Raw genomic sequence first — 57,246 nt, forward strand, 5'->3', positions numbered from 1 at the left:
AGGTAGTAGAGGTCCGCCGCACCGAGGTAACTCACCACTTGCTTGCCCCCGATGCCCAGCGACAGGTTGTTGAACACAAAATTATCGGCGGGTAGGATGACGGGGTTGCCCTGGAAGGTGAAGGCCCGTTGCCGCCGGATGCGGCTGCCGCGTTGGTGGTACCCCAGTTGGCCCCAGAAGCTGAAGCGCCCCTGTGAGGGGATGGACTCCAGGAAAAGGTCGCCGTGGTAGCCTAGGTTGACCTCGGTCTCGAAACTGGACCAATCCTGGGTGCCCAGGCTCGCGCCGCCCCGCATTCCGAAGAGGTAGCCGCCCCAGTCGACTCCGTACTCCCCCTGTTCATCTATGATCTGCGCGGCAAGGAGCCCCGGCATACACCAAATCAAGAACAGGCAGAGTAGTCGCATGGACGCAAATTAGCGGATCCGCAGCTGTTGGCCAACCGAGATGGTGTTGCCCGAAAGGGCGTTGATCCGTTTGATGTCTTCCACACTCACCCCGTAGCGGCGGCTGATGGCATAAAGGGTTTCGCCGGCCCGAACGGCGTGGTACACGGCCTGTGGCTGGTTGGGATTGGATTCCGGAACGGATACGGGGGGCGTCACGACGGGGCGTTCGGGGTTCACCGCGGGCCGCGGGTCGGGGGCAGGCATAGGTGTGTTGGGTGAGATCGGCTCGCCCATGTCCAGAAAACCGTCTTCGTCGGGGGTTACGGGATCGGGCCGGTCGACGGGCGCGGGAGCCGTGGGGGTGGGCGGTTGCGGATCCACGCCGCCGTCACGCTCCAGGCGGGGCGGCGTTTTGACGCGCCAGCCGCGAAGCTTGATGCGTTCGCCGGTGGCGGGGTCGGCCTGTTCGCCGAGGCGGTTGCGGCGGGCCAGGTTGCGGATGCGCAGTCCGTAGCGCTGGGCAATATCGTAAAGGTCCTCCCCGGGGGCTACGGCGTGGTATTGCTCGGGACCGCGGTAGCTGCGCCGCTTTTTCTGGAGATAGATCCGCTCGTTGGCCGCAACGGTCTGGTTTTCGGAAACCAGCTCCTCATTGTAATCCAGCAGGCGACGCACGCTCAGGTCGACCTGGCGGGCGATATGCTGCAGGCTCACGGGTGCCTCGCTGATGTAGTAGTTGACGTCGTTGGTGTTGAGGATGCCGGTGATGGCTTCTTCGACGGGGACTTCAATGTCCACGGGGTCGATCACGCCGGGCACGTCGTACTGGTGCAGGTTGTGGCGCTCGATCAGGGTCATGAGCAGTTCCGGGTAGCGGGGATTGGTGGCGTAGCCGGCCTTGCGCAGACCGTGGGCCCAGGCCTTGTAGTCGGTGGGCGAAAGACGGAACAGGAAGCCGTAGCGGAAGCTCTTTTTGGGGTCGCGGAGGAACTCCGAGTGGGCCACGTAGCTGGCGTCGGCATTGCGGTACTGCCGGAAACAGCTCTTGGTGAGCCGGCCACGGTCGTCGTAGTCGTCGTCCTCGCGATAGACCTTGTCGCCGTTCCAGTTGCTGCCGCACTTGATGCCGAAGTGATTCTTGGCCGTCCGGGCCAGGTAGCTGCGCCCGCTATCGCTTTCCAGTATACCCTGCGCCAGTTTGATGCTGGCCGGTACGCCCGTGCGCTCCATTTCCTGCATGGCGATGGTCCGGAAGCGGGCGATGTACGCCTCTTGTTCGCTGTTTTCTTCCGCCGTCCAGGTGAAGGGGGCGGCGTAGTCGACCGGGGCGGCAGCGGAAAGGGAAGTGTAGGAGAGCAGGCAGAACAGACAGAAGAGGTATGGTTTCATAGCGACGGCAGGTAGAAGGGTCAGCGGAACGTTAAGTGGCTAACGGCGAAATTCCGGAGCTTCGTAGGATCAAACCAATAATTTTAGCTTTTTTTTAGAATATGCGTTGCACCTGCGTGCCCGCCCTACCTTAGCCCGTATGCCCATCCAAGTAAATTCTGAAATTGCCCCCCTGCGCCGCGTCATCGTCCACCGCCCCGATGCCGGCACGGCCACCATTACGCCGCGCCGCGCGGAAGAATTGCTGTTCGACGACATTGTCTACCTGCCCCGCCTGCAGGAAGAGCACGACGTGTTTACCAAGGTGCTGCGGACCATCATCGGGCCCGACAGCGTCCTGGAAATGAGTACCCTGCTGGCCGAAGCCATCGCCGCCTCCCCCAAAGCCACCGCCGAAAGCCTGGCCCTGATCGTAGGCTGGGAAGAGCTGCCGATGCGGTACGTCGATAAACTCAAGGAACTGTCGCCCGAGGCCCTGGCCAACGTGCTCATCACCGGCTACGAAGTGGAATCCGACCGCGTGCTCTTCGACCCGATCCCTAACTTCATTTTCACCCGCGACATCGCCGTAACGATCAACGACCACATCCTGGTTACCAAAGCAGCCAAGCAGGCCCGCAGCCGCGAGAACTTCCTGACGCGCCTCCTGATCGTGGCCCATCCGATGTTCGCCGAAATGTGGAACGAGGGCCGCGTCATCAACCTCAATAACGTCGACCAGTTCCCGCCCAGCCGGCTCGGGGAAAAGGTCTGCATCGAGGGCGGCGACGTGATGTTGCTCAACCGCGATTACCTGTTGGTGGGCGACAGCGAGCGGTCGAACACCTACAGCATCCGCCAGCTTGCCGACCGCCTCTTTGAGAAGGGCGTGGTGAAGAACGTCGTGCGCGTGAGCGTGCCGGCCGAGCGGAGTTTCATGCACCTCGACACCATCTTTACCCAGATCGACACCCACGACTACGTGTGCTACCAGCCCATCATCGCCGAGGGCGGGCGGCAGGCCGGGGTCGAGATCTGGCGCAGTTCGGGCGAGACCGTCACCTTCACCAGTTTGAAGGAGTGCATCCTGGCCGAAATCGACCCCCAGGCCAATTTCATCGCCGCCGGCGACGGCCGCAGCCCCTTCCAGGAGCGCGAGCAGTGGACCGACGGCTGTAACCTGGTGGCCATCTCACCGGGTGTCGCCCTGACTTACGACCGCAACCCCGTCACCGCCGAGGCCCTGGCGCGCAACGGGTACCGGATCATGACGGCGGAGAAGGTGCTTTCGGAAATTGCCTCCGGCGACCTCGACCGCGAGAACCTCCGAAAACTGATCATCACCCTGCCCAGCGCCGAGTTGAGCCGGGGGCGCGGCGGAAGCCACTGCATGACCTGTCCGATAGAGAGGGGGTAAGCAATTATGGGAATTGTGCCTCCGATTTGCCGCGGCGCAAAACAAGTCGGCGGGGTCGATCCTTAACCGGACTATAACTCCGATTGATGTACCGCATTCTTCTGTTGCTTTTCCTGGCGGGCGCACTGCACGCCCAGACCGACACACTCTATACCCTGCCCGGGGCTACGGTCACGGGTTTCCGCGACGGGGTGCCCGGCTACCGGGTCGGGGCCAGCGTGAGCACCCTGGAACCGGCCGAGCTCGAACTTATCCCCACGGGCGACCTCCTGCCCGCCATGAACCGCCTGCCGGGCGTCCGCTTCGAGCAACGCGCCCCGGGCAGCTACCGGATCAGCGTACGGGGCAGCACGCTGCGCAGCCCCTTCGGCGTCCGCAACATTAAAATCTACTGGAATGGCATACCCTTCACCGAGCCGGGGGGCGATACCCAGCTTAACTTCCTGGACATCAACAATATCGACGGCGTCGAGCTGATCCGGGGGCCGGCCGGTAGCCTTTACGGGGCGGGTACGGCGGGTACCCTGCTGCTGGCTACCGATACCCTGGCCGGGCGGGGCGAGGCCTATACCTCGTACGGCTCGTACGGCTTTTTTCAGGCGGGAGCGCAGGTGCAAAGCCAGTCGGCCACCACCGGCTATCAACTGAGGTTGGCCCACCAACAGACCGACGGCTACCGCGACCACAGTGCGCTGAGCCGACAGACCGCCCAGTTGTCGACGCGCTGGACCGCCAGCCCCGATCGGGAGTTGACCCTGCACGCCCTGTATACCCGGTTGGGCTACGACTTGCCCGGAGGCCTCAACGCCGAGCAGTACGGCGAGAACCGTCGGCAGGCCCGCCCCGGCAGCGCGGAAACCAACGCGAGCATCAATTACGACAACCTCTTGCTGGGTATCACCCACAACTGGCGCGGCGACGGGCGCTGGTCGAACCAGACGACCGTGTACGGAACCGGTTTCTATTTCGATCACCCCTTTAACTTCGACTACAAGCGCGAGACCAACCTCGGCGTGGGTGGCCGTACCGCCTTTGATTACACCCTGCCGCTCGGCCGCTCGGTGCTGAAACTTTCCGCGGGAGCGGAATCGCAACTGCAGTACCGCATGGCCAACAACTTCGGCAACGAAGGCGGCAAGCCGGCCGAGTTGAACTTCAGCGACGAGATCACCAGCCGGCAACAGATCCTATTCACCCAGGCCGCTTACGATCTGGGCGACTGGCGCCTGGCGGCCGGCCTCAGTCTGAGTGACCTGCACTACCGCGTCGATCGCACCTTCGACGGGGAGGGGAATACGGGCATCACCGAAAGCGACATCGCGCCGGTGGTGAGTCCGCGCCTTTCGGTGCTCCGCGACTTTGGGGGGTACAGCGTGTACGCAAGCGTGAGCAGCGGCTTCAGTCCGCCCACCCTCGACGAATTCCGCACCAACGAGGGCAGCCTGAATACCGGTTTGGCGGCGGAGCGCGGGCTCAATTACGAGGTGGGGGCCAAGGGTGCCCGCGGTACTTTCCAATATGAACTCGTGCTCTTCTACCTGCGACTTGACAATGCTATTAGCACGTATTCCGACGCCCGGGGCACCACGCTGTTCCGTAACGCCGGCAATACCGACCAGCGCGGCGTGGAGTTAGCCCTGGACTACCGCCCACTGGACTGGCTGCAGGTATACGGAAGCTATACCTGGCACGACTTCGCCTACGATGCTTACGAGCGGGGCGGGGAAGACTTCTCCGGCAACCGCCTGCCCGGCACCGCCCCCCACGTCGTCAACCTGGAGGTAACGGCCGGTCGGGCAGAGGGCTTCTACGCCACCGTCACCGAAAACTACACCGACCAGATCCCCCTTAACGACGGCAATACGGTGTACGGGGAGTCTTACCACTTGGTGCGGGCCCGCGCGGGCTGGCGCGGCAGACTGGGGGCTACGCGCTGGGATTTCTTCGCCGGTGGCAGCAACCTCCTGGATGAGGTCATGAGTTTCGGCAACGACCTGAACCCACAGTTCGGGGGGCGCTACTACCAGCCGGCACCGGGACGGAATTGGTTCGTGGGGGCGCGGGTGGGGTGGTAGTAGATAGTACTATACGTCGGACGTGACAGTCGTGCCATTTTGGCAGACGTCGGACGTCTGCCAAAATTTAACATCACTCCACCCTCAGTAGAGTGGGGACTCGGTTATTGGTGCTTCAACCAATCAATCCTCCCATGAACACTTTACTTATTCCCTCCACTACACCTGTTTTCCACCTCTATAATCGAGCCAATGACCGGCAGACGCTTTTCACCAGCGACCGGCATTACAGCTTCTTCCTAAGGAAAGTCATTACCAATTTTGACGGCATAGCTCACCTGCTGGGGTATTGCATCATGCCTAATCATTTCCATCTTTTGATCGCCCCGAAAGACCCGGTGGAGGATTATTTGCTCTTCTCGGATAAGGTAATGCCGCGCTTGCCCACTGATGGTGTGAGCGATGCCGTAAAGCGTACGCTAATGGGCTTTACCAAAGCCTACAACAGGGAAAACGGGCTGACCGGCTCACGATTTCAACAGCGAACCAAGAGCAAGCACCACTACAATCCCTTTCACCGGGGGCTCCGGTACGTGCACTTTAATCCGGTCGAGGCCCAGTTGGTAGATCACCCCTCGGAGTGGGGCTACAGTTCTTTCAATGAGTACGCCGGACTCATCGATCCGCAGGACTGCGTGTGCAATGTGGCTATGGGAAATGCACTCCTACAATTGGGCATACTGCATTAGGAGAATATGGGTACTTTTAGGTGTTGACAAAATGGCAGACGTCCGACGTCTGCCATTTTTACTGATCTGCCACATCCGACGTCTGCCACATGCGCCTGTCCCCCCTGATATCCCTTTTTCTCCTCCTTATCCTCGCCGCCTGTACCACCCCGCCCCAGACGACAGCCATGCCCGAACCAATACCCACCTCCTTTTTCCTGGGCACCTATAACGACCCCGGCGTTCACGAGCCCGGCATTTATCGCTTTACGCTTGACGCCCAGGGCAACCTCGCCAACCAGGGTCGCGTAGCCGAAGCTACCAACCCTTCCTTCCTGTCCTACAACGCCGATCGATCCATAGTCGTCTCCGTCGAGCAGCTCTCCGGGGAGCCGGGCCGCGTGGCTTCCTTCGCCGTCGACGAAGACGAACTGCGCAGCCTCAACCGACAAACCGCCGGCGGAGAAGGTCCCTGCCACGTCAACGTCAGCGCCAATGGTTTCGTAACCGTCGCCAACTACGGCAGCGGCAACCTGGAATTGCTGCGCCTGCAGGCGGATGGTACGCTCACGCCACCGCTCGACCTGCAAGACCACCGGCAAAGAGGGGCGGAAACACCCCACGCACACTCCTCGTACTTTCTGAACGATGATTCCGAAGTCCTGGCGGTCGATCTCGGTACCGACGAAGTTTGGCACTACCGCCTTGATGCCGTCAGCAACAAACTCCTGCCCGCATCGCCACCGGCCGTAGCTATGCAGGAAGGGGCCGGACCCCGTCACCTGGATCTCCACCCAAATGGTCGGTGGATCTACGTCATTAATGAATTGAACAGTACCGTCACCCAGATCAGCCGCGAAGGCGAATCCCTGAAAGTGATCGAAAGCTGGTCGACCCTGCCGGAAGATTTCACCGGGGAAAGCTTCTGCGCCGATATCCACATCAGCTCCGACGGGAAATTTCTCTACGGCTCCAACCGGGGGCACAACAGCATTGTCGTGTACCGCATTGACCAAGAGTCGGGTGCGCTTACTCCACTGGAGTACGAATCCGTGGCTGGCGACTGGCCCCGAAATTTCGCCCTTTCCCCGGCCGAGGATTTCTTGATTGTCGCCAACCAGCGCTCCAAAAACCTGACCAGCCTGCGCCGAAACAAAGAGACCGGAATGTTGGATTTCGTAGATAGTACGAAAGCCCCCATTCCGGTCTGCATCCTCTTTTAGCGGGAAGTATTACTTGGCGTCTTCCGTTTTCTTGGTTCTAGCCTTTCCCTTCGGTGCCGCCTTGGCTTTCGGGGCCTGGTAGCGGAATACCAAAGTGGTCAATGGTGGCAGGGTCAGCTCGATGTGGTTGGGCCGACCGTTCCATTCGCTGGGTACGGATTTCATCACCTGCTGCTTGAAGTTGCCGGTGCCACCGTACCGTTCGTCATCACTGTTAATGACCGGTGCGTATTCCCCTTCGAAGGGTACACCGACGCGGTACTTGTGGCGCACCGCGGGGGTCAGGTTGTGCACGATGGCTACCATGTCATTTTCATCCCTTCCCCGGCGCAGGTAGCTGAGCACACTGTTTTGGTGGTCGCCGCCGTCGATCCATTCGAATCCTTTGGAATCGTAGGCCATCTCGTACAGGGCGGTGGTCGACCGGTACAGTTGGTTCAGGTCCGCAACGTACTGTTGCAGCGAAGCGTGGGGCTTGTACTTGGTCAGTTCCCAGTCGATGCCGCGCTCGATGCTCCATTCCGTCGTCTGACCGAATTCGCCGCCCATGAAGTTGAGTTTGCTGCCGGGGTGCGTCATCATATAGCCATACAGCAGGCGCATATTAGCAAAGCGCTGCCATTCATCGCCGGGCATGCGGTCGATGATGGGGCCCTTGCCGTGTACTACTTCGTCGTGGCTCAGGGGCAACATGAAGTTTTCGCTGAAGGCGTAGACCAGCGAGAAGGTCAACTCACTGTGGTGGTAACTGCGGTGGACGGGGTCGTGCTTAAAGTACTTGAGGGTATCGTGCATCCAGCCCATCATCCATTTTTGGCCGAAGCCGAGTCCCCCGACGTAGGTGGGACGGCTCACGCCGCTGAAAGCGGTCGACTCTTCGGCAATGGTCATGGTATCCGGATAGTCGCGGTACACGGCCTCGTTGAATTCCCGGATGAACTCTATTGCCTCCAGGTTCTCGTTACCGCCGTACTGGTTCGGGATCCATTCCCCCTGCTTGCGGCTGTAATCCAGGTACAGCATTGAAGCCACGGCGTCGACCCGCAGTCCGTCAATATGGTAGCGGTCCAGCCAGAACAGGGCGTTCGAGATCAGGAACGAGCGCACCTCGTTGCGACCGTAGTTGAAGATGGCGCTCTTCCAGTCGGGGTGAAAGCCCTTGCGCGGATCGGCGTGATCGTACAAGTGGGTACCGTCGAACTGCGCCAGTCCGTGGGCGTCGTTGGGGAAGTGACTGGGTACCCAGTCCAGGATAATACCAATACCGGCCGCGTGCAGCTTGTCTACCAAGTACATGAAGTCCTGCGGCCCGCCGAATCGGCTCGAAGGCGCGAAGTAACCCGTGATCTGGTAGCCCCAGCTGGGGAAGTAGGGGTGCTCCATCACCGGCAGGAACTCCACGTGGGTGTAGTTCATCTTGCTGACGTACTCGACCAGGTCGGTGGCCAGCTCCCGGTAACTCAGGCTCTCGTTCTTTTTGTTCTTTTTCCAGCTGCCCAGGTGGACTTCGTACACGGAGTACGGGCGGTCGATGCCGTTGTGCTGGTAGCGGTTCTTCATCCACTCCTCGTCCTCCCACTCGTAGTAGGTATCCCAGACGATGCTCGCCGTTTTTGGCGGCGTTTCCCAAAGGCGGGCGTATGGGTCGCCCTTTTCGAGTTGCTCACCGTTCTGCGCCTCGATGGCGTACTTGTAGATAGTGCCGGACTCCACACCTTCCAGAAAGCCTTCGTAGATGCCGCTGCTGTCCCAGCGAGGGAAAAGGGGATGAGCGTTGCGGTCCCAGTGATTGAAGTCCCCGATTACGCTGACCGACTTGGCGCTGGGCGCCCAGACGGCGAAGTAGGTGCCGCGCTTTCCGTCGACCTCGATGACGTGGCTGCCAAGCTTATCGTAGATCCGGAAGTTCTTGCCGGCGCGGAAAAGGTTGATGTCGTAATCGGTAAAAAGGGAGTGAGCGGTAACGGCAGTTGACACAGACGAAAATTTAGATTAGTAGTGGTGTTCTTACGGGCTTAACACCAAAGGTCGGGGGATGTTGGTACCACAGCAAAAACCCCCATCCACGCGCAGTGAATAGGGGTTTTTAGCACTTTTGGGGAGGCGTGGAAGACTATTTCCGACCGCCCTTAAGCTGGTCTTGCATCTTCTTCAGCTCGTCGGTCTTGCCGGCGGCGGCCAGGCGGGCCTGCTCCTGCCAGGTATCGTGTTTGGCCAGGCGGAAGCGGGCGCCTGCTTTCTGCAGTACGTCGGCGAGTTGCTTTTCGGAGGCCTTGGCCAGGTCCGAGTAGGTGTTGATGCCGGCCTCATTGAGCAGTCCGGCGATCTTCGGTCCGATGCCTTCGATTTTCTTCAGGTCATCGCCCTTGGCAGTGGTGGATTTGCTGGCGGCCTTCTTGGCGGGGGCGGCCTTCTTCTTCGGCGTCACTACCGGCTTGCTGGCCGGAGCGGAGTCGGCGGCCTGGATCTTGGTGGTGGATTTGCCATCCGCCTTGGCTTTCGGTGCCGCCTTCTTGGCGGGGGCCTTCTTGGTGGTCTTCTTCGGCTCCTCTACCTGTTCGAGGCTGAAGCAGCAGTTCTGCGTTCCGTGACCGCTGTCGGCGTAGTCCTCGGCGTGGTCGTCGTTGTGCCAGTGGTTGCCGTCGACGAGGTAACGGAATTCGTAGTGACCGGCCGGCAGGGAGGTGGTGCCGGTGTAGCCGTTCTTGCCCGGTGACAGTTTCAGACCGTTGTCCCAGTTCCAGTCGTTGAAGTTACCCAACACGCGTACGTCGCGGTCCTTGCCCACCCGGTCTTCGGGCAGCTCAAAGGCTACTTTGTATTGCTGTTTGGATTTAACGTAAGTGGACTTAATCATAATGGATGGGTATCTATGTAATGTAAAATTAAAGCAGTAAGGCCTGACCGTCAAAGCATTGGGCGGGGCCGCAGGTGCTATGAATGCAACGTGAGCCGTGGCACCAGGTTTACTTTCCTAATTTGGTGCGGCATTTTTACGCAAAATCAGGCGATCCGCAGCCCGGATGCGCGGAAACCCAATTTTCTACGCATTCCCGTCCGCGGTAAATTTTTTCCGTTTTTACCGTCTTTTTACTACCTGGCAGGTCAGACGTGACGTACACACCAGCCTGTTTCGTCCGTCCGTGATGTCGATCTGCCAGCTCTGTACCGTGCGTCCGATACGAACCGGACGTACCGTTCCCCGCACCGTGTCCCCTTCCCGCACACTGCGCAAGTGGGTCGCGTTGATGTCCACGCCCACGACCATGAAGGTCTCGGGATCGTCAAGGGCCAGGATGCCCGCCACGCTGCCGAGTGTTTCTGCCAGGGCGACGGAGGCACCCCCGTGAAGGACACGCACCGGCTGGACCGTGCGGTGGTCGACGGGCATTTCCGCCACCAGGTAGTCGTCACCGGCCCCAACGAAGCGTATGCCCAGGGTCTCGCCCAGGGTGTTGCGCCCCATGGCGTTCATGGCCTCTACTTCCGGCGCGGTTTTCCAGATCGTACTCATGGGGTCGTTGTGTTCAGTCGACTAATGGCGACGATCACTTCCGCTGCCTTCTGCATCTCGAAGACGCTGGCCCACTCGTAGCGGGAATGGAAATGGTGTTCCCCGGCAAAGATGTTCGGGCACGGCAGCCCCATGAAACTGAGCCGCGAACCGTCCGTGCCGCCCCGAATGTGGGCCCTCCGTAGGGTCAGGCCCACGAACTGAATGGCCGCCTCCGCCAGTGCGGTGACCCGCGGATGCTCATCCAGTACTTCCTTCATATTGCGGTATTGCTCTTTGGTCTCCAGATGGATGAAACTGTTGGGATACCGCTGCCGCGTTTCTTCCAGGATGGATTCCAGCACCGCGGCGTGGTCAGCCAGCTGCTCGGTCTCGAAGTCGCGCAGGATGAAGTCGATACGGGCGCTTTCCGCTTTTCCCGTAATCTCGACCGGATGGATAAAGCCTTCACGGTCCTCGGTGGTCTCGGGACTCAGTCCCTGGCGGGGCAGGGCCGCCACGATTTCGGCGGCGATCTTCACCGCGTTTTCCATCTTGCCTTTTGCGAAGCCCGGGTGGGCCGAAACGCCGGCAATAACGACCGACGCCGCGTCGGCACTGAAGGTTTCGTCTTCGAGGCTACCCCGGGCCTCCCCGTCGATGGTGTAGCCGAAGTCTGCGCCAAGTTTGTCCATGTCCACTGCATTGACGCCCCTACCGATCTCCTCATCCGGCGTAAAGAGGATCCGCAACTTGCCATGGGGGATTTCGGGGTGCGCCTGCAGGTGCTCCACAGCCGCCATGATGGCCGCGATACCGGACTTGTTGTCGGCACCGAGCAGCGTGGTGCCGCTGGCGGTCACGATGTCGTGGCCGATATTGGCCCGCAGGCCCTCCAGGTCGTCGGCGCGCAGCACCACCTTGGGATCGTCGGGCAGCACGATATCCTGGCCCTGGTAGTTGCGGTGCACGATGGGCTTGACGCCGGTCCCGCTGGCGTCCGGACTGGTGTCCATGTGCGAGCAGAAGCAGATCACGGGGCGATCTTCCTGTCCGGGCGTAGCCGGTAAGGTGGCATACACGTAGCCGTACCCGTCGAGTTCGGCATCCGCGATGCCGAGGGCGTGGAGTTCGTCCACCAGCATGCGGCCGAGGTTCATTTGCTTAAGGGTGGAGGGCTGGCTGTTGGAGTGGGGGTCAGACTGGGTATCGACCCTGACGTAGCGAAGAAAGCGGTCAAGTACGTTCATGGCCGCAAGATAGAGCACCGGTCAGTTGCAGTACCTCACGGTTGCCATGGTTTACGGCACGGGCGGTATGGTGGATCACGGCCGTGCACCGAACATTTACCACCGCTCACGGCATTAAGTGATTTAGCGCTGCACCTGCGCCCCCGCAAAAAAAACCAACCGAATGGCCGTCTCCGCCACCGTCGTAGCCTTGATCGTTCTCGCCCTGGCCGGCGGATTGCTGTACTACATTTTCCGCGACGAGCCCGTGGGGCCACTGCCGGAATTCCGCAAGCAATGGCGTAGACTCCTACGCAATAAAGTCACCTTTTACAAGACGCTCGACCGCAAGGACAAGCAGCGCTTCCAAGAGCGTATGCGGTACTTCTTCCAGCGCGTTCGGATTACCGGTATCGACACCGAAGTGACGGAACTGGACCGCGTGCTGGTGGCCGCCAGTGGCATCATTCCCACCTTTGGTTTTGAAGACTGGAACCAGTATCCCAAACTGCGGGAGGTGCTGCTCTACCCCAACACTTTCAATCAGGAAACCTTTGCCACGGAAGGGGAGGGGCGCACCATCGCCGGCATGGTCGGGGGCGGTTACCTGAACGGGAAGTTGTTGCTGAGCCAGCAAGCGCTGCGCACGGGTTTTGAGAACCCGGGGAGGAACAACACGGGAATCCACGAATTCGCCCACCTGCTCGACAAGGCCGACGGGGATACGGACGGCATACCCGACTACTTTCTCGACAAGCAGTACCTCATCCCCTGGGTTGAAATGATTCGTTCCGAGATGGCCGCCATCCAAAAGGGGGATTCCGACATCGACGACTACGCCCTGACCAATAAGGCCGAATTCTTCGCCGTGGCCGCGGAGTATTTCTTCAACCGGCCCGCCGCTTTCGCCCAGAAGCACCCGGAACTCTTTTCCTTGATGGAGCGCATCTTCCACCAGGACCTCGACCACGATGGTGGGGTAGGGACCGTGGACCAGACCGACCCGGTGGCGGTGGCGCGGGGCTAGCAACAAACATGTCCGGAAGGCGTCGGTTACGTAACCTATGATACCCGCCATACGCCGCCGCTACAACGAAACCTTTACCAACGAAGCCTACCAGGCCATGCTCAGCTGGCTGGGCGGGCAGTATAATCACGACCCGAAATTTCACGTCTGCGAGACGCCAGTATTCTTCCCGCGGGCTTTCCGGGAGCACGTGCTGGCTGCCTGTCGCGACGTACTAGAAGTGGTTACCGCCCCCGACTACGCCGAAAAGGCCGCGGCGGCTATTCCACCGGGGGAGTTCGTGCCCGGGCAGAACGACCGGCCCCTGTTCCTGCAACTGGATTTCGGGGTGTGCCGGAGTACCACGGGTGAGATCGTACCCCAGTTGGTGGAGGTACAGGGCTTCCCCTCGCTGTACTACTTTCAGGCTTTGCTGGACCGGAGTTTCCGCCGCTTCTTCACCATCCCGGAAGGCTTCTCCGCCCGCTTCGACGGCAGCACGCCGGAGCAGTACCTGCAGACGCTTCGCGACGTGATCCTTGCCGGTCATGACCCCAAGAACGTCATCCTGCTGGAAGTAGATCCGAAGGGGCAGACCACCCGCATCGATTTTGTGGTCGCTTGCGCCGAACTCGGGATCGCCGAGGTGTGCATCAGCGAAGTGGAACTGGAGGACGGTAAACTATACTACGATCACGAGGGCCAACGCACGCAGATCAAGCGCATTTTCAACCGCGTCATCTTTGATGAACTGAAGGCCAGGACCGATCTGCAGCGACGCTTTAACCTGATCGAGGCGGCCGAGGTGGAATGGGCCGGGCACCCCAACTGGTTTTTCCTCATCAGCAAGTACAGTTTACCCTTCATCGACAGTCCCTACGTGCCGGAGACCCACTTCCTTTCCGAACTGGAACACTATCCGACCAACCTGTCGGACTACGTACTCAAACCCCTGTACAGCTTTGCCGGACTTGGCGTGAACCTCCATCCCACGCTGGAAGACCTGCAGGCCGTAGAACATCCCGAACACTATATCCTGCAGAAAAAAGTCACATACGCCCCCATCGTGGAAACCCCCGACGAGCCCGCGAAGGTCGAGCTCCGCATGATGTACCTGTGGCCGCCCGACAGCGAACGTCCGGTACTGATCAACAACCTGGTGCGGCTATCCAAGGGGGAGATGATCGGCGTACGCTACAACAAGGGTAAGAGTTGGGTAGGGGGCACCCTGGGTTATTTCGAATCCTGATTCCAATTTGCGGGATTTTCTGAACCTTGTGCCCCTTTTCGGGTCAAACCCACTTTCGTATGCGCATATTGATCGCTTCGTGTTTATTGTTGATGGTCGCTTGCGACCGCCCGGAACCGGTAGTGGAGACGGCCCCGGAGCCCCTGCCGGAGGTCTACGATCTGCCGAGCACCGACGGCGACGCCCTGAACGTCATCATTGAAATTCCCGCAGGCACCAACCACAAGATTGAATACTTTCCCGGTATAGGTTTTGCCAACGACACACTCGCCGACGGATCCGAACGTATCATCGATTTCCTGCCCTATCCCGGCAACTACGGATTCGTGCCCTCCACTTCGGTCGAGAAGCGCCGCGGGGGAGACGGTGACGCGCTGGATGTGCTCGTTATCGGTGAAAGCCAGCCCACCGGTACCCGAATGCGGGTGTTGCCCATCGCGACGCTCATGCTGCGCGACCGCGGGGAAATTGACACCAAGATCGTTGCGGTACCGGCAGATACCAGCCTGCGGACGCTGCAGGTAGAGAACTTTCTGGATTTCTCCCTGGGCAACGACGCGGCCAAGCGCATCATCGAAATGTGGTTCCTGAATTACAAGGGAAACAACATGACGGAACTGTTGCGGTGGGAAGACGAAAGCTACGCCTGGCGGGAGGTACGCAAGTGGAGGACGGACAACGAATAGTTAAAGTTGGGGCAAAGCGGTCCGGGCGGTGAGCATTTTGGCGCATTCGTGGTTATACTTACCCGGCTTGACAGAGATAATTCTTGTCAATACCAATGAAATGTTAGGCGCGGGCGTTACCCGTGCCACGCTTTTAACCCCGCTGGTCTTCCTTTTACCCTCACCTATCCGACCGGCCCTAATCGTACCCTATACATGAAACGCCTACTCAGTTTAAGTCTCTTCATAACCGCCGCCTCACTCGGTGCCCAGAGCTTTGAGTGGAACGAAGCCCCGCGGCCCGCAGCGCACCCCAAGGAAGTACAACTGGACCCCCAGCAGTATGAGCAGGGCGTGCAGGAAAAGCAGGATGGACTGGCCGGCGTATATGACCCATCCGCCGACGGCTCAACGACGGCCTACGGTGAAACCTACAAGGCCGGTGAAATGACCGGCAGCCACGCCGCATTGCCCCTGGGTACCCTGTTGCGTGTCACCAACACCGAGAATGGCCGGTCCGTCGTGGTGCGCGTCACCGATCGCGGACGGGAATGCGAGGATTGTCTCATCACCCTGAGCCGGGTCGCCGCCGACAAACTGGGAATTGTTGATCGCTCCGCCGTCCGCCTGGAGCGCAACGGATTCAGCAACTGGAACCCGCAGCCGCCCACCAATATCGCGGTAGCTGCCCCCGCCCCCCGTAAAGACGCCGAGCCCACGGGCTCCGGCGTAATAGCCCCCAAGTCCGAGGTGATCGCAGCAGCCGAAAAGCCCGCCGCTCCGGTCGTCATCTCCCGCGAAGTACAGCCCCAATCCATTCCCGCGGCACCCGCGCTGGCCGCCGCCCCGGAAACGTACAACCGCTATCCCGTAACCCCACCGGCACCCACCGTAGCCGGTGCCCAACAGGCACGGGGAGTTGATGCGGCGCCCAACAGTGCAAAAGCGGTCGTGGCCACCACCGCCGGCGAACAGGGTGATTACGCCGTGCAACTGGCCGCCTACAATAACGAGGCCTACGCTTTGCGTCGCGTGAACGAGCTGAAGGAGCAGGGCCTGTCTGATGTTTACTACCGCACCTTCACCAAAGAGGACGGCCAGGTGATCAACCGGGTGTACACCGGCACTTTCCAAAACGTAACCGAAGCACAGGACGCCGCCAAGGTGATCAAAGATAAATACCAGCTTGCCGGTATCGTAGCGAAAAAATAGTCTGGTCAATGAGCCAGATCGCAAGACGCGGAACGCCACGTTCCGCGTCTTTTTTTTGCCCGGCCGGTATTTCCGGGAATTTCAGGGTAGAATAAAACAGTCCCAATCGGTCGAAAAGCAGGGGAAATGTTGGTCAGGAAGTAATAAAGTAGAATAAAATGGTCAACCAACGGGATTGTTGTAGGTTGTGTCCGTAACCCCGCTATAATAAACCGGCCATGACCCACCATCCTCCATCGCAATTGCAGCCGTCCGCTATACTGTTCATGATCGGCGTGCTGCTGTTTCTGGCATATGGCTGTGGCGGGGGGGAAGAACCACGCGTGCTGGTATTCTCGAAAACGGCCGGTTACCGGCATGCCTCGATCGAGTCGGGGCAGGACATGTTCCGCCGGTTGGGGGAGGAGCACGACTTTGGCGTGGACGTTTCCGAGGACGCCGCGGTATTCACGAAAGAGAATCTGGCCCGGTACCGGGCGGTCGTCTTTTTGAGTACGACAGGCGATATCCTGGACAACGCGCAGGAAATGGCACTGCAGCGCTACGTGGAAGGCGGCGGCAACTGGCTGGGAATTCACGCCGCGGCCGACACCGAATACGAATGGCCCTGGTACAACCAACTCGCGGGCGCTTACTTCGAAAGTCATCCCAAGGGCACACCTGAAGCCACCATCCGGGTGCTGAACAGCCGTCATCCTGCTACCCGGGGCTTGAAGGACCGGTGGACGCGCACCGACGAATGGTACAATTACAAGTCTATCCAACCGGGTATGAATGTTCTGATGGAACTGGACGAAACCACCTACGAAGGGGGGAAGAATGGAGCCAACCACCCCATCGCCTGGTACCGGGAAATCGGCCAGGGCAGAATGTTCTACACCGGGCTCGGGCACACGGAGGCCAGCTACTCCGAGCCTGAATTCGTGGCGCATGTGTATGGAGGCTTGCAGTACCTGCTGGACAACAACAAGCGGGTGCGTTACGCGCTGGCTGGGGATTCCCTAGAATAGAACTTGGGTAACGGGCCCCCCGCTCCGGGCAATCTTCTGTTCGGAAGAGGGAGTTATAAAATCGGTTTCTGACTGGTAACCGGGCTAGTGTGCTACGAGGCGAATAGAGTAACGGCTTTGCCACACCTAGGCGATATTAAATTTTGTTAGCGTCACGGGCTCCGTCAGAACGCCGGAAATTATAGCCGCAGTCACAAGGTATAACGTCGAATTGGGTACCTTTGCCCTGACCTTTTACCCTGTGCTATCGACCTTGCTAGAATGAAATGGTGTCTACTGAGTATGGCTGCTACACTGAGCACCGTGCTGGCCTGTACCAATGGTGGACTAAAAACCGATATTGCGGAAGGTCGGGCACCGGCAAATGAAGTGCGCATCGTCTTGAAAGCGGAGCCCTTAGGACTCAACCCCATACTTTCGGTGCAGAGCATCTCCCGGTACCTAACCGAGCAGATCTTTCAGACCCTGAACAGCCAGGATCCCCAAACCTTCGAACTGCGTCCCGGCCTGGCTTCCCTCCCTGAAACTGTCAGGCTGCCCGATGGTGGTTTATCTTACCATTACGAAATCGATAGCGCGGCGACCTGGCCCAACGGCAAACCGGTCCTTGCGTCGGACGTCGTCTTCAGCCTGAAAGTATTGCTGAACCCCCTGGTGGAGGCCGGACCTTTTCGCCCGTACTACAGCATGATCCGCGACGTTGCGGTTGATCCGGAGGATCCCCGATCATTTGACGTCATCACGCGTGGCCCGTACCTGCTCGCGGCGCAGGCTATAGGTGATTTGTACGTTTATCCGGAGTACGCTTACGACCCCGAAGGTCTGCTGCGCGATGTGCCTTTAGACGAGTTATCCGATCCTGAACGTGCGGATGAACTGGTCAAGGAGATCAAGGAGCTCCGTCAGTTCGCCGAGCGTTTTAACGACCCAGCTGTAGGATACGAGCCGGATCGGGTAGTAGGCAGCGGTCCCTACGAACTTGTTTCCTGGGAACCGGGCGACCGGCTCCGCCTCCGCCGCCGCGACAACTATTGGGCGCGGGATCGCTCCGAAGAGTGGCTGGCGGCCTATCCACAGAATCTGACCTTTCTCATTATCCCCGACAATACCACCACGGCGAATGCTTTGCGCGATCACCTGGTGGACGTGGTCGTAGACATGCCGATCGAGCAGTATCAGGACCTGCGTGATGAGGAGTACCTGCAGCAGTACTACGACTTCGTAACGGTACCCAGTTTCAAGTACTACAGCATACTGCTCAACCAGGCCGATCCGCTGCTGCGCGATTCCCTGACCCGGCGGGCGCTGGCACACCTGGTGGACGTCGATCAGATCATCACTCAGTTGTTGCCCGGACTGGCGGAGCGGATCATCGGGCCGGTACTGCCGGCGAAAGATTATTACAACCGGGAGCTGCCGGCGATTGCCTACGACGTCGAGAAAGCCAGGGACCTGCTCCGGCGGGCCGGCTGGCGGGATACGAACGACAACCACATTCTTGATAAGGTCATTGACGGCGAGCGGCGGGAGCTCAGTTTCGAGTTGCTGTCCACTCCCTCGCCAACCAGTGAAGCGGTCGCCCTGGAGATCGCCCAATCTGCCCGCGCCGTGGGAGTTGATATCCGGGTCATGAGGCAGGAGCCGCGCACCCTGCTCCAGGAGCTCACCACCGGCAACTTTACGGCCTCCTTTTACGGGCAGGGGTTCGAGCCTACGCCTGACGATTTCTCGCAGGTCTGGTCGTCCACTTCCGTACCTCCGAGCGGGACCAACCGGGCCAACTTCCAGAACGCCGAAGCCGACAGCCTGATCGTGCGTATCGCACGCACCATCGACCCGCAAAGCCGCGCACCCCTTTATCGCCGCTTTCAGGAAATCATTTACGACAACCAGCCGATGATTTTCCTATACTCACCCTTCGACCGCCTCGTTGTATCAAAGCGGCTGGAATACGCCCCAACCTCGCTGGCCCCGAACGTGAACTTCAATACCCTGCGGATCAGACCGACGGGAACCGGCGGGGAGGCCCAATAAAGTAACGATCATGAAGCCATTCCTTTTTCTTCTGCTCTTGCTTCCTTTCCTGGCGATCGGGCAGGACACCACCGCGAGCAAGGCACCCCGGGACACAACCATCTACACCTTCGTTGACGAGGCGGCCCGCTTCCCCAGTCCGTGCGAACGCTACGACACCACGGCCGCGGCTAAGTTTGAATGCTCTCAGCAGTACTTGCTGGATTACGTGTACCAGCGCGCCCTTTATCCCGCCGAGGCGCGGGAGCAGGGCATCAGTGGAACCGCCGTCGTTGCCTTTATCGTCGAGCCGAATGGAATGGTTAACCGGCCGGAGATCCTGCGGGACCCTGGTGGTGGCATTGGTCTTTCGGCCCTGCGCAGCGTCGTTGGTATGGCGCGGGAAGTGCTCTGGCGGCCTGCTTTTCAGGACGGCAAGCCAGTCCGCTACCGGGTCGTTTTGCCCCTGCGCTTCCGGCTGGAAGAGCCTAAGCCCTACGTCATTATTGGTCGGGACACCGTATACACCGAACTCACCAAAGGCGTCACCTTCACCGGGGAAGAAGGCAGTGTGGCCGCTTATTTCGATAAGTACCTTACGTATCCGGACATTCCGCAGGACAGCTGCGCTACCGGACAACTCGACGTGCAGTTGCTGATCAAGCCGAATGGCATGGTCGAGGTCAACGACATTATCGACTATAACGACCTGGGCCTTGCCTTTACCTCCAAAGCCATCGACGTGGCCACCGGCTCTTACGGAAAGTGGATCGCCGCCGAGTACGAAGGCCGGAAAGTAGCGAGTGCCTACGACGTGAGCGTAACCTACGCGCCTACGGATCCCGGCTGCCAGTACGTTTTGAACAATTACAACGAAGCCCTGAACCTCATGCAGGAAGCACAGGGCCTGGTACGCGACAGTACAAAGGTGGGGGAGGGCCTTGCGAAGATGGACCGTGCCGTAGAACTATTTCCCCGAGACGGACGGTTCCGCATTCTCCGGGGGCAGGTTCGTCTGGACAACAACCAACTGACCGGCGCCTGCGAGGATCTTCGTCTGGCGAAGCAGATCGCACTGATTGATTGGTACGACTCCGTATTGCCGCTCATCTGCCGCGCCCCCGCTGCCCAAACAGAAGAAAACTAGGAAGGCGCTGCCGGAGCGGGCTTTCCGTTACTGGAAAGCCTGCTCCACCAACCGCTTCTGTTCTTTTACGTGAATCGGCTTGTAGCCCGTAGCGGGTGAAGCCGTGGCGGAGCGACCGACGTAGTCAAGCTTCGTTTCGAATCCGAGCTGCTCATTGTACAGGAACTGTTCGCTGATGTAGCTCCAGGCGCCGGCGTTGCGGCTTTCCTCCTGTACCCAGAAGTACTGGTCGGCGTTGGAGTAGCGCTCACGAATCTCCTGCAGTTGCTTGATGGGCAGGGGGAAGATCTGTTCCAGGCGCACCAGGGCGAATTCTTCCAGGGACTCGGTGGCTTTATGCTTGGCCAGGTCGAAGTACACCTTGCCGGAGCAGAACAGGATCCGTTTTACCTTTTCCGGCTGCGTTACCGTGGGATCGTCGATCACTTCCTGGAAGCGAGTGCCCGGACCAAAGTCGCCAATAGAACTGACGGCCATTTCATGGCGCAGTCCGGATTTGGGCGACATCAGGATTAGCGGTTTGCGGAAATTCCAGGTCAATTGCCGGCGCAGCAGGTGGAACAGGTTGGCGGGCAACGTAACGTTGGCTACCACCATGTTGAACTCCGCGCAAAGTTGCAGGAAGCGTTCCAGGCGCGCGCTGCTGTGCTCCGGTCCTTGTCCTTCATAACCGTGGGGCAGGAAGACCGTCAGGCCCGTCATGCGTCCCCACTTGCTTTCACCGCTGCTGATGAACTGGTCGAAGATGGTCATAGCCCCGTTGGCGAAGTCACCGAACTGGGCTTCCCAGATAACGAGGTTTTCCGGGCTGGCGGTGCTGTACCCGTATTCAAAGCCGAGCACGGCGTATTCCGAGAGGAGCGAGTTATAGATCCGCATCTTGCCCTGATCGTCGCTTAGGCCGTCCAGGCGGTTGTAGATGCTTTCTCCATCCTGGCTCTTCAGCACGGCGTGGCGGTGGCTGAAGGTGCCCCGGCGCACATCCTGTCCGGACATACGCACGTTGTGGCCTTCCATGAGCAGGGTGGCGTAGGCGCTCAGTTCCCCCAACGCCCAGTCGAGCTGGTCGCTGCTGACCGACTGTTCGTAGTTGTTGTAGAGTCGGTTGACCTTGTTTACCGGCTTGAAGCCCTTCGGAAGGGTGGTGATGTGATGAAGGATCTTCTTCATCTTGTCCAGTTCGACTCCGGTTTCGGGAGACTCGGCGAAGTGCTCATAGCTCCAGTGGTCGCGGTTCAGCATACTCCAGGCCTTTTCGGGCGGCTGGTAGCTGTAGGGCAGGTCACTGTTCTTTACCTTGGTGTGGACGGTCTGTAGCCGCGACTTGAATTTCTTGGCCAGTTCCTTGGCCATTTTAGCCTGTACGTCCTTGCGGGCTACGAGGCGGTCGGTGTAGACCTGGCGCACGTCGGGGTGGCGCTTTACGCGCTCGTACATGCCAGGCTGGGTGTAGCCCGGGTCGTCGCCTTCGTTGTGCCCGTTCTTGCGGTAGCAGAGCATATCGATGAAGACGTCGGAATTGAAGCGGTTGCGGTACTCCATCGCCAGTTTGGAGACGTAGTAAACGGCCTCGGGGTCATCGCCGTTGACGTGAAAGACGGGCGCTTCGATCACGGTGGCTACGCCGCTGGCGTAGATGCTGGTGCGGGCGTCTTCGTAGTCGGTCGTGAAGCCGATCTGGTTGTTGATGATCAGGTGGATGGACCCCCCCGTGGTGTAGGCCTCCAGTCCGCTCATCTGGGCGGTTTCGAACACGACGCCCTGTCCGGCTACTGCGGCATCACCGTGGACCAGAATGGGTACGATCTTGTCGTAATCGTTTGCATAAAGCACATCGGCCTTGGCGCGGGCGAAGCCCTCGACTACCGGTGCCACGGCTTCGAGGTGGCTGGGATTGGGGGCGAGCTTGACGTTGACGGGTTTGCCGACGCGAGTTTCGATGAGCGAGCTGTAGCCCATGTGGTATTTCACGTCGCCGTCGCCCTTGATGTTGTCGGGGATGACGCCCTCGAATTCCTGGAAGATGCTCTCATAGCTTTTGCCCATGATGTTGGCCAGCACGTTGAGGCGGCCGCGGTGGGCCATGCCGATCACGACTTCCTCCACGCCGTCGCGGGCGGCTTCTCCGATGATGGTGTTCAGGGCCACAATGGCGGCTTCACCGCCTTCGAGTCCGAAGCGTTTCTGCGCGGGGTATTTGGTCTTGAGGAAGTCCTCAAAGCCTACGGCGTCGTTCAGCGTTTCGAGGATGTGCCGCTTGTCGTCCAGCCCCAGCCCGTAAGCTTCCTCCGGGTGATGTTTCTCGATGCGCTCGCGGAGCCACCGCCGTTTTTCGCGGTGGAAGATGTGGTCGGTCTCAAAGCCGATGCTGCCGAGGTATATCCGGTTGAGGTTGGCTACGATCTGCCGCAGCGTACTGCCCTCGGGCATGAAGAACTGGTCGGCGGCGCGGAAGGGGGTATCCAGGTCCGCGTCGGTCAGTTCGAAGTCTGCCAATTCCAATCCAGCATCGGGATCCTCAAACTCCTGGATGGGGTCGATATTAGAGGCTACGTGCCCGCGCATGCGGTAGGCCTTGATCAGGGCAAAGACGCTGAGTTCCTTTTTGACGTGCTCCCAGTCAATTTCTCCCGACGGAGTGGTGGGCAGGCCGCTGGCCGGGGTTTTATCGGTAGCGTAGTCGAAACCAAGGAAAAAATCCCGCCAGCTCTCGTCGACGGAATCGGGGGACTGGCTGTACTGGCGGTACAGCTGTTCGATATAGCCCGGGTGGGCATTGGCAAGGTGCGAGTAATTGCTCATAATAGTTTTTTTCAACGCCTGGGTAAATCGGTTGTTCAACACCGATCAACGGTAGTAGCGGCCCAGAACCCACTCCCAGGCCCGGGCGGGTAGGAGGCGCCGGGCGACCGTGCTTATTTTCTGAACGGGCTCACCGATCACGTAGTGGGGAGAGAGTTGGTTTTTTAGCAAAATTTGCAGCATTTCCCCGGCCACGTAGCCGGCCGACATGCCGTGGTCAACGTTATTGGCCATCGCATCGTCGGCGCGCTGGTAGCGTTCGCGGTACAGCGGGTCCATTTCCGCGGCCGGCTGTCGGTACTGGGTAGCGATGGAGTTGGTGGCAATATCCCCCGGGCTTATGCAGGCCACCTGTACAGTAGAGCCCCGGAGCTCAAGCCGGAGGCTGTCGGACAGCGCAATGACGGAGGCCTTACTGGCGCAGTATACGGAACGAAAGGGAATGCCCATATGGCCCGCGATGCTGCTAACCAGGAGCAGGCGGCCCCGCGGACTCCGCCGGAGCAGGGGCAGCGTGGCCTGACAAAGGTTCCAGCTCCCCCAGAAGTTGGTCTCCATGATCCGCCGGGCCCGGCCCGTAGGCATGGATTCCACGGCACCCGCGCCTCCGACGCCCGCACAGTGCAGCACGGCATCAAGGCGGCCCGACTCTTCCTCCAACAGCCGGATGGCACGCCCCAAGGCTTCCGCATCGGAGATGTCGGCGGGTAGTGGTGTGACCCCGGGGAGATCGACCGAACGCCGGCTCATGCCGTATACCCGCCAGCCACGACTGGCCAGCAGGGGGGCGAGAGATTCACCGACACCGGATGAGGCACCAGTAACCAGGGCAACTTGGGACATGAAAAGGACTTTAGCGGGTCCAAATAACGGTAACATTCAAGCAAACCACCATCAGGATGCGTTAAGGAAATGTACCTTTGCATTTTCAACATCGATCCGGAATACCAAGAAACGTATGGCTACCCCCGAAAAAGACCTGGAAACTACCTTCAACGAAAAGGGCGAACTGATCAGTCCCGTCCTCCCGGCAGGAGTAAAAAATTTCCTCATCGACATCGACGGAACCGTCTGCGATGACATCCCCAACGAGGAGCCCGAGCGTATGGCCACCTGCCTGCCTTACCCCGATGCCCTGCGCATCGTCAATAAGTGGTACGAAGACGGCCACATCATCACCTTCTTCACCTCCCGTACCGAAGAGCATCGCGAGATCACCGAAGAATGGCTGAACCGCCACAACTTCAAGTACCACGGCATGCTCATGGGCAAGCCCCGCGGCGGTAACTATCACTGGATCGACAACCACATCGTGAAGGCCACCCGTTTCAAGGGCAAGTTTACCGACCTCATCGTGAAGAACCGCGACGTGGAGGTTTTCAACGACTAGTTTTACAACTCCCCTTTTCTTACCGTTCCAGTACCCGCTCCCAGCGTAGTACCCCGTCGGTGCCGTATACCCGTACCGCCAGCTCGCGCTCGCTCAGCGGACCGCTGAAGGTGAGTACTCCGAAATTGTGTTCCACCAACAGAGTGCCCGCCACGCGCAGCGCGTTTTCCTCGTCCCTGCTGCTTCCCGTGCCGGCGGTGAGGCTGCTGATGGTCAGGTCGTAAATCCGGTTGCCGTTCGGCAATTCCAGACTGCTCAATACGGTGTGGTGGCGGTCGCCGGTCAGGAAGACCACCCCCGAGATGTTCTCTTCAGTGATGCGCCGGAGCAGGTACTCTCGCTCTTCCGGGGCCAGGCCATTGTAGGTTTCCGCACCGCGGTAGGTGTTGAGGACCTGTCCGCCAATACAGACCATCTTCCACGGGCTGTCGCTGAAGATGAGGCTTTGAATCAGCCATTCCAACTGGGTTTCGCCGAGCAGGGTCTTGCCGGTTTCCCGTAGCATGCCGTTTGGCGTTCGGAAGGAACGGTTGTCCAGTAGAAAGAAATCGGTATCCACGTAGCGGAAGGTGGAGGTGATGCCCCCGTTCCCCGGCAAGCCGGAGGTCAGGTTACCCCAGAACAGGTCAAAGGTTTCTTTAGCAAGTTTCTTGCGGATCCAACTGCCGTCGCTGTCGTTGGGGCCATAGTCGTGATCGTCCCAGGTGGCGTAGTGAAAGGTGCGGGCGAGCAGGGGCTGCATTTCGGGCAGACTGCGCGTGTGGGTGTAGCGATGGAAGTAACCGGTACGGGTGTACCAATCGGGCTCCCGGAGGTACATATTGTCCCCCAACCAAATCATCAAGTCCGGGTGGAGGCTGTCTATCGTTTCGAAAATCTCGTACTCCGAACCGTAGCCGGGCCCCGGCCGGTCGTAGCGGGGCTCGTTCACGTAGGTGCAACTGCCGAGGGCAACGGTGAAGTCCGGAGGTTCACTCCGCCAGCCCCACGTCGGCTGGGTGGTGAAGCGGGTCGGGTAGGGTAAGGACACTACCTCGCCGTTCAGCATGACGTAGTACTCATAGGTGGTACCCGGGCTTACCTGGTCGGCCACCAGCTTGGCGGTGTAGGCGGTGGCGGCCGCTGTCTGTATAGTACTGGTAAAGGAAGGGTCGGCCTCACCCTCGGCCCAATAGGCCACGGTCACTTCCGCGGGGCCGGTGGTCTGTACCCAGATGAGCACCTCCCGCTGCTCCGAGTAGCCGAGCATTGGGCCGGACTGAAGATCAGCCTCCTGTCCGAATACCCATAACGGAAGCAGCAAAAGAAGATACCGCATGACAAGCGTTTGCCATTAAGATAATCGCACCACCGGGAGATTTGGGTCTGACGGCACGGGGACCTACCGGAAAATTAATTGATCACCCGACTATTGCATTGTGTCACCCAAAAGCCTATATTTGTTTAGACGCCTAAGAACTTAACTGTAGAGACGCGAACAACATTGATTTCACCCGCGTGTGGCCAGGCTTCACCGGGCGTTTATTTTGAGCTTTCTGACATACCATATTGCGCCCCTTCGCACCATGCGGTCCGAAGGGGTTCGTTTTTAGTCGCTGCCCTCTTCGGTATAAAACTCTTCCTTCTTGACTACCTGTATGGTTTCGCCCGACGACAGACTCCGCGAGAGGGCGCCGTAGGGGCCCGCCACTACTTGCTCACCGGTCTCCACGCCGGAAATAACCTGGATGAATTTGGCGTCCTGCAGGCCGGTAACTACCTGCACCTGGTCAACGGTATCGCCACGCACCACAAAGACTACTTCCTGTAGCTCGCCGGTACTGGAAGTTTCCACGGTATCCTCCCGGGTGGTCACCGATTCGATGGGTACGCTGGGCACGTCTTCCGCCATTTCCGTTAGGATGTCTACGCTGGCCGACATGCCGGGCCGGAAGGGATACGGATTACCGGCCGAGACTAGGTCGGCGTAACTCTCGGGGTTGATGCTGATGCGGACCTCGAAGTTGGTCACCTGATCGCTGTTGAGCACGTTGTCGGCCACGCCGGCGGTGGTACTACTGTTGGCGATCTGGGTCACGGTACCCGCGAAGGTGCGGTTGAGGTAGGCATCGACTTCCACTTCCACCTGATCGCCCAGGCTAACTGAGGGTACGTCGTTCTCGCTCACCTCGACCCGAACTTCCATTGCGTTCAAATTGGCGATGCGCATCAACTCCGTACCGGTCATCTGGATGGTACCTACCACCCGTTCGCCCTGCTCGACGTTCAGCAGCGAGACCACGCCGCCCATCGGGGCGTAGATGGTGGTGCGCCGCAGGCTGGTCCGCAGTTCGTTCAGGGTGGCCTCGCTGGACTCGATGCCGTATTCGGCTCCCCGTGCGCTTTCCTCCGCGGCCCGGATATTGCTTTCCGCCGCGGAGAGGTTGGCCTCCAGGGCGCGCACGTTCGACTGACTGGTTTCGAGTTCGGCCTGACTGATCACCTCATCCTTGTAGAGTTGCTCGTTGCGCTTCAGGATGTCGCGGGCATTCTCGAGTTGCGCCAGGATCTGTTCGCGCTGGGCCTTCTGGGTATTGATCTGGGCCCGGGCGTTGGCCAGCTGTGCCTTGCTGCTGTTAACTCCGGCTACGCCGCGGGCCACCTGCGACTGGTAGGCATCGGCGTCGATCTTGGCCAGGAGTTGGTTCGGAACAACACTGTCGCCTTCCTCCACATAGAGTTCGACTACCTCGCCGGATACGTCGGAACTGATCTTGACCTCCGTTTGCGGGAATATCTTGCCGCTGGCGCTGACCACTTCCTGGATATTGCGCCGGCTGACTTCCTGGACGAAGACGCGGGTGCCTTCATCTCCCCGGCCGGAAAAAACTACGACGGCTACGACGACGAGAATGAGGGCGCCGACGAGGAGTAAAATCGCTTTGCGAGACATAATAGGAAAGCTTTGCTGGGTGGGGTTAATTGAGGGAAAGTCCTTCGCCGAGGTAGAACTGGATGACCTCCCGGTTGAATATCAATTGATACTTGGACCGGGTAAAGTCCAGCCGGGCCTGTTCCAGGCGGTTGGATGCGGTTATGAGGTCCAGGCTGTTGGCCGCACCGGCCGTGTACCGCCGCTGGGCGATGTCGTAGGCATTCTGTGCGGCCTCGAGGCTTACCTGGGCGGCGCGGTACGTTTCACGGGCGGCGCGCAGGTCGCCCAGGGCGAGTTCTACGTCCGACCGCAGTTGGTTCTGGGCCTGGGCAATATCGAGCTGGGCGTTGTTGCGCAGTACTTCCGCCCGCTGCACGTTGATGCGGTTGCGGTTCTGGCTGTAGATCGGCACTGAAAGGCTCACGCCGATCGATTGTCCGAAGTTTTGGTCCAGTTGGTTGAGGTAGGGGAGGTTGGGGAAGATGACGCCCGTCTGCGAAAAGGTAGACAGGGTGGCCTCCTGCCCGTTGATCACTACCGGTACGGGCGGGCCCTGCACCAGTTCCACCTGCGAAGCGTCCGGGTTGTTGAAATCCTTGGCCAGGTTGGAGTAGTTGGTGCTGATGTTGGCGTAGAGTTGCACGCTAGGCCGTCCGCCGGCACGAGCGATCTCAATTTCCAGTTCCGAGGCCGACCGCCGCAGCTCCGCGGCGCGGATCGTCGGTTGGGTCTGCTGTGCTGCGCTGAGTACCTCCTGCAGGTCGTATTCGGTGAAGAGCACCGCCTCGTCAAGTTCCCGCACGGGCGTGACAATGTCAAAATCAGGGTCGGGGTCCAGAATGAGCAGCAACTGCAGGTCCAGCAGGGATAGCCGCTCCTGGTTTTCGAGTTCCACTACCGTCCGCTGGTCGGCCGCCTGCTGCGCGATGATGTCGTACCGCTGGGCGGCGGGCACGCTGCCGGCCCGGATCAGCGATTCGGTATTTTCGAGCTGTTGGGTGGTAAGTTCCAGCTGGGCGCGGGCGTTCGCGAGTTGTTCGCGGGTGAGCAGGATGGTCAGGAAGCTGTTGGCTACCTGCAGCCCTACGTTGTTGGCCGTCACGTTGGCGTCCGCCTCTGCCGCCTGCAGGTCGAGTTCCGACTGTTGCATGACGTTCCGGATCAGACCACCATTGTACAGAGTGACTGCACCCTGTAGCTGGTAGCCTTGGGAAAGGATGTTCTGGGCCTCGAAGCTGTTGGTGGTGGGGTCAATCGTCCGGCCCAACTGGAGGTTCAGGCCCGTTCCGCCGCTCAGGGTGGGAAGGCGGTTGTTGCGACTTTGCTGCAGCGCCAACCGGGCCAGTTCGGTGGAATTGTCCAGCCGTCGCACCTGCAGGTTGTTTTCCCGGGCGTGGGCTACGGCTTGTGAAAGAGTCCAGTCGCCCCCGCGCTGGGCCAAAAGACAACAGGGTAACAGGAGGGCGATCCAGAGATAGGCTTGATTCCGCATTCTACTGATTTTATAGGTCAGCAAAACTACGTTATCCGGCAGGGCGGCAAAATTTAATCTATCAACGGACGCCGTGCCTAGACCGGCAGCTCAGGCGGGGGCCTATTGGTTGCTGTTGACCACCGTGGTGCCGACCAGTCGGTCGTACCGGCCCCCCATCGGGCGATAGTAGATCAGCCCGATGTAGTCGTTCTCCGTGACGTCGAAGCTGTCTTCCGTTTCGTCGTAGCCCACGCGGTCGGCCGGACGGGCAAAGCGGGGATCACCCTTGCCCTTGCCGAGGTCCGTAACGTAATAGTAGTTGTAAAAGCCCTGCTTGATGAGCGCCCGCCCCACGTAGGCGTTGATGCTGGTGTTCCAGACCATCCGGTAGTCGTACTTGGTCTGCCATTCGGTCATCGCACCGAAAAGGTACACGTCGTGGTCCAGCGGCAATCCGTTGCGCGTCTTCAGGATGAAGGTGGCCTCGATGTACTCGCCGGTGAAATCGAGTCCGAAACGGGCCACGGTTTCCTGTAGGAACTCGTCGGCCAGGTTCACCACCGGCCGGTCGAGCCGGAAGTTCACGAAATCACCGTTCAGATCGAAGTACTGGATGTAGACGGTGTTCCCGCGGGTCTCTTCCGGCGCGAGCATCATGGCGTAGTAGTCGCCCTCGTTGGTAATGCTGCTGACGTCGGTCCGTGGTGCCTGTACCGAACGCAGGTCGAGGTTTCGAAATTCGTTCCCGCCCCGAAAAATGATGCGGTCCTGGTAGTTGAACTGCACGCTCTCGCGTCCGAGCAGGTTGGGCTGCACGGCCACCACGGCGTTGTCCCAGCGGCCGTTCTGAAGTACCGTCGCGGTGAGTTCCTGCAGGGGTGCCCGGGGCTGTAGCTGCTTGGTATTAGCTACCAGCTGTACCTCTTGGTGCGTCTGGATTTTGTCCACCACCGAGGGCCGCGTGACCTGCGCGCTCAGTCCTACCAGGTTCTCGGAAACCAGGAACCGCCGGGTAATAACCACGCGGTCGTCGTCCTGGGTATCGTACACCACCAGCAGGTAGTTGCCGCTCTTCTCCAGGCGCATGTTGCGGTTCGGGAACACGAGGTCGTAGTGGGTGTACTGCTTCAGGGTGCGCAGGCTGAAGTCGTACTGTTCCACGTAATCGTTGGCGTAGCCGCTATTGTACTCCATCTGCCCCAGGGTCGATGGCGTCCAGTCCTGATCGCAGTGGATGAAGGTGTAGGCGTAGCGGCGCACGTCGGCCGACAGGTCGTCAAACGAGAGCCGCAACTGGGCCCCGCCGCTGAGGTCGATAATGGGGTAGGAGTGGGGGAAGCCCGAAACGTGGAGCCGGACGGTCTTGATGTGATCTACGTAGGTATTGTCGTAAAACTTGAAATCCCCGCGCTGGGCGCCGATCACCCCACTCAGCAGCAGAAGGAGCAAGAGGGCGGCGGCGCGCGGGTGCCAAGGAAGGTGGGAAAAGTGCCGTAGGCTCATGAAAAGGCGTTAAGTCGACTTACAAAACGGCAGCCGCGGCGGTAGAACCGCCAGGGCCGCGCGGCCCATTCCGGACCCGAGCCACCGATGCCGATGCGCGGCGTCGCTACGATGTCTTCGGGAGGAATAACTTCCGTCGGGGGCAGCAGGGTGAGCGGACCGTCCGCCGTCAGCAGGTCAAGGCCGTTGTGCTCCCGCGTAATTCCCAGGGCCTTCGAAACAACGCCGGGTCCGGAGCTAAGTTGCGGCTTTAAGGTTTCCATATGACGCCGCTCCAGCATGTGGGGCAAACCCCGCGAGGGTGCCACCGCCCGGATCAGCACGGCGTGGGGCGTTTCGGCCGGACCGGTCACTACGTTGAACAGCTCATGGATGCCGTAGCAGAGGTAGACGTAGCTCGTACCAGCATCCTGGTAAAACGGTTCCGTACGCGGGGTGCGCCGGTGGCCGTAAGCGTGGCTGGCGCGGTCTTCCGGAGCCCAGTAGGCTTCCGTTTCGGTGATGTAGCCGGCCGTTTCCACTCCGTCGTCGGTGCGGCTCACAAGTTCCGCGCCGATGAGCTCGCGGGCAATGACCACCGGGTCCAGGCCCCGCAGGAATGTCCGAAAGTCGTCAACCTCCATACCGCCTAGTACGCCCGCTGTGCAGCCACGGTTCAGACTTCCCGCAACTCGCGGCGCAGGATCTTGCCGACGTTACTTTTTGGCAGTTCCTCCCGGAACTCCACGGCCTTGGGGATCTTGTAGCCCGTCAGGCTTTCCCGGCAGAAAGTGACCAGTTCCGCTTCGGTAAGGGAGGGGTCTTTCTTTACTACGAAGAGTTTGACCACCTCGCCGGAGCGCTCGTGGGGAATGCCCACCGCCGCGCATTCCAGCACCTTGGGGTGGGCGGCTACTACGTCTTCCACCTCATTGGGGTAGACGTTGAATCCCGAAACCAGGATCATGTCCTTCTTGCGGTCCACGATCCGGAAGAAGCCGTCTTCCGACATCATGCCGATATCGCCGGTCTTCAGCCAGCCGTCCGACAGCACTTCGGCCGTAGCCTCCGGCCGGTTGTAGTAGCCCTTCATTACCTGGGGTCCCTTCACCTGTATCTCGCCGCGCTCTTCCGTGGTGGCTACCCGATTTTCCTCCTCGTTCCAGATCCGGACGGAGGTATTGGGCAGGGGTACCCCGATGGTGCCGATGCGCAGGTTATCGTTGAAGGGGTTCATGGTGGCCACCGGGCTGGTTTCCGTAAGCCCGTACCCCTCGGTGAGGGGAGCGCCGGTGAGTTTGTGCCACCTTTCGGCCACTACCCGCTGAACGGCCATGCCGCCGCCGCCGGTGAGTTTGAGGTGGCGGAAGTCGAGTTTCTGGAAATCCTTGTCGTTCAGCAGGGCATTGAAGAGGGTGTTGACGCCGGTCATGGCCTCGATCTTGTTGTCCTTGAAGGCCTTTACTATTGTGCTCAGGTCGCGCGGGTTGGTGATGAGCACGTTGCACATACCGATGTTAAATCCCGCCACCGCATTTACAGTGAAGGCAAAGATGTGGTACAGGGGCAGGGGGCAGAGCATGCGCCCGTCGCCGCCTTCGGTGAGGGTCTGCGTCAGCCACGCGTACATCTGCAGGGCGTTGGCTACCAGGTTCGCGTTCGTGAGCATGGCACCCTTGGAGACGCCTGTCGTGCCCCCGGTATATTGCAGGGCGATGGTATCGCCGGGCAGGCCGGTGAAGGTGGGCAGCTTGTGCTTTTTCCCCTCGTCGAGGGCGGTCTGGAAGGTCACCGCGCCGGGCAGTTCGTAGCTCGGTACCATCTTTTTGACGTTGCGGACCACGAAGTTGGTCAGTCCGCCCTTCACCCAGCCCAGCAGTTCGCCGATGCTGGTGGTGATCACCGTGTTGATCTGGGTATCCTTGATGATCTGCTGCAGGTTGGCGGCGAAGTTCTCCGCGATCACGATGGCCTTGACCCCGCTGTCGACGAACTGGTGCTTCATCTCCGGCGGCGTGTAGAGCGGATTGGTGTTCACGATGATCAGGCCCGCCTTTAGGATACCGTGGAGGGCGATGGGGTACTGCAGCAGGTTGGGCATCATGACGGCCACCTTGTCGCCCGGCTGTAGGCCGCGGTAGTGCAGGTACGCGCCGAAAGCCGTACCCAGCTCGTCCAGTTCCCGGTAGCTGATGTCGCGGCCCATGCAGGAGAAGGCCGGCTTTTTGCCGAATTTTTTCATGGCAGCCTCCAGGAGGCTAATAAGGGTAGGATAAGCGTCGACGTCTACGTTGGCTGGTATGCCCGCCGGGTAATGCGTGAGCCAGGGGCGCTGATCGGTATTCATGGTGAGGTAAGGTTAACTTTCGTGCGTCGTAAAGTACAACACCGCCGGCGTAATTGACCCGAGCATCAACCCCAGCTGCCTTCAAGACGTTCTCTTACAAGCACGTGTGAATACCAAAGTATTTCTCCGCCGGCCTCGCGTGCCGGTATCCGGAAATATGTTGATATTCGCTTTTCATTAATATATTAGCTAACCTTCCCGCCCACAATGGAAAATGGAATCCTCACCGACGCCCAGCAAAAAGATGCTGAGTTGATTAAGACCTTGCTCGATAAGATCGTATCCAAAAAAGGGTTCGACAACATCAAGGCGAACGCCGAAGGGTACGAAACCCCCGCCAAGATTCGACGCAGCAAGGATACCGACGAATACTTCATTCCCGACGTCACCGGTGAGGTCAACGGCCGCAAAAGTTATTTCGAACTCGGCCTCAAGACCGATGACGAGCGTGAACTGGTCACCAAATGGCGCCTCCTCAGCAGCCTGGCTGCCTACAAGCACGGCAAACTCTACCTCGCCGTCCCCCGCGGCCACATGGCCTTCACCAACCGCATCCTGGCCGACTACCCCATCCAGGCCGAAGTGGTAAAGATCTGAGGCACGAACTCCAGTTCCGCCCCCGGAATAAAAGAACAGAAAACCCGATTTGCTACACGCAAATCGGGTTTTCTCATTCAGGCCAGGAGGTCCCGGTGGCGGTAAGCGCGTTACAGCGCGTAGCCGTCGGCCGCGATCAGCACGTTGGCAACCTTTCGGCGCAATTCCTTGACGTTCTGTGGCGGATACTTGGTGAAGCGCTTGATGCCCATGGTGAAGGTCCGGAGCAGGTCACCCTCCACGAAGCTCGCCACGGCGTCAGTGGCGTTCTTGGCCATCCGCGCGGTGGCGTCGTGCAGGTAGGTACGCAGGATCGCGTCGTAGACCTCCATGGGCTGGTGCCCGCCGCCGGTTGCGCGTAGTTTCTGTACCCGCAGCAGGGTACTTTCGGCCTGCAGCAGGTCGCCGAGCATGTCGGCTACGTTCATAAGAATCTCCTGCTCGCCCTTCAGGTTAATTTTGCCGTCCATCTGCTCTTTCGCGGCGGCACCGGCTACCATCAGGATGAGCTTCTTGAAATCGGCCACTGCCTTGATTTCCTCTCCGTATTCCCCGGTGGGGCGTTCCAGACTGGGCATACCGGCGAGTTCCTTCTGGACGTTCCAGGCCGGCCCCACGATGTCTAGAGCACCCTTCATGGCACGGCGCAGCAGCATATCTACGCTGAGCAGGCGGTTGATCTCGTTGGTTCCCTCGTAGATCCGGTTGATGCGGCTGTCGCGGTACATCCGGGGGGCCAGGGTTTCTTCGCTGTAGCCCATGCCGCCGTGGATCTGGACGACCTCATCGACGATGTAGTCCAGGGTCTCGGAACCGAGGAACTTGAGCAGGGCACATTCAATGGCGTATTCCTCGGCGCTGAGCAACTTTGCCTGGGAGTAGGTCTTGCCTTCCTCCATCAGCTGGTGGTTCATGTCCTGGATCTGCTGGCTGACGCGGTACAGCGCGCTTTCGCCGGCGAAGATGCGGATGGCGCCTTCCCCGATCTTGTACTTGATGGCTCCGAAGTTGGCGATCGGCTGCTTGAACTGGATGCGTTCGTTGGCGTAGCGTACCCCGACTTCCAGTGAGCGCTTGGCACCACCCACGCTGAGGGCGTGCAGTTTGAAACGTCCGACGTTCAGGACGTTAAAGGCGATCAGGTGGCCCTTTCCGATCTCACCCAGGCTGTTGCCGGCGGGGACGCGCACGTTCTCGAAGAAAACCTGCCGGGTCGAGCTGCCCTTGATGCCCAGTTTCTCTTCCTCGGCACCGAGGGTGAGTCCCTCCAGTTCGCGCGGCACGATGAAGCCGGTAAACTTGTCGCCGTCCACCTGCGCGAAGACAATGAAGACGTCAGCAAATCCCGCATTGGAGATCCACATCTTCTGTCCGTTCAGGACGTAAGCGTCGCCGTCCAGTTTAGCGCTGGTCTTGGCGCCCATGGCGTCCGATCCAGATCCGGGCTCGGTGAGGCAGTAGGCGGCCTTGAGTTCGCCGCTGATGAGGCGGGGCAGGTATTCCTCCTTCTGCTCGTCGGTGCCGAAGTACAGGATAGGCAACATACCGATGCCCGTGTGCGCGGCGTAGGAAACGGTGAAGGAGCCGGAGCTTCCCCCCATCACCTCACATATGAGGGTGTTGGAGTTGGTGTCCAGTTCCATCCCGCCGTAAGCTTCCGGCATATGACTTCCCAGCAGACCGAGTTCAGCCATTTTGTCGAGCAGGCGGGGGGCGATGTTATCTTCCTGCTTCTCGATCTTGTCGAGATTCGGCTTGATTTCCTGGTCGATGAAGTCCTGCACCATCTGCCGCACCATTTGCTGCTCCTCGTTGAATTCCTCGGGAATGAAGGTGGTATGATAGTCAGCGTCGGCAATGAGGAATTCTCCTCCTTTCAGGACGTGCTTGTGGGTGAGGGTGGCGGACATGAAGGATATACTTTAGTGGCTTGTAGCGAAAATTCGCTGTGAAGTTACAGCCTACCACCCGGAGGTTCAAGCGGCTGAATGACTTTTTAGCGAAAATTCGCTGGTTGGCTTCCCCCCTGCGCTTTTGGGGCGTTCGCTACATAACTTTTGATCATTCCCTTACCACCGGATTTGAGGCCTTTCACGGTTGGCTTACTCGGGTGACCAGTATGAGACCATAGGCGGAAAAGCGCGTTTCAACCCGGCTGCCCCCTCAGGGCCGAGTACGCTGAGCGCAGAGGCCAGACCGTCCGCCGACATACCGTCTGACGCGATGACGGTCACCGCGCGGGGATCCTGCAACCCGTAGCCGGTACGGGGGTCAATAATGTGGCTGTACCGGCGCCCGTCCTGCTCCAGATAGCGAAAGCGTGCCCCGGAGGTGGCAATCGCCACCCGGCTGGTGTCAACCACGCCAGAGGGGGTTAGCACTTGCCACCCAGTCTGACTTCGCGGGGGGTCGCCGAGCAGTAGGTCGCCGCCCCCGTCAATGAGGTAAACGGATAGTCCGGCATCTTCCAGCACGGCGCCGGCAGCGTCCAGGGCGTAGCCCTTGGCTACTCCGCCCAGGTCGAGTTGCATATCGGCCCTGGCGAGCCGGACCCGCCCCGCCCGGCGCAGCCGGACCCATTTCCACTGCACCCGCGACCGCGCCCGTATGATGGATGTAGGGTCGGGAAGGCGCTGCTGCCGGAAGGCCCGGCGCCAGAGCTTCGTGAGGGGACCGATGGTGGGGTCAAAGGCCCCGTCGGTGATCCGCGCCAGGCGACGACTGAAAGTGAGTACCCGGTGCAGGTCCGCGGAAACCCGGTGCCACCGCCGCGGAGGCTGCCTGACCAGGCGGTTGATCTCGCTGTCGTTGCGATAATCGCTCATCAACTGCTCGATATTTTCAATGCGGGCGTAAGCGGAATCGATCGCGCGCCGGGCCTGCAGGGTATCGGTAGCCACCACCGTGATCGACCAGGGGGTGCCCATGGCCGCCCGTGCTATCGTAATACGATCTTGGCTGCGTACGGACAGGGCCAGCAGCAAGGAGAGGAGTAACAGGCTTGTGCGCATACGGAAGGTGGACGACTCGCGTGGTGGCGGACCGTCCTTCCTTTACTTGACTTTGGTTTCGCCCGGCACCGGCACGGGGTAGTACCCGCTGGGCAGCGGCAGGATCGGCGGTGGCGCGTCGAAGGCGTAGGTGGCTGGTGACAGGTCGAGGTCGGAGTTCATGGCCTCGTCCCAGGTGATAACTTGTCCGGAGTAAGTAGCCATGCGGCCCATGATGGCCGTCAGGGTGCTCTTGGCGGCGTTCTCGGCGTCGGCGTATTTGTACTCTCCGTCGGCGACGGCCTTGAAGAGCAGGTCGTGCTCGCGCTGGTAGGGGTTGGGGTCGCGCCGGTCGTTGTGGTCAAGCAGGGCGTAACCCGATTTCGTGAGCAGCTTGCCCGGGGCGGGAGCCGATCCGTTGGTGCCCTGGAATTCTTCCGTCACCTTGGTGCTGGCGCCGTTCCAGTGGCGGCACTGGCTGATCATGCGGCTGCCGTCGGCGTAGGTATATTCTACGGCGTGGTGGTCGAAGATCTCGCCGTGCTCCTTGCCGTTGCGCATGTGGCGGCCGCCGTAGCCTGAAGCTTCCTTGGGGTAGTCTTGCTTCACCCAGTTTCCAACGTCAAGGTTGTGGATGTGCTGTTCGTTGATGTGGTCGCCGCACAACCAGTTGAAGTAGTACCAGTTGCGCATCTGGTATTCCATTTCGGTCTGACCGGCTTCGCGCGGCCGTACCCACACGCCGCCGCTGTTCCAGTAGACGTAGCTGGTGGTGATGTCGCCGATGGCCCCGTTCTGCATCATATCGACCCAGCCCTTGGTGTACTGGTCCTGGTAGTGGCGCTGGAGGCCAACCACTACGTTGAGTTTTTTGCGTTTGGCCTCCTCGGCGGCCTTCAGCACGCGGCGTACGCCCGGAGCGTCGACGGCTACGGGCTTTTCCATGAAGATCTGCTTGTCGGCCTTTACGGCCTCCTCGAAATGCATGGGGCGGAAACCCGGAGGCGTGGCGATAACCACGACGTCGACCAGGGGGATGACCTTTTTGTAGGCTTCGAATCCGACGAATTTGTGCTCCTCGGGCACGTTGAGGCGGGCGGCGTCCAGCTCGTTCTCGGCGAGCTGCCCCTTGATGCCGTCGTAGGCCTGGTCGAGCCGGTCGCGGAAGGCATCGGCCATGGCCACGAGCTGCACGTTCTGTTCGGTGGACAGCGCCTGGGTGGCGGCGCCGGTTCCGCGGCCTCCGCAGCCGATGAGGCCGACGCGGATCACGTCGCTGCCGTCGATGTGGGCGCGGGCCGACAGGTCGGGCATGATGGCCAAGCCGGCGGCGGCCAGGGCGGTGGTTTTTTGGAGGAAGGATCTTCTGTCAAGTGGCATAATCGAGCGTTGGCGGGTCGGGATGCCGGGGCCGGTAGATGTGGCCGACCAGGCTCCGACGGAGCGGGTTATTTATCGGGCTAAAAGATAAGCAGTATCGCCGGTACAATCGAATGTATAGCAGAAAAAGCGATCGCCCGGCGGGGTGGATCAGTCCACGATGGCCTCCGAGAAGAAGGCGTGCACTTCCCCCGGGCTCGGTTGCTCGGCCGGGGAAACGAGGCGGAAGCCCAGGAAGGGGCTGTCGACATTCCACCAGCGGCTTTTGGGGATCTGGGGGTCGCGGGCCTGCCAGCGCGGGCTCGACTTTTCGCGGGCGCGGCACCCGGCGGTGCTCATTTCAGTGTCGAACGACCCGCCGCGTACGGTACGCGAGTGCTTTCCGTCGGGCCGCATCCAGGGGTCAGCGGGCGCGGCGGCGATCCGGTCGGCATAGTCGTCGTAGTATTCGTCGAGCGTCCATTCGCTCACGTTACCGATCATGTCGTAGAGTCCCCAGGCATTGGGTTGTTTTTCGCCCGTTGGGTGATAGGTTTCTTCCCCGTTTTCGTACAACCAGGCCAGGTCCTCAAGGTCGGCCGGATCGGGCTCCTCCCCGGCCAGACAGGCGTATTCCCATTCGGCTTCCGTCGGCAGGCGGAAGAAGCGGCCCGTTTTTTCGTAGAGCCACTCGCAGTAGCGCAGGGCGGCCTGCTGGGTGGTATTCACCTGGGGGTAGCCGCCGCGGGTACCCATGCCGTAGGTCAGGTCGAGGTAGGGTGGGGAGGGGCGGCTCACCGCATCAACGTCCCAACCCTCGGTAGCGGCCACCGGCGTATCGTTGTCCCGCACCTGGAACAGGCGGTAGGCGTCGTGGGTCACCTCGTGGCTGCTGATGGCGAAGGGGGACAGGGTAACGAGCTGCCCGGTCTCCCCGAAGGCAAAACTGCCCCCCTCCAGGGGCACCATCGTGAAGTACACCTCACTGCCCGGCAAGCGAACCGTATCGAGGGGTTGGGCGCGGAGCGCGGGTGCCAGGAAAAGCAGGAAGAGCAAAAACGGGTGGTAATGCATGATCGGCGACGTAAGCGAATGGCCGCCAAATATAGGAATCCGGGGGAAGGGGCAGGTGACTCCGAGCCGAATACGGGACATTACCGCCGTACATCCGTCATAATGTCAATATTTCACACAATAAGGGCGAAATAATTAACGATTTATGCTTCGGTCTCCGACTTTGTTACTATATTTTAAAGTACCTACCCGACCGCTTAACGCCTTCCTGCATGAAATCTTTGTATACCGTCCTCTTCGTAGTATTTGCCCTGCTGTTTGCCGGCGGAGCTTTCGGCGAGGTGAAGTCCGACGGTACGCAGATATGGGTCGAAGTGCTGTTGGCTGCCGGTTTGCTCATCCTCTTCGGTTTGTTTGCTACCGTGCTCTTGCTCAGTACCAGCAAAGCGGGGGAAGCATGAAGGTGGACCGGCTTGATCGACCCCGCCCCTTAACCAAACGCTAACCCCTATCTTAACCTATCCTTTGCGCCAGTCGGTGCTCCCCCGCCGTTTCAGGGTACAAACTACCGTACCATGAAACTTCAGTTGCTTGCCCTTTTCGCGCTTTTGAGTACCGGCCTCCTTACCGCCCAGGCCTCCTGGGGTATCCGCGCCGGTGCGGGGCAGACCGCCCTGCGGTCGGGCCAGATCTTCGACCCGCTCACCGACCGGCTGGAACCTCTGGGAAATATCTCCCTCGGGGCCTTTGCCGAGCTACCGCTTACCGGTTACATCGCCTTCCGACCCGGACTGGAATACAGCAGCCGGGGCAGCAGCCTCGGGCTGACGGATAAGGTGGAGGTCTTCGGGGTGCAACTGCCCGTAGGCGCCCGCGCCAAGACCCGCTTCAACTACATTGAGGCCCCGCTGCTGGTACAAGTCAACCTACCCACCGAAAGTGCCATACAGCCCTACGCCATCGCCGGACCCACCCTCGGCTACGCTACCGGTGGCAGGGTCACCACCGCGGCCCGCGCTGTAGTGGAACTCAATCTCTACGGCACCGACCTGGATCTCGACGCCATCGGCTACGAGCGCTTTCATGTGGGCGTCATCGGCGGACTGGGTGCCAGGGCCCGATTGGGAGAGAATACTGGACTGTTCATGGAAGCCCGGTACGAGCACGGACTGAGCCAACCCTACGACGTTCCGGTGATCCGGGACAAGGTGGGCTTCCGCGGCTGGAACGTCGGGGCCGGGGTAACCTTCGCTCTCTAAACAAGCAGTGGCCGCCGCAAAGACTGCGGCGGCCACTTGTGCTGGGAGTGGTGTTTTCTTTAACATTGTGAATATAATGCTCTTGATTGGTTCTCCCATCCCCGTCCGGTCATCCCCGGGTCATGTTAGAAAAGTCAGGGGTGCACAGCGAACCGCCACGCCTACTGGCACTTTGTAGTGCCGGACCCCGCATCGGCGAGCCAGCACTATTCTATGAGGTATCAAACCTGCTTTTTCTTCCTCCTTGTATTAGCTTTTATCGCTGCCTGTGAACGAACGGACGGTGACGATTCCTCCGACGAGGTAAAGCAGTGGTTGTACGTACGCACGGGGTCGGACCTGGGCCCCCTGAACCACGGTGACGTGATCCGTCCGGAAGGCGATGACCTGCGGATAAGTAATATCCTGACCGGCAGGGACACCCTGATCCAGCTGGCGTCGGTAGATCACCTTCTGAGCGTGTTGCCAAACGGCAAAGTCGTACTAGACGGCGTGGCGGGCGGCCCGCGCCTGCTGCCCCTGGAGAATACAGGCGTTACCCTGGATACGGCTTTCCTGACCCGCCAACCCTTTACCTACGAGATGATGGGCCAGCAGTACTGGGTTAGCTTCGAGCCCGCGTTTACCGGCTTTCCGGAATTTACCCGACCGGGGTCCCGAGATTTCGTCAACCGCATGGTGGACTGGGCGGCGACCGCACCGGGCCTGGAGTATTCCGAATACGTGCTGCTGCAAAATTTCGGACAGTCCATTCTCCTGATCTCCGAACGGCAGCGCGGGCAGTACCTGAACACCATGGGCGTGCTCATTGATACCGTCTCCGCGGACGTCTTTGGCGGACGGGTATTCCATGGATCAGAAACCGGATACCCCGCGGAAATCCTTTTTCACACCCTGCCGGTAGAGCCCGCGCCTTACTCGGCCGAAGCCTTCGTCGACCTGGTCAACCAGGGGTATTCCCGCTCCTACCTTCTAGTGAAGCGTACCGGGGAGCGTAACCTCGGGGAAGACAAGCGACTGCCCCGCCGCAGCCTTATCGACACGGGCGACCTGGGACTGATCAGTGCCAGTTTTCTCGAAGACGGAAGCGTGATGTTCCTGTCCGATGACCACATCGTCCTGCAGGGCAGCTACGTGTTGGACCTGGACAAGGGACTGCTCACCGTTACGGACCCGGATGGCGTATCGTTCCGCGTCTTCGTGGACACCGAAGACGGGATCCAGTTCACCCTGCCCGTTTCCGTAGTGGAACTGGACGGCGGCACCCTGGTCGGCGAAGACAATTACCTGAGGATCGAGGTGGTGGAGTAGTCCGGTGGCCCCGTGCGCCGCTAGCCGAGTCTGTATCAATCGATGGAATAACTATATTGGTCGGACACATATTCACCGATCATGACCAACAGCCGGCGCACCTTTCTTCGCCAGTCCGCCGCCGCGGCCGCGGGCATCACCTTCATTCCTTCCTACCTCAGCGCCGGAATCGGCGGCAATCGCGCGAATACGGACCTGGCCATTGGTTTCATCGGCTGCGGCCGGCAGGGACTGGGCCTGGCCCGCAATCTGGCCAACGTGCCCGGCACCCGACTGGTAGCCGCCTGCGACGTTCACTCCGCCAAGCTCGAACACTTTGTAGGGCAGGTCATGGAACGGGCGGCCGCGGATTCCGGTGGATCCGCCCAGACCGCGGTACGGTCTTATTCCGATTACCGCGCCCTCCTCGAGCACGAAGGACTGGATGCCGTCGTAGTGGCCACCCCGGACCACCAGCACGCCACCATCTGCGTGGCGGCCCTGGACCGCGGTCTTCACGTGTACTGCGAAAAACCCCTGGCCCACACGATCGAAGAAGGCCGGTCGATGGTGGAGGCCACCCAGCGCAACAATAAGGTTCTGCAGACGGGCAGTATGCAACGCTCCATGTTCAATTTCCAAAAGGCCGTGGAGGTTATCCGCGCCGGTAAATTGGGAGAGGTAAAAGAGGTGATCGTCAGCATTGGCGGCCCGCCCAGGGCTTTCGACCTGCCCGCCCAGCCATTACCGGAGGGCGTGGATTGGTCCGGATGGATCGGTCCGACCGTGGACCGCCCCTACCACCCCGACCTGTTGCCGCCCATTGACGCCGACTACTGGGGCCGCTGGCGGCATTACGCCGAGTTTGGCGGCGGAATGGTCACCGACTGGGGCGCGCATATGTTTGATATCGTTCAATGGGCCCTGGAAAAGGATACTACCGGTCCCACTCGCTTTTACCCACCGCTGGAGGAAAATGCACAGCAGGGGCTTACCCTGTTCTACGCCGACGGTACACGGGTAGAGCACCGCGATTTTGGGCGCGGCAATGCGGTCCGCTTCGTCGGCTCGGAGGGTACGCTCGACGTGGCCCGGGGTTTCATCGATTCCACCGTGCCCGACTTGCTGTCCTACGGCGATATGAACCACGAATCCGCGGTACCGGCCCTCGTCAGTCACCTCACCGATTTCACGGAGGCGGTACGCTCCGGCGGCACGCCGATCTGCCCGGCCGAAACGGGGCACCGCACCGCCACCGTCTGCACCCTGTCGAATATAGCCTACCGGCTGGGTCGTCCCCTGGAATGGGATCCGGGAAAGGAACGAATCAAGGGAGATGCCCGGGCGAATCGCCTGTTGGGGGATGCGTACCGTAACTCCTTGGCCTAAGGCCGGGTGGGGAGGGGCCGCCGATGGCGGATTAGCAACGGACGGCTCATATGTACTCTTTACACGTCCCGTATGCTATATCCGGATTGCCCGCCACCGGCCTATCCTGGCCTGGGATAGGCGTAGTATTCGTTTGGACAAAACTGCTCAACCATATATCCGTATTTCTTGAGCAAGGACTTGGCCTGGAATTTATCAATGTTCAATTTTGCGATGCGCACGGTGTTTTCTTCAAAAAAGATATGATGGATCCGTTTCTCGGATAATAATCGACTTGCTCCTTCGAGGACCCAGGTGTCAGCGCCTTCCGTGTCTATTTTGAGGACTTCAATTTGTTGCAGGTCGTACTCGTTCGCCACATTGTCCAGGGTGTCTACCGCTACCTCCACCGATTTTTCGTCGGCTGTAATGGTCAGTCCCCCCCAGCCCGTTTGCTGCTCTTCGTTCTCAAGGCTGAACATCATGCTGGTCTTTTCCCTACCCAATGCATACGGCAATATGGTTATCCGGTCGCCAAGTCTGTTTTTTATAACGTTATGCGTCAACGGGGCAATATTTGCGGGCGAGGCTTCAAAGGCTAAAACCTGGTTCTTGGGTTGTTGCCAGGCCCAGATGCAGGAGAAGTATCCATAATTTGCCCCTACGTCCACCATCGTGCCGCCACCAAGTGCCAATCGCAATATGGTTTTGGTCAGTTTAAGTTCGTAGAAACCATTGAATATAATTGACCGGTGCCCTACGTCACTCCGCAACAAATCAAAGCGGAGGGACTTGCAGAATTCGAGGTCAACGTCCTTTTCTTGCAAATCGGGGAAATACCTGGCAATATGATAGCTTACCCGTTGCCGCAGGGACAACGGGTATATTCCACGAGTGATCATAATAGGTATGTGAGTTTTTAAAAATGGGTGTTCATTGGCAAACCACCGGTGCGATGCCGCCTAGAAAATTTCGCAATAGTCTATACAAGGATAATTCCTACAAATTAAGCTTCACGTACCTGCCATCCCTAGCTATTAATAATGAGTTTAATATATTTTATAAGCCTATAATGATAAAATGATCCGGCTGCCGATGGTGATTCCATTGCGTTTGCGTGAATTGTACCGTTATCTCATACGGAGGCTCATACGATGCGCAGCCAAGCAATTATGCCGGAGCCGGGCCATATGGGTTGTTGTCCATTCCCGGCACCCGCGCGCCGCCGCCTACCTTTGCCTTATGTCCCTATCGCGCCGTCGTTTGCTATGGTTGCTGCTCGCCGGTTTCGTCGTGGGTGACCTGGCGTATTCCTTTGTGCAGTATTACCAGCAGCCGCTCGACGGCGACGTGGCCTGGAACCTGCTGCCCGCCCACGAGGTTAAACCCGTGCTGAATGACATATTCGGCCTGCAAACCTGGCGCGACGGGCGCACTTATCCCAATCCCAACCGCTTTTTCTGTCATTGGTCGTTCCGGGAGTATTTCCTGGCGGCCCCGCGCCTACTACAGCTATTCGTTGACCCCGTCACGAGCGTCTACCTGGCCGCCGGATTGGCCAAATTGGGGGTACATCTGGGTCTGCTGTTTCTGCTGGCGCGCGCGGTGCTGGGCCATTGGCGGGTGCGCAACCTGGCCTTCGTAGGTATACTGGCCCTGCTGACCCCTTTCTTCCAGGGCAACGGCTACAGGCACGACCTGGGCATCATCGACCCTTCCGTCACCTATACTTTTTTCTACGCCCTGCCGGCGGCCGTATTGCTGTTGTTCCTGCTGCCCTTTTTCGATCTGCTTTATCACGACAAGCGGGAGGGGATGTCGTGGCCCCGCTACCTGCTCTGGTCGCTGCTGGCCGTGGTCGTCTGCCTCAGTGGCCCGCTCAATCCCGCAGTCATACTGGTCGCTACGGCGGTGGCCGGACCGCTCCTGCAGCTCCGGATCGTGCGCCGGGGGTGGCCGTCCGTGCCAATGGCGTACTATGCCTTATGGGGCTGGGCAGCGGCGCTGGCGCTGTATTCCCTGTACGTGGGCAGTTTCAACAGCCTGACGATCGCGAACGAGCAGCCCCTAGCCGATCTGTACGCCCGCTGGCCGGAGGGGGTATTTCGGCAGTTCACCCGCAAGTTGGCCTGGCCGGTGCTGATCGTTGCCCTGGGAATCACCCATTTCCTCTTGCGGCGCCGGGGTGAGTCGGCCGGCCGTTGGGTGCGCCTGCTACAATGGGTGGGCCTTTTCGGACTGCTGTACCTGATCCTGCTGCCCCTGGGCGGCTACCGGGCGTACCGCGGCCTTATACTGCGCTACGATACGATTCTGCCGGTCACCCTTTCCGTGCTGCTGGTTTACGCGACCGGCATCCGCCACCTCTTGGCGTCCTGGGTGCCTGCCCGGCAACGGTGGTGGCTGCTGGTACTGCCCGTTGCGGTGGGGTTGATCTTCACCCTGGCCGACCGTACGGATTCCTCCCGCTACCGGTGTGAGGCTACTGCACTGCGTACCCTAGCGACTTCGACCTCCGATACCGTGGCCTTGCCGGCGGACTGTCCGGTGCTGAGCTGGGAGCCCTTTACCGATCCGGCCTATTCGGAGATGAACGTGCGCCTGCTTCGGCGTTGGGGCATTGTGGATCGGCCGTTGCTCTACTATAACCGGCAGCGGTAGGGGGCGCGTGCGCGGGTGCCGCATTGTTCGGGGGAGCGGTACCGGGTGGGCCGGGCCCGCGTAGCGTGTGAGCAGCGTACTTTGGGCACCCTAAAGTGAAACTACCATGCAGTACACCTCAGCCCTGGCCCATCACGTGCGTACGGCCTTTGCCGGCGACAACTGGACGTCGGTCGGATTCCGCGAAAAACTGGCCGACCTCACCTGGCAGCAGGCCACCACGCGACTGGGCGACCATAACAGCATAGCCGCGCTGGTCTACCACGTGGGCTACTACTATACGGGCATGATTTCCGTATTACGGGGTGGCGCGCTGGAAATTCCCGACAAGTTCAGTTTCGACCACCCGGCCATTACGGATGAGGAAGACTGGCGCAAACTGGTCAACGACACCTACGCCCACGTGGCCACCTTCGCCGATCTGGTGGAGGCCCTGCCCGACGAACGACTTGCCGACACTTTCACCGACGAGAAATACGGAACCGTGTGGCGCAATCTCCTGGGCGTACTCGAGCACACCTACTACCACCTCGGACAAATATCACTCCTCAAAAAATTGATCCACCAGCACGAAGCGGCCTGAGGGATTGAGTGGCAAACGGTATTGCCCAAGATCGGCAGTTAAATTCTTTAGTTGATGGATAATAGGCTGATGGCGACTATCTTGTCCGGAACTCAAACTGTCGATCATGCCCAACCAAACCCTGAACAGCCTACTGTTCCTGTGCCTATTTTTAGGCCTATCCACGCTTCAACATCCCCTGTTTGCTCAGTGCCCTAACCTGGTCTGGGCGGATGAATTTTCGGGGACAAGCCTCGACCAAGCCAAATGGAACTACCAGATCGGTGACGGCTGCGACATCGGGATTTGCGGATGGGGCAACAACGAACTGCAGTCGTACCAGCAGGGCAACGTGGCCGTCAGCAACGGTCAACTCCAGATCACGGCGCGCAAGGAGCGGACCCGCGGCAGCCAGTACACTTCGGGCCGCATCAATACCAAAGGGAAGGCCGATTTCACCTACGGTCGGTTCGAGGCTTCCATCAAGCTTCCCTACGGCGATGGCCTCTGGCCCGCCTTCTGGATGCTTTCGACCGACGAAGTGTACGGCGGATGGCCCCAAAGCGGAGAAATTGATATTATGGAATTCGTGGCCTCCAATCCGGGCCAGACGCTGGGATACATTCACTACGGTGATCCGTACCCAAACAACCAATCCCAGGGAACCACCTACCGATTGGGCGACGGCAATTTTCCGGATGCCTTCCACGAATTTGCCGTCGAGTGGGAGCCGGGCGAAATTCGCTGGTTCGTTGACGGAGTACTGTTCTCGCGCAAAACGGCGGCGGACGTCGCTCCGTACCAGTGGCCTTTTGACCAGAATTTTCATTTCCTGTTGAACGTAGCCGTAGGCGGCAACCTTGGCGGACCGGTAGACAACGGCATGCTGCCCGCCACCATGGCGGTGGATTACGTCAGGGTCTACGACGGCTTTCGGGCCTACCTGACCGGCGACCGCGTAGTGGCCAACCAAGCCCAGGGAATCACCTACCGCCTGGAGAACCTGTCGGCCGGGACCAATGTAAGCTGGGCGGTGCCTGCGGGTGCTACGATCATCAGCGGACAGGGCTCCGCGGAAATTACCGTCGATTTCGGCGACGCGAGCGGCCACATCAGCGCGTCTTACCACGATGGTTGCCAGACGCGGGAAACCGGCATGTTCGTGGAGGTGGAACCAGCCTACTCCCGGAGCTTCTCCTTCGAAAACTTCGATGAGCCGGCCACGGCCGTTTACGCCAGCAGCACCGGTACCCTTACCGAAGTGAACACACCGGCACCCAACGCCACCAACTCCAGCGCCCGCGCCGGCAAATACGATCGCAACGGGGCCGAGCAGTACGACGTGCTGGTGTATAACGTGAGCAACCTCACGGATGCCTCGGCGTATACGGACAAGACCAAGAAATTCTACCTGGACGTTCACACCACCGCCCCGGTGGGGACGGACATCATTCTGCAACTGGAAACCGCTGCCGCCACGCCCACCAACTTTCCTACGGGTCGTCATAGCAGGTACGTGGCTACCGTCGGCAAAAATGGTCAATGGCACCGGCTGGCGTTTCAACCCTTGGACCGGCCGGATGCCGGTGCGGCCGATGCGGATGTCAGCAAGATGATTCTGCTTTTCGCATCGAATTCCTTTACGGCGGATACTTATTACTTCGATAATCTGGACAGCTACGCATCCGGCGGCGGCGGAGGTGGTGGCGGTACAAGCACGGCTACCGCGGTACATGTCAGTGCCCTTAGCACCGGTTCCGTAGGCGCGGGCAAAGGGTCAAAGGCCGGCACCGCCACGGTCACCATTACTGATGACCTCGGCAATGCCGTATCCGGTGCGGTGGTCAGCGGCACCTTCAACGGTACTTTTAACGAATCGGCCACCGGAACCACCGATGCGGCGGGTAAAGTCGTACTGACCACGCAGGCTACGACCAAAGGCGGCGCTACGGTAGGCTTCTGTGTGGACCAGGTTACCGCTTCCCTCCCTTATGACCCCGCGGCCAACACAGCCACCTGTGCTACCGCCGTTGCGATGAAGACTACGGAACCTGCAGCCGTGGCAACGCCCGATTTCGGCACGCAACTTTCCGTTTTCCCCAACCCCGCCCGGGACTTTGTCCGAGTTTCTCTGGCTGGCCGGGGAGGGCTTGCCCGGGTTTGGGTTTACGACGCCGCTGGACGATTGGTACTGGAACGCGACGCAGCCGCCTCAACTACTATTCAGCTGTCTACTAGCGATTTACCCGCCGGCACCTACCGTTTGCGGGCCACGACCGGGGAGGGGGAAGTGTTCATCAGTAATTTTGTAAAGTAAGCGATTAGGTCCTTAGTGTCACAAGTACTCACGGAAGACGACAACCCACCATTGGCATTTTTAAAACAGCCGACTATGCCACGTCTCTGGTGCCGCCCAATCGCGGGGCTGATGGCATTTCCCCTGAAAGGGGCGATCATCTTTCCTTTTCTTCTCCTGATGACGGCTTCGCTGTCGGGCCAGGAGAGAGTAGACTGCAACCCGGGAATAACGAAGAACGGGTATGTCCCACAGCCAACTGACCACGTTATCTCCCGCAGCGCTTACCACGACCGGCTCTACGGCTTCTGGTTGGGGCAGTGCATCGCCAACTGGACGGGGCTGGTGACCGAGATGGACAAGATCGGAAACGTGGGTGAGGTGCAGACGGGTGCTTTCTATACCCGCGCGGACTGGGGGCAGCCCGATCAGCCGAGTATCTGGGGGGAGGGAGTGCCGAGCGACCTTTCCCCGACCATCGACTTCGTGTTCCGGGGGGAGGATGAGGTCTGGGGGGCCGACGACGATACCGATATAGAGTACATGTACCAGCGGCTCCTGGCCCTGTACGACACCAGCTTTCTGACCCCGGAAATGATCCGTGACGGTTGGCTGAGGCACATCCGCAGCGAGGAGGAAAACTACCTTTGGGTGTCGAATCAGCGTGCCCTGGAACTTATGCAGGAAGGCCTGTTGCCCCCCGCCACCGGTGATCCGGCGAACAACGAACACTACGCCATGATCGACGCGCAGTTGACTACGGAGATATTCGGGCTTTTCGCGCCCGGCCGGCCCGTCGTAGCGCGGCGGATGGCGGAAGTGCCGATTCAGACGGTGGCCCGCGGAGATGCCGCCCACATTTCCGAGTTTTACGTCACGATGTACAGCCTGGCCGCTACCGCACCGGCTGAGCAATCGATGCGGCAACGGATCTCGGCAATGGCCGAAGCGGCCCGGCGGGTCTTGCCCGATTCTACTTACTCAGCCAGGATGTACGACTTCGTTCGGGAGCAATACCTCAGCGGGCAACCCTGGGAGGCAACACGCGATTCCATCTACGAGCGCTATCAGGTCCGGCAGGAAGACGGTTACGATATTACCGCGCAGAACCTGTACTGCAATGGCTGTTTCGCGGCGGGTATCAATTTCGCGGCCAGTCTGGTGAGCCTGTTCTACGGAGAGGGTGATCTGAAGGAAACCATCAAGATCGGGGCGCTGGCCGGCTGGGATTCCGATAACCCCACCGCGACCTGGGGTGGGATGCTGGGCTTTATGCTGGGCCGCGAGGGGGTGGAGCAGGCTTTCGGACGTACCTTCAGCGACCGCTTCAATATTCACCGCACCCGGCAAAACTTCGAGGGAGACGGCATCGATACCTTCGACCGCATGGCCGCGGAGGGTGTCCGCATAATAGATCGGGTGGTCGTTGACGAACTGGGCGGTGGGGTAGACTGTGCACGCGGGGTATGGTACATTCCGCCCGGAGCGTGAGGGGTGGATTCAGCCTTTGCGCAGACTGCGGGCAATCTGACCGTTCCTGTCGAGGTAAACCACGTTAAAACCGGTGGCCTGTCCGCACTCTTCCATTGCCGCGATAAATTCCGCCGAACGATCCAGGTCGGAAACCTCGATCTTGATATTGTCCCGATGCGTAAAGACGGTCATGACCATTCGGGTACTGCCGAAGGAATTATAAGTTTCCTGCACCGTGATGCGCTGCACCTCGCTAAGGTGGATGCGGCGGTTGGTTCCGAACAGGTGGCGTACTTCGAGTTCATCCTCCCGCAGGGTTATGCCTGCGTTGAGGGTATGCCCGTAATGGATCAGGAAGCCGATGGCCGTCAGCGACAGCAGGGTTTTCAGCACGATGAGCGGATCGGCGGGCTCGTCGTTGAGCAGGGTCAGGGCAATTACTACAATAGCCGATACGACCAGAACCTGTCCGGCCCGGGCGCCGCGCAAAGAGGTGTAGGTATTCGTTTCGGCTGGCATATCACCAAGATACGCCCCGGAAGGGAAACCTGCTACAGAAGTTCCAGGCGGTCAATCAACAACTGGAAGCGTTGTTCGCGACCGTTGGCGATCAGAAATGAGATCTCGGCGATGCGGCTTCCATCAAAGTTGGGCAGCTCCAAGGCCTGTCCGCGCCGTACCGGGCGCATATCGGCCAGGGGCACCTCGATCACTTCCCATTCTCCGGAGGTGGAGAAGGGGTAGACATAGGAAAAATCCTGTTGCGCGTTGGGTTTGACGCGAAACTCGAATCCACTGCCATCGCCGCGCACGTACAGGAGTACCCGGTTGTAGGCCTGGGTGACTACCGGGGGATTGAAGCGGTGGCGCACCGAAGAAAATCCGCCCCCGTCGCGTAGGGAAACCGCTCCATAAAAGCGCCCTTTCTTTTCCTTCGTAATGGCAAAGTGGCCATCGGAATGGCCCCCCATAACGATATCGTCGAGCACGCGCCAGCGGGCGGCCACGGAATATTCATTAAAGGCATACAATGAGGTGGGCGGATTCATGCGCGAGGCAAGTTTGTAGGCTAAAGGCAAGCCGTGCGCGGAATGTTTGCGCGCAACAAGCCGGAATAGGACTGTAAATTATCCTTTTCCGCGGTGCCCATCCGCACCAATTTAATGGTTATCCAGGCAGGGCCTTACCAAGGCGTAGTAAGGGTTCCCTGGCCGACCGTTAATCCTTAGTTTACGCCGCCATCCCCCTTGCGTATGAATACCCGCCCCGGAGAAGAACTGCCCACCGAGCGCCTGTTACCTTATCTGCGCGAGCACCTCCCGGGCCTGCGCGGTCCGATGGAAGTGACGCAGTTCCGCGGCGGCCACGCCAACCTTACCTACGAACTGAAATTTGCGAACCGGGAGCTGGTGCTGCGGCGACCACCCTTCGGCGAGATCGCACCGGGAGCCCACGATATGCGTCGGGAATACCGGATCCTTTCGCGCCTGCACCCCTACTTTGCACCCGCGCCCCGCGCCCTGCTCCTGGGCACGGACCCCTCCATTCTGGGCGCAGACTTTGTGGTGATGGAACGGCGGCACGGCACCGTCATTCGCTATGAGGTGCCGGAAGGATTTCGACAACTGCCCCAGGTCAGGCGCCGGCTCACCGACGCCCTGATGCGGGTGATGGCGGACCTCCACCAGGTGGACGTCGCCGAAGCGGGCCTGGAAGACCTGGGCCGACCGGAAGGCTTCGCCGAACGACAACTCGGAGGCTGGAAAAAGCGGTGGGAACGCTCCCGTACGGAGGAGAACGCCGATATGGACCTCCTCGGGCAGTCCCTGGTGGCCGATGTTCCCCGTCCGCAGGCAGTGTCTATTGTGCATGGCGACCTGAAGTTTGACAACTGCCAGTTTAAAACCGGGCAGCCCGACCTGGTAACCTCCGTATTCGACTGGGATATGGCCACGCTCGGCGATCCCCTGATCGACCTGGCGGGCACCCTCAGCTTCTGGCCCGATCCGGCCCTGAATGCCGCCGCAATGCCCCTGCCCCTGCTGGCGGGCAACTGGCCCGAGAAAGCTTACCTGAAAGAGAATTACGCAGCATATACCGGATTCGACCTGAGCCGCATGCCCTGGTACGAGGCTTTTGCTTGCTACAAGACGGCCGTGATCGCCCAGCAACTCTACCACCGGTACGTGCAGGGCAGCACCCGCGACGAGCGCATGGAGAAATTTGGCCTGGCCGCCCGCGCCTTTGCCCGGCTCGGGGTACAAAAATTGCCCTGATCTCCGAGACTGCGGAATACATCCTTCTAACTCCCGTCCGGCGGCCTGCGGAGGAGTTGTTATCTCCTGAAAACCATGATATTAGACCGTAAAATATCTGTAGAGGTACTGGCCCGGAAAGTGTGGATTTAATTGCTTTTCAGGGTGCCAAAGGCTATATTTAATAGACCACCGTTACCCATACATCCTCACACCCGCCTTCACTTATGGTCGATCCGGCAAATGCACGGAAGATTACTGCCGGAGAACCGGATCGGACCAGCGGCCCCCTGCGCAAGCGTGTGCACCGACTTAAACGCCGGCGGTACCGGCTGCCCTTACCGGACCAAAGCGGGATTCTTTACGCACACGTCACCGAGATCACGCACTTGCAATCGGAAGGCAATTACACTACCGTACACCTTTTCAACGGGGAGCGCCGAATGGTGTGCCGCTCGATTGGCGATCTGGAATGCTGCCTGTCCGGGCGGGGGTTCTTGCGGGTCCACCAGTCATACCTGGTCAACCTGCGCTACGTGACCGAGTACCTACGGGAGGGCGGCGGGAAGATCCTGCTGGCGGGTGGAGGCCACGCGTACCTGGCGCGGAGCCGCAAGCGGGAGTTTTTCGCCGCGATGCAGGACCGTTCGGTGTGATCAGCGATCCAGTTGGAGCCGCAGGCGGCCGTCCGGCCGGGGTACGGTAAACTCCACGGTGCGCCCGCCGCCGCCGGGCGGGGTCACGCGCAAGCGAAAGCGACCCTCGGGCATCTCATCAAGGAAAAAGCGACCGCCCCGGTCGGTCATCATGGCGATGTCCGGTACCGGCGCGGTGGCGCTTACGATAGACAGGGTAGCGTCGGCGATGGGCCTGCCATCCGGGTCGAGCAGCAGTCCTTCGATGGTCTGCATCAGGCACCTTCTCTGGCCCAGCGCATGAGGTTTGACTTGACGGAAGCGTTGATCCGCGTGCCTCCGTTGCCGCTCATGCTGCCGGTGGTGTGAATGCCGACGGCGATGCGGTTGTTGCCCCGGCGGAAGAAGATGGGTGAACCGCTCTGTCCGCCCGCGGTATCGATGAGGTACGACAGGCGCTTGTCGGTAAGCCGGGCAATCCGCCGGGCGTGGTAATACTGGTGCTTGCCTCCCTTGTCGCCCGGGTAGCCGCAAATGTTGACGTATTTCTGCAGCAGGGTGCGGTTGGAGTAGGAGGCGTAGCGGAAAGTGCCGGTGCGTTTGCCAAATGGATGACTACGGGGCAGGATGATCGCGCCGTAGTCGTAGTCGCGTTGCTTGCCGCTCACCCATCCCTTGACCGACCGGAAGGCGGTGGCGCGGCAGGTGCCGAATGGTTTGCTGTTGCCGTTCATGCCCGGGCTGACCTGGATCGATTTGGGCCAGCCGCCGGCGTTGTGCAGGTATACGCAGTGGCCCGCGGTGATGACGGTGCGCGGACTGATCAGCCAACCGGTGCCGACGTACCGGCGGCCGTTCTTGGCTTCGATGACCAGTTGCACGATGGCGCGGTAGGGGAAATTGCGGGTAGAGGGCACCCGACGGCGGTCGTCACGGCCGATCACCACCTCCATCACGGTAGTTTCATCGGGATAGGTAGCGGCGTAGGCCTCCTCGATCTTGGGCTGGTCGCCAACGATGGAGATGCCGCCGCCGCCCCCGCCGGGCATATCGTCCATCATGCCTTCACCGCCGTAGTCGTCCTGGCCCTCATCTTCGTCGCCGGCTTCGTCGTGGAATTCTTCCAGGGTGCCGTAGGATTCATCGGGGTCGTCCTGCTGCTGTTGCGGTTGCTGTTGTGGTTGAAAGCCCGGGGACGCCCCGCCGGATTCCTGGAGTTGTTCCAGGCCCAGGGATTCCAGGGTATCGGTGGATTCATCCATGGATCCGTTTGATTCTCCGAACTCGGAGTAGGAGCCACCGAATTCGTCGCCGCCCTGGTCGCCGCTATCGCTGCTGACGACGGAGTGGCCATTGCTGAATTTTTGGGTCTTGGTTTCCATAGTTTGTTGTATTCAAGCGTTAAGGTGGGTTTTCAGGCCGTGTGGGAAGGCTCCTGCTGGCTGGCCGATTTTGAAGCCTTGCTTTCGCGTTTGCCGCTGCCGCCGGACTGGCGGAAATTTGGGAAGTCTTCGTAGTCGGATTTGTAGCCCGACTTGCGTGGCCGTCGTGGTTTGCGGTCCATCAGGAGAAAGAGTAGCAGCAGGTTGTTCTGATTGCCCTGGTTGCCCTGGAGAGCAAGGAAGAGCGGGAGGAAGTTGTCCCTGTCTCCGCCGCCTTTGCGGCCCTGGAGGGCCTGGATCAGGAGGAGGGTGCGCAGGGTGTCGCCGCAGCGGTTGCCCTGGGTGCGGTTGGATTGACTTTCGTTGTTCATGTCAGCCTTGTTTGTTGAGGAGGGTGAGGAGAAGCAGGGTGGAGAGCCGGTCGTCACCCTCCTGGTCGTCGTTTTTCTGCAGAAGGAGCAGGGGCAGCAAACACTCCAGTTGCTGGCCGCCACGGGCGGAGCCGGTCGCGGTACTGCCCTGGCCCTGCCCGAGCAGTTGGAGCAGCAGTAGGCTTTGTTTGTCGAAGGAACTGTTCTCGACGATCTGGGATTCGTCCTGACCCGCGAAGCGGATGGTTTCCAGCTGCGGGAGGTCAAGCAACTGGGCCATGAATTGCGACTGCTGCATGCCCGAAGTGGTGCGCTCCAGTTCCTGGATGCGTCGGGCCAGGTTGGCGGGGGTGCCGGCCCGGCGGCTGATCAGCTGCAGGTGTCGGCGCAGGGCCGCGATCTGCCGTTGGAGGCGGTGTACGGCCCGGTAGAGGTTCGAGCCGCCCCGGCGTTGGCGCCGGCTTTCTCCGTATTCGTCATAGTCGCCAGATTCTTCCTCCCAGCCCTCGTAGCCGCCGTAGGGATCGTTTTCATAGTCGGATTCCGAGGATGAATAGTCGTTGCCGTTGAAGGTTTTAAAATTTGCCATGGTGGATGTGCTTGCTAGGGTGAGAGATTAGTAGTATTCATCTTCGGAGTAGGCGAACTCGTCGTCCCACTCATCGGAACCCTCGAAGCCGTCGTCGCCGAAGCTTTCGAAGTCGTCAAAGGCCTCATCGCCGAATTCATCGTCGACTACTTCTTCCACGATCACTTCCTGGCCGTAGAGCTTCTGCAGGCTGGATTCCAGGGAGCTTTCGCCGCTTTCCCCGTATTCGTTGGCTACGCTTGAAGAGAGGCCGCCGCTACTACCACCACCGCCCATCGCCCCCCCGATGGCGCCGCCTCCTAGCAATTTCAAAACATTGAGGAATTCCGGCAGTGTCACTTCGGTAAACTCCCGCCGTCCGCCCTGACGGCGCACGTGGCGGATCATCCGGCGACCGATGGGTCCGCGCGGACTTACGCGGTTGAGCAGGTTACCGGCCAGCAGGCGCTTCAGCCGCGGGTCGTTGAGCAGTTTGAGGAGGTGGCTGATGCGGGAACGGTTGCCCGTCACCCGGCGGGCGCGGGAACGCCGGCGGGTACGCCGGCCGCGAAGGGCGCTTCCGATCTTGTTAACCCCCCAACCGATCGCCTTTCCGATGAAAGGGGTGGCAATGCTGGCCAGGGCGCCGAAAAATTCGTCGCGTTCCTCGGCGGACATGCGTTTGATGGCCGGGTCTACGGCCGAATCGAGTTCGCGGTAGGGCGCATCCTGAAATCGGGGATCCACCACCTGTCTGAGCGCTTCGTAGTATTCGGAGGCGGACAGTCCGTAGTCCTCCAGGGTTTGGTTGTCCATAGTGTTTATGGGTTGGTGTGCAGTAGGTGTTCTAATATATCTGTGGTTGCCCGCCCCGGACCGAACGGCTTTACATCCGGGGCCTTTGACTGCACGTCGGCACCCGCCCGCTGGGAATCCGGTATTTCCGCTCCCGCAAGGCCCGAACGGTGCGGCAGACGTACTTTGTCCAACCACCGCCCAAGCACCTGTCGCTATGCTTTTTGACCACACCGAGACCACCCTTGACAACATCCGCCACCTGAAAGGCTTCATGCAGGAGCACGTCTACCCCCTCGAAGGGGAATACCGGCGCTTCACCGACGCCCATCCCTGGCGGGTATTTCCCCGTATGGAGAAGTTGAAGGATAAGGCCCGGGCTGCCGGGCTATGGAACCTCTTTCTGCCGGAGGACTACGGCGACTTCAGTCCCGGCCTGACCAACCTGCAGTACGCCCCCCTGGCCGAAATTATGGGCCGCGTGCTGTGGGCCAGCGAGATCTTCAACTGTAGTGCGCCGGACACCGGAAATATGGAGGTGCTGGCTAAATACGGCACGCCGGAGCAACAGCGCGACTGGTTGCTGCCGCTGCTCGACGGCCAGATCCGTTCGGCTTTCCTCATGACGGAACCGGGTGTCGCCTCCTCGGACGCCACCAACATCGAAACGCGCATTGATCGCGACGGCGACGACTACATCATCAACGGCCGGAAGTGGTGGAGCACCGGCGCCATGCACCCCGACTGCCGGGTGTACGTGGTGATGGGCAAGACCAACCCCGAGGCACCTCGTCACCAGCAGCAGAGCATGATCCTCGTGCCGGCCGACACGCCCGGCGTGAATGTGGTGCGGCCGCTCACGGCCTTTGGAACCCACGACAGCCCCCACGGCCACGCGGAAATCCAACTCACCAACGTGCGGGTACCGGCCACAAACCTCCTGCTGGGGGAAGGGCGTGGCTTCGAGATCGCGCAGGGCCGACTGGGGCCGGGACGTATCCACCACTGTATGCGCCTGATCGGGGTGGCCCAGCGTTCACTGGAGTTGGCTTGCGCGAGGGTAGGGGAGCGGACCGTATTCGGACGCGAACTATCAAAGTTCAGCAGCGTGCGTCAGGAGGTAGCCCGCAGCCGCTGCGAGATCGAGCAGGCACGCTTGCTTACCCTGAGTGCCGCCGACCGCATCGACCGCCACGGCATCAAGGGCGCGAAGGACCTGGTGGCCATGATCAAGATCGTGTGCCCCCAGATGGCCTGTACGGTCGTCGACCGGGCCATCCAGCTCCACGGCGGACTCGGAGTTTCATCTGACCTGCCTCTGGCCGAGTTCTACGCCTACGCCCGCAGCATTCGCCTGGCCGACGGGCCGGACGAGGTGCATATGTACCAGCTGGGGCGGAATACGATCGGCCAGTACGCGGGAGTTAGTTCCTAATCCGCGCCACTGCTGTGTTGAGCCTATGTCAACCGCTACTCCGTCCCACGGCTTGCGCACGGCCTAGTTGAGGGAATTGAGGAAAAAACGACCACCTAGGGTCACGGCCAGCAGATCGTAGGATCGGGTGGAGTAGTACCCAAGTTTACTGAGTAACCGGTGGTAGGTGAGGCCAGTTTCCAATGCAATATCGGGCCGCAGAAAAATAAGCAGGCCCGCGGCGGCCTGGGCGGTGGTGTAAGCCCCGGTCCTATTGTAGTACGATCGTTGAAATTGCCGCTGCAGACTGGCTTCAAGAAACATACTAACGGGCCCCTCGGTAGCGGCGAACTTCCGGAAGACGGGACCTACGCCAAATGTTTC

Annotated in this window: 51 protein-coding genes (2 of these 51 cut by a window edge); 24 read left to right on the forward strand and 27 right to left on the reverse strand. The window is 60.0% G+C overall.

From position 1 onward, the window contains the following. Positions 1–407: the 5' portion of a hypothetical protein gene (locus E4021_RS10360; protein ID WP_136459081.1), read on the reverse strand. 364 nt of this gene lie to the left of the window's left edge; 407 of the gene's 771 nt are visible here — the first part of the coding sequence; it begins with the start codon at positions 405–407; its stop codon lies beyond the left edge, outside the window. A gap of 9 nt (positions 408–416) precedes the next feature. Beyond that, on the reverse strand, positions 417–1,778 hold the full coding sequence (locus E4021_RS10365; protein WP_136459083.1) for a glucosaminidase domain-containing protein: 1,362 nt from the start codon (positions 1,776–1,778) through the stop codon (positions 417–419). 139 nt (positions 1,779–1,917) lie between these two features. Here E4021_RS10365 and E4021_RS10370 point away from each other — a divergent pair, with 139 nt between their 5' ends. The 4 genes from E4021_RS10370 to E4021_RS10385 all read left to right on the forward strand — a co-directional run bounded on the left by E4021_RS10370 (position 1,918) and on the right by E4021_RS10385 (position 7,140). Further along, positions 1,918–3,174, forward strand: a complete 1,257-nt coding sequence (locus E4021_RS10370; RefSeq protein WP_136459085.1) for an arginine deiminase family protein — start codon at positions 1,918–1,920, stop codon at positions 3,172–3,174. Positions 3,175–3,260: 86 nt separating this feature from the next. Continuing rightward, on the forward strand, positions 3,261–5,249 hold the full coding sequence (locus E4021_RS10375) for a TonB-dependent receptor family protein (protein ID WP_136459087.1): 1,989 nt from the start codon (positions 3,261–3,263) through the stop codon (positions 5,247–5,249). A gap of 134 nt (positions 5,250–5,383) precedes the next feature. After that, entirely contained in the window at positions 5,384–5,938 is a 555-nt protein-coding gene (locus E4021_RS10380) for a transposase (protein WP_136459089.1), read from the forward strand. Between the two features lie 89 nt (positions 5,939–6,027). Further along, positions 6,028–7,140: a lactonase family protein gene (locus E4021_RS10385; protein ID WP_136459091.1), complete on the forward strand. Its 1,113-nt coding sequence runs from the start codon at positions 6,028–6,030 to the stop codon at positions 7,138–7,140. Positions 7,141–7,149: 9 nt separating this feature from the next. Here E4021_RS10385 and glgB read toward each other — a convergent pair whose 3' ends face one another. From glgB to pepT, 4 genes are all read right to left on the reverse strand, one after another. After that, on the reverse strand, positions 7,150–9,117 hold the full coding sequence (gene glgB / locus E4021_RS10390; protein ID WP_136459093.1) for a 1,4-alpha-glucan branching protein GlgB: 1,968 nt from the start codon (positions 9,115–9,117) through the stop codon (positions 7,150–7,152). A 136-nt stretch (positions 9,118–9,253) separates the two neighbouring features. After that, positions 9,254–9,997, reverse strand: coding sequence for a helix-hairpin-helix domain-containing protein (locus E4021_RS10395; RefSeq protein WP_136459095.1), 744 nt, complete (start codon positions 9,995–9,997; stop codon positions 9,254–9,256). Positions 9,998–10,219: 222 nt separating this feature from the next. Continuing rightward, entirely contained in the window at positions 10,220–10,654 is a 435-nt protein-coding gene (locus E4021_RS10400; RefSeq protein ID WP_136459097.1) for a hotdog fold thioesterase, read from the reverse strand. Further along, positions 10,651–11,883 (reverse strand): peptidase T, encoded by a 1,233-nt coding sequence (gene pepT / locus E4021_RS10405; protein WP_136459099.1) that lies wholly within the window; start codon positions 11,881–11,883, stop codon positions 10,651–10,653. The genes E4021_RS10400 and pepT overlap by 4 nt, the downstream gene beginning before the upstream one ends. 163 nt (positions 11,884–12,046) lie before the next feature. Between pepT and E4021_RS10410 the strand changes: the two genes are divergently transcribed. From E4021_RS10410 to E4021_RS10440, 7 genes are all read left to right on the forward strand, one after another. Continuing rightward, on the forward strand, positions 12,047–12,889 hold the full coding sequence (locus E4021_RS10410; RefSeq protein ID WP_136459101.1) for a M90 family metallopeptidase: 843 nt from the start codon (positions 12,047–12,049) through the stop codon (positions 12,887–12,889). Between the two features lie 37 nt (positions 12,890–12,926). After that, positions 12,927–14,117, forward strand: a complete 1,191-nt coding sequence (locus E4021_RS10415) for a hypothetical protein (RefSeq protein WP_136459103.1) — start codon at positions 12,927–12,929, stop codon at positions 14,115–14,117. Between the two features lie 59 nt (positions 14,118–14,176). Next, positions 14,177–14,803 carry an inorganic diphosphatase gene (locus E4021_RS10420; RefSeq protein ID WP_246050274.1) on the forward strand — a complete coding sequence of 209 codons (627 nt, stop codon included), beginning with the start codon at positions 14,177–14,179 and terminating at the stop codon, positions 14,801–14,803. A gap of 195 nt (positions 14,804–14,998) precedes the next feature. After that, complete coding sequence (locus E4021_RS10425; protein ID WP_136459105.1) at positions 14,999–15,994, forward strand: septal ring lytic transglycosylase RlpA family protein; 996 nt, start codon at positions 14,999–15,001, stop codon at positions 15,992–15,994. 218 nt (positions 15,995–16,212) lie between these two features. Then, positions 16,213–17,004: a ThuA domain-containing protein gene (locus E4021_RS10430; RefSeq protein WP_136459107.1), complete on the forward strand. Its 792-nt coding sequence runs from the start codon at positions 16,213–16,215 to the stop codon at positions 17,002–17,004. Between the two features lie 282 nt (positions 17,005–17,286). Further along, the gene (locus tag E4021_RS10435) at positions 17,287–19,038 is read left to right on the forward strand and encodes an ABC transporter substrate-binding protein (RefSeq protein WP_168797555.1); all 1,752 of its coding nucleotides are present in this window, start codon (positions 17,287–17,289) and stop codon (positions 19,036–19,038) included. A 10-nt stretch (positions 19,039–19,048) separates the two neighbouring features. Beyond that, positions 19,049–20,164 carry an energy transducer TonB gene (locus tag E4021_RS10440; RefSeq protein WP_136459111.1) on the forward strand — a complete coding sequence of 372 codons (1,116 nt, stop codon included), beginning with the start codon at positions 19,049–19,051 and terminating at the stop codon, positions 20,162–20,164. Between the two features lie 27 nt (positions 20,165–20,191). On the opposite strand, the gene E4021_RS10445 is transcribed toward E4021_RS10440, so the two are convergent. Continuing rightward, positions 20,192–22,966, reverse strand: a complete 2,775-nt coding sequence (locus E4021_RS10445) for a 2-oxoglutarate dehydrogenase E1 component (protein ID WP_136459113.1) — start codon at positions 22,964–22,966, stop codon at positions 20,192–20,194. Between the two features lie 45 nt (positions 22,967–23,011). Beyond that, a complete protein-coding gene (locus E4021_RS10450) occupies positions 23,012–23,809 on the reverse strand; it encodes an SDR family NAD(P)-dependent oxidoreductase (protein ID WP_168797556.1) in 798 nt (265 codons plus the stop codon). A gap of 115 nt (positions 23,810–23,924) precedes the next feature. On the opposite strand from E4021_RS10450, the gene E4021_RS10455 reads away from it, so the two are divergent. Next, positions 23,925–24,356 (forward strand): LNS2 domain-containing protein, encoded by a 432-nt coding sequence (locus E4021_RS10455; RefSeq protein ID WP_104420221.1) that lies wholly within the window; start codon positions 23,925–23,927, stop codon positions 24,354–24,356. Between the two features lie 19 nt (positions 24,357–24,375). Here the strand turns inward: E4021_RS10455 and E4021_RS10460 are convergent, their stop codons facing one another. The 6 genes from E4021_RS10460 to E4021_RS10485 all read right to left on the reverse strand — a co-directional run bounded on the left by E4021_RS10460 (position 24,376) and on the right by E4021_RS10485 (position 32,573). Then, positions 24,376–25,674 (reverse strand): alkaline phosphatase D family protein, encoded by a 1,299-nt coding sequence (locus tag E4021_RS10460; protein WP_136459117.1) that lies wholly within the window; start codon positions 25,672–25,674, stop codon positions 24,376–24,378. Positions 25,675–25,944: 270 nt separating this feature from the next. Continuing rightward, positions 25,945–27,288: an HlyD family secretion protein gene (locus E4021_RS10465; protein ID WP_136459119.1), complete on the reverse strand. Its 1,344-nt coding sequence runs from the start codon at positions 27,286–27,288 to the stop codon at positions 25,945–25,947. A 25-nt stretch (positions 27,289–27,313) separates the two neighbouring features. Further along, positions 27,314–28,762, reverse strand: coding sequence for a TolC family protein (locus E4021_RS10470; protein WP_136459121.1), 1,449 nt, complete (start codon positions 28,760–28,762; stop codon positions 27,314–27,316). A gap of 102 nt (positions 28,763–28,864) precedes the next feature. Beyond that, positions 28,865–30,247 (reverse strand): type IX secretion system plug protein, encoded by a 1,383-nt coding sequence (locus E4021_RS10475; protein WP_136459123.1) that lies wholly within the window; start codon positions 30,245–30,247, stop codon positions 28,865–28,867. Then, positions 30,244–30,870, reverse strand: coding sequence for a DNA-3-methyladenine glycosylase (locus E4021_RS10480; protein WP_136459125.1), 627 nt, complete (start codon positions 30,868–30,870; stop codon positions 30,244–30,246). Before E4021_RS10480 ends, E4021_RS10475 begins: the two co-directional genes overlap by 4 nt. Before the next feature lie 32 nt (positions 30,871–30,902). Continuing rightward, complete coding sequence (locus E4021_RS10485) at positions 30,903–32,573, reverse strand: AMP-binding protein (protein ID WP_136459127.1); 1,671 nt, start codon at positions 32,571–32,573, stop codon at positions 30,903–30,905. 207 nt (positions 32,574–32,780) lie between these two features. Here E4021_RS10485 and E4021_RS10490 point away from each other — a divergent pair, with 207 nt between their 5' ends. After that, complete coding sequence (locus tag E4021_RS10490; protein ID WP_136459129.1) at positions 32,781–33,170, forward strand: hypothetical protein; 390 nt, start codon at positions 32,781–32,783, stop codon at positions 33,168–33,170. 110 nt (positions 33,171–33,280) lie between these two features. Here the strand turns inward: E4021_RS10490 and E4021_RS10495 are convergent, their stop codons facing one another. The 4 genes from E4021_RS10495 to E4021_RS10510 form a co-directional block, all read right to left on the reverse strand. After that, positions 33,281–35,080 (reverse strand): acyl-CoA dehydrogenase family protein, encoded by a 1,800-nt coding sequence (locus tag E4021_RS10495; protein ID WP_136459131.1) that lies wholly within the window; start codon positions 35,078–35,080, stop codon positions 33,281–33,283. A gap of 192 nt (positions 35,081–35,272) precedes the next feature. Beyond that, a complete protein-coding gene (locus E4021_RS10500) occupies positions 35,273–36,181 on the reverse strand; it encodes an FAD:protein FMN transferase (RefSeq protein ID WP_136459133.1) in 909 nt (302 codons plus the stop codon). A gap of 42 nt (positions 36,182–36,223) precedes the next feature. After that, entirely contained in the window at positions 36,224–37,540 is a 1,317-nt protein-coding gene (locus tag E4021_RS10505) for a Gfo/Idh/MocA family protein (RefSeq protein ID WP_136459135.1), read from the reverse strand. A gap of 150 nt (positions 37,541–37,690) precedes the next feature. After that, positions 37,691–38,593 carry a formylglycine-generating enzyme family protein gene (locus E4021_RS10510; protein ID WP_168797557.1) on the reverse strand — a complete coding sequence of 301 codons (903 nt, stop codon included), beginning with the start codon at positions 38,591–38,593 and terminating at the stop codon, positions 37,691–37,693. A gap of 212 nt (positions 38,594–38,805) precedes the next feature. On the opposite strand from E4021_RS10510, the gene E4021_RS10515 reads away from it, so the two are divergent. From E4021_RS10515 to E4021_RS10530, 4 genes are all read left to right on the forward strand, one after another. Further along, positions 38,806–38,994, forward strand: a complete 189-nt coding sequence (locus E4021_RS10515; RefSeq protein WP_136459139.1) for a hypothetical protein — start codon at positions 38,806–38,808, stop codon at positions 38,992–38,994. A 114-nt stretch (positions 38,995–39,108) separates the two neighbouring features. Further along, positions 39,109–39,792 (forward strand): porin family protein, encoded by a 684-nt coding sequence (locus tag E4021_RS10520; RefSeq protein WP_136459141.1) that lies wholly within the window; start codon positions 39,109–39,111, stop codon positions 39,790–39,792. Between the two features lie 213 nt (positions 39,793–40,005). After that, entirely contained in the window at positions 40,006–41,103 is a 1,098-nt protein-coding gene (locus E4021_RS10525; protein WP_136459143.1) for a hypothetical protein, read from the forward strand. Between the two features lie 81 nt (positions 41,104–41,184). Beyond that, entirely contained in the window at positions 41,185–42,471 is a 1,287-nt protein-coding gene (locus E4021_RS10530) for a Gfo/Idh/MocA family protein (RefSeq protein ID WP_136459145.1), read from the forward strand. Positions 42,472–42,572: 101 nt separating this feature from the next. Here E4021_RS10530 and E4021_RS10535 read toward each other — a convergent pair whose 3' ends face one another. Continuing rightward, on the reverse strand, positions 42,573–43,352 hold the full coding sequence (locus tag E4021_RS10535) for an FkbM family methyltransferase (RefSeq protein ID WP_136459147.1): 780 nt from the start codon (positions 43,350–43,352) through the stop codon (positions 42,573–42,575). A gap of 340 nt (positions 43,353–43,692) precedes the next feature. Between E4021_RS10535 and E4021_RS10540 the strand changes: the two genes are divergently transcribed. The 4 genes from E4021_RS10540 to E4021_RS10555 all read left to right on the forward strand — a co-directional run bounded on the left by E4021_RS10540 (position 43,693) and on the right by E4021_RS10555 (position 49,460). Next, complete coding sequence (locus tag E4021_RS10540; RefSeq protein WP_136459149.1) at positions 43,693–45,111, forward strand: hypothetical protein; 1,419 nt, start codon at positions 43,693–43,695, stop codon at positions 45,109–45,111. Positions 45,112–45,217: 106 nt separating this feature from the next. After that, entirely contained in the window at positions 45,218–45,694 is a 477-nt protein-coding gene (locus E4021_RS10545; protein WP_136459151.1) for a DinB family protein, read from the forward strand. 106 nt (positions 45,695–45,800) lie between these two features. Further along, positions 45,801–47,990, forward strand: coding sequence for a family 16 glycosylhydrolase (locus tag E4021_RS10550; protein ID WP_136459153.1), 2,190 nt, complete (start codon positions 45,801–45,803; stop codon positions 47,988–47,990). A gap of 75 nt (positions 47,991–48,065) precedes the next feature. Beyond that, positions 48,066–49,460, forward strand: coding sequence for an ADP-ribosylglycohydrolase family protein (locus E4021_RS10555; protein ID WP_246050275.1), 1,395 nt, complete (start codon positions 48,066–48,068; stop codon positions 49,458–49,460). A gap of 9 nt (positions 49,461–49,469) precedes the next feature. Here E4021_RS10555 and E4021_RS10560 read toward each other — a convergent pair whose 3' ends face one another. After that, positions 49,470–49,961 (reverse strand): hypothetical protein, encoded by a 492-nt coding sequence (locus tag E4021_RS10560; protein WP_136459155.1) that lies wholly within the window; start codon positions 49,959–49,961, stop codon positions 49,470–49,472. Between the two features lie 32 nt (positions 49,962–49,993). Further along, positions 49,994–50,491: a CIA30 family protein gene (locus E4021_RS10565; RefSeq protein WP_136459157.1), complete on the reverse strand. Its 498-nt coding sequence runs from the start codon at positions 50,489–50,491 to the stop codon at positions 49,994–49,996. Between the two features lie 204 nt (positions 50,492–50,695). Here E4021_RS10565 and E4021_RS10570 point away from each other — a divergent pair, with 204 nt between their 5' ends. Both E4021_RS10570 and E4021_RS10575 read left to right on the forward strand, forming a co-directional pair. Beyond that, positions 50,696–51,718 (forward strand): phosphotransferase family protein, encoded by a 1,023-nt coding sequence (locus tag E4021_RS10570; protein WP_136459159.1) that lies wholly within the window; start codon positions 50,696–50,698, stop codon positions 51,716–51,718. Between the two features lie 281 nt (positions 51,719–51,999). Further along, positions 52,000–52,353, forward strand: a complete 354-nt coding sequence (locus E4021_RS10575; RefSeq protein ID WP_168797558.1) for a LytR/AlgR family response regulator transcription factor — start codon at positions 52,000–52,002, stop codon at positions 52,351–52,353. On the opposite strand, the gene E4021_RS10580 is transcribed toward E4021_RS10575, so the two are convergent. Genes E4021_RS10580 through E4021_RS10600 form a run of 5 tightly spaced genes read right to left on the reverse strand, consistent with a single transcriptional unit; the run spans position 52,354 to position 55,469 of the window. Beyond that, positions 52,354–52,608 carry a carboxypeptidase-like regulatory domain-containing protein gene (locus E4021_RS10580; RefSeq protein WP_136459163.1) on the reverse strand — a complete coding sequence of 85 codons (255 nt, stop codon included), beginning with the start codon at positions 52,606–52,608 and terminating at the stop codon, positions 52,354–52,356. Continuing rightward, a complete protein-coding gene (locus E4021_RS10585) occupies positions 52,608–53,714 on the reverse strand; it encodes a trypsin-like serine peptidase (RefSeq protein WP_136459165.1) in 1,107 nt (368 codons plus the stop codon). Before E4021_RS10585 ends, E4021_RS10580 begins: the two co-directional genes overlap by 1 nt. A gap of 32 nt (positions 53,715–53,746) precedes the next feature. Then, positions 53,747–54,085, reverse strand: a complete 339-nt coding sequence (locus E4021_RS10590) for a hypothetical protein (RefSeq protein ID WP_136459167.1) — start codon at positions 54,083–54,085, stop codon at positions 53,747–53,749. Between the two features lies 1 nt (position 54,086). Next, positions 54,087–54,674 carry a hypothetical protein gene (locus tag E4021_RS10595; protein ID WP_136459169.1) on the reverse strand — a complete coding sequence of 196 codons (588 nt, stop codon included), beginning with the start codon at positions 54,672–54,674 and terminating at the stop codon, positions 54,087–54,089. A 27-nt stretch (positions 54,675–54,701) separates the two neighbouring features. Beyond that, positions 54,702–55,469 (reverse strand): hypothetical protein, encoded by a 768-nt coding sequence (locus tag E4021_RS10600; protein ID WP_136459171.1) that lies wholly within the window; start codon positions 55,467–55,469, stop codon positions 54,702–54,704. Between the two features lie 196 nt (positions 55,470–55,665). Between E4021_RS10600 and E4021_RS10605 the strand changes: the two genes are divergently transcribed. Beyond that, positions 55,666–56,883 (forward strand): acyl-CoA dehydrogenase family protein, encoded by a 1,218-nt coding sequence (locus E4021_RS10605; RefSeq protein ID WP_136459173.1) that lies wholly within the window; start codon positions 55,666–55,668, stop codon positions 56,881–56,883. A 63-nt stretch (positions 56,884–56,946) separates the two neighbouring features. Here E4021_RS10605 and E4021_RS10610 read toward each other — a convergent pair whose 3' ends face one another. Next, a protein-coding gene (locus E4021_RS10610) for a hypothetical protein (RefSeq protein ID WP_136459175.1) crosses the window boundary here: on the reverse strand, positions 56,947–57,246 show its end. It continues 765 nt past the right edge of the window; 300 of the gene's 1,065 nt are visible here — the last part of the coding sequence; its start codon lies beyond the right edge, outside the window; the stop codon is at positions 56,947–56,949.

The organism is Neolewinella litorea, assembly GCF_004803465.1.
Lineage (GTDB): Bacteria > Bacteroidota > Bacteroidia > Chitinophagales > Saprospiraceae > Neolewinella > Neolewinella litorea.

Bases quoted from the DNA above. Each gene is read 5' to 3' on its own strand.
- E4021_RS10365 (WP_136459083.1), bottom strand. From the start codon at position 1,778: ATGAAACCATACCTCTTCTGTCTGTTCTGCCTGCTCTCCTACACTTCC.
- E4021_RS10370 (WP_136459085.1), top strand. From the start codon at position 1,918: ATGCCCATCCAAGTAAATTCTGAAATTGCCCCCCTGCGCCGCGTCATC.
- E4021_RS10375 (WP_136459087.1), top strand. From the start codon at position 3,261: ATGTACCGCATTCTTCTGTTGCTTTTCCTGGCGGGCGCACTGCACGCC.
- E4021_RS10380 (WP_136459089.1), top strand. From the start codon at position 5,384: ATGAACACTTTACTTATTCCCTCCACTACACCTGTTTTCCACCTCTAT.
- E4021_RS10385 (WP_136459091.1), top strand. From the start codon at position 6,028: ATGCGCCTGTCCCCCCTGATATCCCTTTTTCTCCTCCTTATCCTCGCC.
- E4021_RS10395 (WP_136459095.1), bottom strand. From the start codon at position 9,997: ATGATTAAGTCCACTTACGTTAAATCCAAACAGCAATACAAAGTAGCC.
- E4021_RS10400 (WP_136459097.1), bottom strand. From the start codon at position 10,654: ATGAGTACGATCTGGAAAACCGCGCCGGAAGTAGAGGCCATGAACGCC.
- pepT (WP_136459099.1), bottom strand. From the start codon at position 11,883: ATGAACGTACTTGACCGCTTTCTTCGCTACGTCAGGGTCGATACCCAG.
- E4021_RS10410 (WP_136459101.1), top strand. From the start codon at position 12,047: ATGGCCGTCTCCGCCACCGTCGTAGCCTTGATCGTTCTCGCCCTGGCC.
- E4021_RS10415 (WP_136459103.1), top strand. From the start codon at position 12,927: ATGATACCCGCCATACGCCGCCGCTACAACGAAACCTTTACCAACGAA.
- E4021_RS10420 (WP_246050274.1), top strand. From the start codon at position 14,177: ATGCGCATATTGATCGCTTCGTGTTTATTGTTGATGGTCGCTTGCGAC.
- E4021_RS10425 (WP_136459105.1), top strand. From the start codon at position 14,999: ATGAAACGCCTACTCAGTTTAAGTCTCTTCATAACCGCCGCCTCACTC.
- E4021_RS10430 (WP_136459107.1), top strand. From the start codon at position 16,213: ATGACCCACCATCCTCCATCGCAATTGCAGCCGTCCGCTATACTGTTC.
- E4021_RS10435 (WP_168797555.1), top strand. From the start codon at position 17,287: ATGGCTGCTACACTGAGCACCGTGCTGGCCTGTACCAATGGTGGACTA.
- E4021_RS10440 (WP_136459111.1), top strand. From the start codon at position 19,049: ATGAAGCCATTCCTTTTTCTTCTGCTCTTGCTTCCTTTCCTGGCGATC.
- E4021_RS10445 (WP_136459113.1), bottom strand. From the start codon at position 22,966: ATGAGCAATTACTCGCACCTTGCCAATGCCCACCCGGGCTATATCGAA.
- E4021_RS10450 (WP_168797556.1), bottom strand. From the start codon at position 23,809: ATGTCCCAAGTTGCCCTGGTTACTGGTGCCTCATCCGGTGTCGGTGAA.
- E4021_RS10455 (WP_104420221.1), top strand. From the start codon at position 23,925: ATGGCTACCCCCGAAAAAGACCTGGAAACTACCTTCAACGAAAAGGGC.
- E4021_RS10460 (WP_136459117.1), bottom strand. From the start codon at position 25,674: ATGCGGTATCTTCTTTTGCTGCTTCCGTTATGGGTATTCGGACAGGAG.
- E4021_RS10465 (WP_136459119.1), bottom strand. From the start codon at position 27,288: ATGTCTCGCAAAGCGATTTTACTCCTCGTCGGCGCCCTCATTCTCGTC.
- E4021_RS10470 (WP_136459121.1), bottom strand. From the start codon at position 28,762: ATGCGGAATCAAGCCTATCTCTGGATCGCCCTCCTGTTACCCTGTTGT.
- E4021_RS10475 (WP_136459123.1), bottom strand. From the start codon at position 30,247: ATGAGCCTACGGCACTTTTCCCACCTTCCTTGGCACCCGCGCGCCGCC.
- E4021_RS10480 (WP_136459125.1), bottom strand. From the start codon at position 30,870: ATGGAGGTTGACGACTTTCGGACATTCCTGCGGGGCCTGGACCCGGTG.
- E4021_RS10485 (WP_136459127.1), bottom strand. From the start codon at position 32,573: ATGAATACCGATCAGCGCCCCTGGCTCACGCATTACCCGGCGGGCATA.
- E4021_RS10490 (WP_136459129.1), top strand. From the start codon at position 32,781: ATGGAAAATGGAATCCTCACCGACGCCCAGCAAAAAGATGCTGAGTTG.
- E4021_RS10495 (WP_136459131.1), bottom strand. From the start codon at position 35,080: ATGTCCGCCACCCTCACCCACAAGCACGTCCTGAAAGGAGGAGAATTC.
- E4021_RS10500 (WP_136459133.1), bottom strand. From the start codon at position 36,181: ATGCGCACAAGCCTGTTACTCCTCTCCTTGCTGCTGGCCCTGTCCGTA.
- E4021_RS10505 (WP_136459135.1), bottom strand. From the start codon at position 37,540: ATGCCACTTGACAGAAGATCCTTCCTCCAAAAAACCACCGCCCTGGCC.
- E4021_RS10510 (WP_168797557.1), bottom strand. From the start codon at position 38,593: ATGCATTACCACCCGTTTTTGCTCTTCCTGCTTTTCCTGGCACCCGCG.
- E4021_RS10515 (WP_136459139.1), top strand. From the start codon at position 38,806: ATGAAATCTTTGTATACCGTCCTCTTCGTAGTATTTGCCCTGCTGTTT.
- E4021_RS10520 (WP_136459141.1), top strand. From the start codon at position 39,109: ATGAAACTTCAGTTGCTTGCCCTTTTCGCGCTTTTGAGTACCGGCCTC.
- E4021_RS10525 (WP_136459143.1), top strand. From the start codon at position 40,006: ATGAGGTATCAAACCTGCTTTTTCTTCCTCCTTGTATTAGCTTTTATC.
- E4021_RS10530 (WP_136459145.1), top strand. From the start codon at position 41,185: ATGACCAACAGCCGGCGCACCTTTCTTCGCCAGTCCGCCGCCGCGGCC.
- E4021_RS10535 (WP_136459147.1), bottom strand. From the start codon at position 43,352: ATGATCACTCGTGGAATATACCCGTTGTCCCTGCGGCAACGGGTAAGC.
- E4021_RS10540 (WP_136459149.1), top strand. From the start codon at position 43,693: ATGTCCCTATCGCGCCGTCGTTTGCTATGGTTGCTGCTCGCCGGTTTC.
- E4021_RS10545 (WP_136459151.1), top strand. From the start codon at position 45,218: ATGCAGTACACCTCAGCCCTGGCCCATCACGTGCGTACGGCCTTTGCC.
- E4021_RS10550 (WP_136459153.1), top strand. From the start codon at position 45,801: ATGCCCAACCAAACCCTGAACAGCCTACTGTTCCTGTGCCTATTTTTA.
- E4021_RS10555 (WP_246050275.1), top strand. From the start codon at position 48,066: ATGCCACGTCTCTGGTGCCGCCCAATCGCGGGGCTGATGGCATTTCCC.
- E4021_RS10560 (WP_136459155.1), bottom strand. From the start codon at position 49,961: ATGCCAGCCGAAACGAATACCTACACCTCTTTGCGCGGCGCCCGGGCC.
- E4021_RS10565 (WP_136459157.1), bottom strand. From the start codon at position 50,491: ATGAATCCGCCCACCTCATTGTATGCCTTTAATGAATATTCCGTGGCC.
- E4021_RS10570 (WP_136459159.1), top strand. From the start codon at position 50,696: ATGAATACCCGCCCCGGAGAAGAACTGCCCACCGAGCGCCTGTTACCT.
- E4021_RS10580 (WP_136459163.1), bottom strand. From the start codon at position 52,608: ATGCAGACCATCGAAGGACTGCTGCTCGACCCGGATGGCAGGCCCATC.
- E4021_RS10585 (WP_136459165.1), bottom strand. From the start codon at position 53,714: ATGGAAACCAAGACCCAAAAATTCAGCAATGGCCACTCCGTCGTCAGC.
- E4021_RS10590 (WP_136459167.1), bottom strand. From the start codon at position 54,085: ATGAACAACGAAAGTCAATCCAACCGCACCCAGGGCAACCGCTGCGGC.
- E4021_RS10595 (WP_136459169.1), bottom strand. From the start codon at position 54,674: ATGGCAAATTTTAAAACCTTCAACGGCAACGACTATTCATCCTCGGAA.
- E4021_RS10600 (WP_136459171.1), bottom strand. From the start codon at position 55,469: ATGGACAACCAAACCCTGGAGGACTACGGACTGTCCGCCTCCGAATAC.
- E4021_RS10605 (WP_136459173.1), top strand. From the start codon at position 55,666: ATGCTTTTTGACCACACCGAGACCACCCTTGACAACATCCGCCACCTG.